Genomic DNA, 57,268 nt, shown 5'->3' on the forward strand with positions numbered 1-57,268 from the left:
TTCACCCGGAACCGAGTTGGGGCTGAGTCTGGTGAGAGCCGTCGCGGATTTGCACGGTGGTCAAATTTTTCTGTCCGACAACCGTACAGGCCTCGTATGCACCGTGAGCTTTCCGGTCGCAGTCGGATCGTCCGCTTTCGGCGCCTGACCCACTTCTTTCGTCACTGATAACCGTCCCGAATTTGATCCGTATACCGGTGGACCCGAGTCTTGGTCCGCTGGCGGTTTTCGAAAGAGCCGCGGAGTTTGAATATTTGTAAAGTTGCTGAGCAGTTGGCTCAAAGTGAGCTTGCTAAACCCATGATCAGGACACGGAGAAGGAACCCTGCCAGACCGTTTCCAAATGCCGTCCACCCAAGAGCTGACCTCCTTGGGTAGACGGTGACTGGACTCCACCCCCCTCACCTAATCTGACTTCATACCTAAGATGGCGCGAACAAGTGTCCGCATCTCGGGCAATCGCACCTCTGGAGCACGTGCAGGAAAGGGGTTGACGGTTTTCCGTGCGGAAGTGCGCAGCGTCAAAGCGTGAGAGCGTCCGGCCGACGTTTGGCGGCCAATGCTACCGCCAGGAAGGCCCCCATACCGACCGCGCCGAGGCAGGCATTGGCCAACAAGGCGACATCCGTGCCGAAGCGTTCCATCAGGACGGAGAAGACAAAGGGTGCCATCGCGCCTGCCGCCAGCCGTGCGGCGGCCATTCTTCCCGTAATCGCACCATAGCCGACCGATCCGAACAGCCAGAGCGGAAGCGATCCCTGCGCAATGCTGTTGACGCCGGAGCCGAGACCCAGACAGATCGCGAAGACCACGGCGCCTGGCAACCAGGTTCCGGAAAGACCGAGGACGACGACACTCGCCACGATGAGCGTGGCCGACAGGGTCGCGAGCATGGGGGGCAGCAAGTTTGCGCCGAATGTCATGTTGATGAGCCTGCTCAGAACCTGTGAAGGTCCGAAGAGCGAGCCGATCATCACGGCTGCCGCCCCGAAGCCGATCGCTCCCAGCATCGGAACCATATGCGTCAGTATCGCGGAAAGTGTGAACCCCTGTAAGGCAAAGGCCAACGAGACAAGAAGCATGCCGCGCCGCCTTGCCTGTACGGGAAGCGCGCCGGCAATCGCTTCCCGGTTCAGGCCGGAAGATTCGATCGCTGCAGGCGTCCGGCTTCGCATGATCCAGCGATGCAGCGGGAGACAGACAAGCAGGTTCAACAGCGCATAAGCGATGTAGATTTCGCGCCACGAGAGAAACTCTCCAAGGCTCGCGGCAATCGGCCAGAAGATCGTCGAAGCGAAGCCCCCGATCAACGTCAGATAGGTGATGCTGCGTGAAGCCGCCTTGGGACGGATTTCCACAAGTGCCGCAAAGGCAGCCTGATATTGCACCATGCTGGAGGCCACTTCCAGGAGGACTATGGCGATGGCGAACACAGCCGTCGAGGGAGACCAGGCGCATAGCAAAAGAGCCAGAGCGGAGACGGCCGAGCCGAAAGTCATGATCGTCGCCGCGCCGAACCGGTCCATCCATCCTCCAACGAGAGGAGCCGATAGGCCGCCCACCAGCAGCGAAGCGGAAAACACGCCGAACACTTGCTCGACGGTCAGGCCGAGGTCGCGTGCCATTGCGGGCGCAAGGATGCTGAAGCTGTAGTAGAGCGTGCCATAGCCGATGATCTGGGTGAGACCGAGTGCGGCGACGATGCCCGCGGGGACCCCGGACTTCATATCAGCCGTTCCCGCCTTCGGCCGGCGTGGAGGATGCCACGCGACACGGGTTTTGCTCGTTCAGTGATGCACGTACGCTGGCGTGTCCGACACAACAGTCCTCCATCAGGAACTTCACAAGATCGGCAAGGGCGTCGTAGCTGGCACTGTAGACGATCGAGCGCGATTCGCGCCTCTGCGTGATCAATCCGGCCCGCTCCAGCTCCTTCAGGTGGAAGGAGACGTTCGAGGGTGAGACGCCCATCTTTTCTGCTATCGCACCCGCAGCCATGCCGACCGGTCCCGCGACGACGAGTGTTCTCACAATTCCCAGGCGCGTCTCCTGCGACAGGGCGGCGAAGGACGATCGGGCTTGTCGCTCTTCCATATTTCAATCTTCCTACAATAATCAAATTAATGCGTAGCCGACCTGACGCAGATCGACAAGCCCGAAGTGAGATCACGCTTCCTGACCTTCAAATCCTTGATCCGCGCAAGCCATGGAACGATCGGCCTGCCGATTTGTTTTCACACATCTGGTTCGGAGATAAAGGAGATTACAATGAGGGTACTCGCCACGATCTTTACAGCAATTTCGATTGTGGGCCTCGCATCCGGTTCAGCCACGGGCGCCTGCAAAGATGGGACTTCGACGGACACCACCGCTTCCATCAATGCTGAAAAGCCGGGGATAGCCAAGGATGGAACCAAGGCCCCGCTGGAGACCGAGAACAATGCTGCCAGCAAGGACGGTCAGACGATGCCTCTGGCCAACCAACAAGGCGGAGGAGACAAGAACCTCGCTACGTCGCAGCAGGACGCCGAAGCTCAGCAGTCAGGCGAGCAGGCAGCCGCCGCGAAGTCTGACGATTGCGTTGTCGAATGAAGCAACGGCCATCCGAGCCGGGCTGGCTGACGGCGCCTAAGTCGAAGCCGTTTGCAGCACTCGGGTGGTCTCGCCACTGACGCGGTTGGATGAATGCCGGCCAGCTGGCTCTTGTATGGAGCGACGGCCGGCATTGGCGCTGACTTGCCGGCGAACGCGCCGCAGCGTCCGAAAATGAAATCCGGGCGCTCCCTTGACCCTGACATCGTTGGAAGATGCATGCTGTGGCGGTTTCGTGAAGCAAGGGTGTTTCCATGTACAGTCTCAGCATATCCGATATGACCTGCAGCCACTGCGCCGGTACCGTCGAGACGGCGGTGAAATCGGTCGATCCGAACGCCAGGGTCACCGTCGACCTCCTGGCGAAAACCGCATCGATCGAATCCGACATTGGTCTCGCTGCCTTTGTCGCCGCCATCGAGGATGCCGGCTACAAGGCGTCCGCCAGCAACGCTTGCTGCAGCCAAGGGGCCTGAATGCCGTGCACCGCTAGAGCAGTTCAGTGTTTCATTGAAGCACTGAACTGCTCTAATTTTTTAAGAGCGACGCGCTTCGGGCGGAAAACCGTCTGCACTTTCCTGGAACCGCTCTAAGCCTCCCGCTACGGTCTTGTGCGTGGCCGGAAGAAAACGCGCAAAGGCGCTTGACCTTCCCATTATTGGAAGGATTATGAAGGGTGCAGTTTGGGAAAGGACGTTCCGATGACTGCACTGAAAAAGATCGAAAAAGCCGCTCCGCTTCCGGTTTCCACCAACTTCGGAATCGAGGGCATGACCTGTGCCTCCTGCGTCCGGCGCGTCGAAAAGGCGATCACCGCGGTGCCGGGCGTCGCGTCCGCGAATGTCAATCTGGCGACGGAACGGGCAACGGTTCAATTCGATGGAGAACCGGACACGCTTGCGGTGCTCCACGCGATCGAGAAAGCCGGCTACGCGCCGAGGATCGCCACTGAGGAACTCCAGATCGAGGGCATGACCTGCGCCTCCTGTGTTTCTCGCGTAGAGAAGGCGCTGAAGGCCGTTCCCGGCGTTGCGGATGCAGCCGTTAATCTTGCGACCGAGAAGGCGACCGTGAGCCTGATTTCCGGAACCGCCGATCTGTCCGCCCTCGAAGCTGCGGTCCGGGGTGCCGGATACGAGCTTCGCAAGACCAAGCCTGCCGAGGCTTCGGCAGGAGACGAGGACCATCGCGCGGCCGAGCTTGGCTCTCTCAAATCCGCGGTGACGATCTCGGTGCTGATGACCCTTCCGCTCTTCCTGATGGAGATGGGGTCACACTTCATTTCAGGCGTCCATGAGCTGATCATGGGCACGATCGGCATGCGAAACAATCTGTACCTACAGTTTGCGCTCGCCACGCTCGTCCTCTTCGGACCGGGGCTGCGGTTCTTCCGGAAGGGCGTGCCGAATCTTCTGCGCTGGACGCCCGACATGAACTCGCTTGTCGTCCTCGGGACCACGGCCGCATGGGGCTATTCGGTCGTTGCGACCTTCGTTCCCCGAGTTCTGCCTTCGGGAACGGCGAATGTCTATTACGAGGCGGCCGCCGTCATCGTCACCCTGGTTCTCCTCGGCCGCTATCTGGAATCACGGGCGAAGGGTCGCACGAGCCAGGCGATCAAGCGGCTCGTCGGCCTGCAGCCGAAGACGGCTTTCGTCTTGCGCGGCGGCGAATTCGTCGAGGCGCAAATCAGCGAGGTCGTTGCCGGTGACGTCATCCGCATCCGGCCGGGTGAGAAGATCCCTGTGGACGGTACGGTCATCGACGGCAGCTCCTATGTCGACGAAGCGATGATCACCGGTGAACCCCTTCCCGTCCAGAAGACGGCCGACAGCGCGGTGGTCGGCGGCACGATCAACAAGACCGGGTCCATTACCTTCAAGGCCACCAAGGTCGGCAGCGACACGCTGCTTGCGCAGATCATCAAATTGGTCGAAACCGCCCAAGGCTCGAAGCTGCCGATCCAGGCCCTGGTCGACAGGGTTACCGGATGGTTCGTTCCGGCCGTGATTCTCGCAGCGGTGCTGACTTTTGCCGCCTGGTACACTTTCGGCCCCTCGCCTGCGCTCTCATTCGCCCTCGTGAATGCCGTCGCGGTGCTGATCATCGCCTGCCCCTGTGCGATGGGCCTGGCGACGCCGACCTCGATCATGGTCGGTACCGGCCGCGCCGCCGAACTCGGCATCCTGTTCCGCAAGGGAGAGGCTCTCCAGAGGCTGCGCGACGCCGATGTGGTCGCGCTCGACAAGACCGGGACTTTGACGAAGGGCCGCCCGGAACTGACCGACCTCGTCGCTGCAGAGGGCTTCGAGGCCGACGAAGTGCTTTTCCTCGTCGCGAGTCTCGAAACGCTTTCCGAGCACCCGATCGCGGAGGCCATCGTGTCGGCGGCAAAGTCCAAAGGGATCGCGACGGCCGCGGTCAACGGCTTCGAAGCGACGCCCGGCTTTGGCGTAAGCGGATCGGTGTCCGGGCGGCAGGTGCTGGTCGGTGCGGACCGCGCGCTCGCCACCAACGGGATCGACGTTTCCGGTTTCTCAACCGAGGCCGAGCTGCTCGGCGCCAGCGGCAAGTCGCCGCTCTATGCGGCCATCGACGGTCGGCTGGCGGCGATCGTCGCAGTGTCGGATCCGGTCAAGGAAACGACGCCTCAGGCGATCAGGTCCCTGCACGAGCTCGGCCTCAAGGTGGCGATGATCACCGGGGACAACCGCCGCACCGCCGAGGCGATCGCCAGAAAGCTCGGCATCGACGAGGTCGTCGCCGAGGTCTTGCCGGAAGGCAAGGTCGAGGCGATCAGAAAGCTTCGGCAGGGCGGCCGGTCGGTCGCGTTCATCGGCGACGGCATCAATGATGCGCCGGCTCTCGCCGAAGCGGATGTCGGCATCGCAGTCGGGACGGGAACCGACATCGCGATAGAAAGCGCCGACGTCGTGCTGATGTCCGGCGACTTGAACGGCGTTGCGAAGGCGATCGCGCTCAGCAAGGCGACGATCCTGAACATCAAGCAAAATCTGTTCTGGGCATTCGCCTATAACGTCAGTCTGATACCCGTCGCAGCCGGCGTCCTTTACCCGGTGACTGGCATTCTGCTTTCGCCGATTTTCGCGGCAGCGGCCATGGCGATGTCGAGCGTTTTCGTCCTCGGCAATGCGCTGCGGCTGAAATCGGTCAACCCGGCCTGAAGGCGTAGATGCGAGGGCGACCGGCTGCCGCAAGCCACGCTCGCAGAAAAGGAGAAACAGATGAATATCGGCGAAGCCTCCAAAGCCAGCGGCGTCTCCTCCAAAATGATCCGCTACTACGAACAGATCGGGCTTATCAGTCCCGCCCTTCGAACCGCGTCCAGCTATCGGACTTACGGCGACAACGACGTCCATACGCTTCGCTTCGTGCGCCGGGCACGCGATCTGGGATTCTCGGTGGAGCAGATCAAGGAACTCCTTGCTCTCTGGCGCGATCGGTCCAGGGCGAGTTCCGACGTCAAGGCGGTCGCCCTCGAACACATCGCGGAACTGGAACGCAAGATAGCCGCCATCCAGGAAATGACGCGGACGCTCAAGCATCTCGCGGGCCATTGCCACGGCGACGATCGGCCGGACTGCCCGATCATCGAGGAAATCGCGAACGGGTCCGCCCAAGTGAATATGGAGGTCAATCCCCGCTTCGGCGTTGCCGCGCTGAAATAGCATTCCTGAAACTGGGAGGCGTGCGGATATGGCTGACGTAAGCGCATCAGAAGCCTAGGACGGCTTTGGCGCCGAGAGTGGCCGCGGCAAGGAAGACGTATCGGCCTGTCTTGGCAATGGCGACGAGGATCAGGAAGGACCAGAGCGGCTCGCGCAACACGCCGGCGATCACGGTAAAGGCGTCCCCGAAAAGGGGCATCCAGGAGAAAAGGAGTGTCCAGCGGCCATAACGCCGGTACCATCCGCCTGCCCTCTCCAGCGACGCCTTCTTCACCGGGAACCACGGTCTGTCGTGAAAACGGTCGATGAACCTCCCGAGGAACCAGTTGCATAGGGCCCCGAGGATATTGCCGACGCTCGCCACGGCGACAAGTGCCACGAGCGAGAACTTGCCGGATGCGAGCAGCCCCACCAGCAACGGCTCGGACTGGAACGGCAGGACGGTGGCCGCCCCGAAGGCGACGACGAAGAGGCCTACATAAGCTGCGATCATCTGCGTTCAGGCCTCTTCGAAATCATCCTAAACTCTCGGTTCTTCTCGTCACACCATCACTACCGGCAGTAGCGCGCGCAGCTTCCCTGCGGCTGCATGGCGTCCGCACATGCAGCCGCGGGTGCATGCGCGCGGCCCAACTCTGCAAGCACAGCTGGCACTCCGGAACAAGAGTGGCTCCCCGACAATTGTGCAGGGGTGAGAACATCCTTCTTATCGCCGAGGGACGTCCTGCCGACGCCCCTCGATATCAGGAGTTGAGCGATGAAAATTGCGCAGATCGCACCCCTTGCAGAACGCGTCCCGCCGAAGCTTTACGGAGGCACGGAGCGAATCGTCCATTGCCTTACCGAAGAACTCGTAAGACTGGGCCATGACGTGACCCTTTTTGCCAGCGGCGATTCGCTTACAAGTGCCGAGCTGGTGCCCTGTTGCGACGTCGCGCTCAGGCTCAATCCGAGAGTGCAAGATTTCCTTCCCCATCACATCGCGATGCTGGAAGAGGTCCGCCGCCGCGCGCCTCAATTCGACGTTCTGCATTTCCATATCGAATTCCTGCATTTCCCCCTGATCAGAGATTTCGCCGACAGGACGGTGACGACACTTCATACACGCCTCGATCTGCCCGATCTGCAGCCTTTCTATCTGGCCTTCCCGGATATCCCCCTGGTTTCGATATCGCAGCATCAGCGAGTGCCGATGCCTCCGGTCAACTGGAGGGGCACTGTGCTGCATGGACTGGACCCGACGGTCTTGCCGCTGCGGGAAGGACGATCTGACGAGTATCTGGCATTCCTCGGGCGCATTGCACCGGAGAAGGGTCCCGACCGCGCGATCGAAATCGCCGCACGGTCCGGCATGCCTCTGAAGATCGCTGCGAAGATCGACGCCCAGGACCGCGCTTATTGGGAAGCAGTCGTCGAACCTCTCATCGCAAGCCATTCCAATGTCGAATACATCGGCGAGATAGACGAAGGCCAGAAGGCGGACTTCCTCGGCAATGCCGCAGCGCTCCTTTTTCCGATAAACTGGCCGGAACCTTTCGGCCTCGTGATGATCGAGGCGATGGCCTGCGGCACTCCGGTGCTTGCCTTCCGCTATGGCTCGGCGCCGGAGGTGATCGACGACGGCGTGTCGGGGATCTTGGTCGACACGGTCGAGCAAGCAGTCAAAAGCCTCGGACGCGTGCTGGAACTCGACAGGCGCAAGGTTCGCGAGAGCTTCGAGAGACGGTTCACTACCGAACGGATGACACGCGATTATCTCGACATTTACCAGAACCTTCCGGGTGTCCTGAGGCAGACCGCCTCCACGCCGCAAGGCGAGGCAAAGAAAGTCGGCCTCGAGGCGGCATGAGGAACGTATCGGAAGACGGATAAGATTGTTCTGCTGCGCCTTCGACGGACCACGCCTGACGCGAACAATCCGATCGCGTCAGGCGTTATCGATTCACGAAGGCTCGCCCCACCGATGTTGTTCGCTCAGGCGGCCGGCGCGACAGGAAGGACGCTCCATCGATCGGTACTCTCGCCGATGCGCTCGTCGCCGGGGCTGCCCGGCAGCCGTCTTTGTCGCTGGGCGAATTGCTGCTCCTGATTGGCGATCGAAGTTTCGGCGCCGTTCTGGTCCTGGCGGCGGGCGCGAACCTCTCACCGGCCGGGGTGATTCCGGCAGCGTCCACGCTGCTCGCAGCGGTCGTCGTTTTCGTTTCGCTGCAAATCGTCGCCGGCCAGCGGCATATCTGGATGCCGCGGTTTCTGCGCCGGAAGACCCTGTCTCGGCGGCTTGTCGAAGGGACGGGCAGGACGATGAAAAAGTGGTCTCGCTGGCTGGATCCATGGCTGACGCGCGGACTGCGCCCTTTGACTCAGCGGCCCTTCGACCGGCTCGCCGGCTTGATTTGCATCCTCCTGGCCGTACCCGTTCCCCTTCTCGAATTCGTCCCCTTTCTAACGAATGTTCCTATGACCATTGTTGCCATATTCGGGCTGGGACTGTTGGTCAGAAACGGGTTCCTCATGGCGCTCGGCTTTGCTGCAAGTCTCGCCGTCGCCTATTTGGCCTACCAGCTTCTGACGTCGTGAGACCGGTGGCTTAGTCATTGGTGTCAAACCGGATTTTTCTTCCGGGCCGGAAGAACCCGGAGCAAGATCAAAGTCGCAATCTACCGGGAACGTCCAAGAGCCCGGAGCGTTTTCGAATATGTGGCAGCCGGCTGGCGTCCCGAAATCTCAAGACCTGGAGTACAGCCATGGAACTGACGAACGCACGTAAACTTGCGACCGAGTACCTGCGCCTCGGCGGCCATCGCCGAGTGGTGATCGACGATAACCAGACCTCGATCAGGAATTGGGAGAACGAGCCCAAGGAGGCGGAGGACTTCTGGAAGAGCAACATCGAGACGCTGTCGCCGCAGATGCAGCGCGAAGTGGAACTCCTCCTTCCGACGATCAATCGTGCCTGAGGCGCTTGGAACCGAAATCGCGATCCGGAATTGTAATCCATGAACGCGTCTGCGGAAGCGATGGACATGAACCGTGTCTCAGAACTGTTGGCGGATCTGACGCCACCCGCCACATCCGCCTGGTGGACCCAGCACCGCGGCGATACACCCGTCGTCGCGACCGCCATTCACGACGGCCATGCCACTCGCGCCGCGGTGCGGCGCATGTTCGCGATTTCCGAAGAAGAACGCCTGCGGGAGGAGGACCCCTTCACCGAGTTCCTGATCCGCGACTTCGCCAACCGGATCATCGTCCATCGCTCGCGGTTCGAAGTCGACGTCAACCGTCCCCGCGGCGGCGCAGTCTACCTGCGGCCGGAACAGGCCTGGGGTCTCCAAGTATGGGCGGAAGAACCGCCGCAGGCCGTCGTCGATGCATCCCTTTCCGTGCACGACGAGTATTATGAGATGCTGGCATCGTTCCTTGCCGGTATCGAACGCTGCCACGGATGCTTCGTCGTCCTCGACGTTCACAGCTACAATCATCGCCGTGCCGGGCCTGAAGCGGAGCCGACGCTTTCGACCGACGCGCCGGACATCAACATCGGCACCATCTCGATGGAACGCAGAAAATGGGCGCATGTGGTCGACAGCTTCATGGCGGCGCTTCGCTCCTTCGATTTTCCAGGCGGACCACTGGACGTGCGCGAAAACATCGCCTTCCAGGGGCGGGGCGAGCAGACGCGCTTCATCCATGAGCATTTCCCCGACACGGGCTGCGCCATTGCCGTCGAATTCAAGAAAGTCTTCATGGAGGAATGGACGGGCGAGCCGCGCCCCGAGGTGCTCGTAGCGCTCAGAAGATTGCTCGCCTCGACCCTGCCGGCACTTATCGACGCTTTGGGGCGAGGTCGATGAAGCTTGCGCGCGCACCCATCCAACTCGAGGCCGATCCACCCGACTGGCTTGCGGATGCGTTGGCCGCAATCGAGGCAGGCAGAGCTGTCCGCAAGGAGTTCGAAGGCGGCGGACGCCTCCACATTGACCGGGCCCTGCCCTTTCTCTGCGTGCATTTTACCCGCAGCGACGAGGCACCTGTTGCGCGCGAAGTGGTCCGCGCGAACGCCTCTCACCTGCTCGCACCAGGCGCTGCCACGGCGAAACCTATCGTCGCCGCCGTCGGAAAACTGCTCGAGCGTCGATTCGGCGCCTTCATGGTGCTCGAAATGGACGAACTCGCCCAGGATGAGCTCCTGACCGACAATGCTCCTTTGCTGCCGCCCTTCAAGGTCGAAGTGATGGCCGGCGCCGAGGGAAATATCCGAGCCGCAGCAATGGCATTCGTCGACGCCGTCGAAGCGATCCCCGCGAAGTTCCGAACGCCGCGGGTCGAGCTCCATGAATGGCCGCAGGAATCCACACTAGAGGGAGAGACGCTCGATCTGCCATTCCCTTCAATGCGGGTTCGTTTCGCACCCGTCTACCGGCAGCACAATTCCGGCCGGATCTTCCCGGAAGTGCGCGAGCGGCTGATCGCGAGCATCTTCGATGCCACCCTGCACGCCTTCGCTGCCTTCGCGCGATCGACGCGCAGCCTCGAATTCCCGACCCATCGCGCGCTCGGCAGAAAGGCATTCATCGATGCCGTGGAGCGCACCGACCGCAGCATCGACGACGTCGCCTCCAGCTTCGATTTTCTTCTCGCCGTTACGCCGATAAATGCGGAAGCCGCCTGGAGCGAATTCGCGGCAAGCGATTTCGCGCGCGCGCCGCGTTTCCTCTATCGGCCTTTGATCATCGAGATCGAAGCCGCAAAGAAGACGCTGTTCTCGATCCCCTTCGATCACCTCGAAGACCCGGTGCTCTACCAACTCTACCGTGAAAAGCAGCAGGAAGTCGATCTGCAGCTGACGATGCTCTCCGCCCGTGAAACGAGGAAGTTCATCGAGTTCGGCCGTGCACTGTACGGTCCCGTCGAGCCGAACCTCCTCAGCGCAGCCGAAGAGATCCTCGCCCGCAGCCAGAAGGTCGCCGCGGACCCGCAAGCACCCGCCGAACGCCGTGCCGACAGCCATTTCGTCGAAATGCGGGCGGGCGAGATGATCGCCGCATATGCCCAGCGCTACGAGGGCTTCGAAGCGCTCGTGGAGGTGCGGGACGATCTTCCCGCCGGGTTGCTGGTTTCGGGAAGGCGGCTCCTGATCGCGCGCAGCACGATCATGGAGTCCGATCGCGTCGGTCCGATCCTCAGCCACGAAATCGGCGTTCACCTTCTGACCTACTTCAATGGATCGGCGCAGGGGCTTCGCCTGTTTCGCTCCGGTCTTGCCGGGTATGAAGGAATGCAGGAGGGCCTTGCGGTATTCGCGGAATATCTTTCGGGGGGAATGACGAGCGAGCGGCTGCGTCTCCTCGCCGCCCGCGTGCTCGCCTGCGCCGCGATGATCGATGGCGCGTCCTTGCCGGAGGTCTACCACCTGCTCGTCCACGAACACGGATTCCAGAGGGCGGACGCCTTCAATGTTGTTCTGCGCGTTTATCGCGGCGGCGGTCTCGTCAAGGACGCGATCTACCTGCGGGGACTTCTGCAGCTGCTCGATCATCTCGCAGCAGGGGGCGCGCTCGAGCCCTTCTGGATGGGCAAGATAGCCGCCTCCCATTTTGCCGTCATGCAGGAACTGCATGCCCGCGGCCTGCTCGGCGGCCCTTCGGTTCGACCCATGTTTCTGGATGGTCCGGAAGCGCCGTCGCGGCTTGCCAGGGCGCGCGAGCGGATGGCTCCACTCGATATGCTGCGGTAATAGGAGCGGCCCACATGCGCATCGCTTTTTTCGTCAACTCCGTCGAAGGCGAAGCCCCCTATTATACGACGACATGGCTGGCGCTCGCGGCGCTCGCACGCGGTCACGAGGTCTGCTACGTCACGCCGGGGGATTTCGTGCTGCGCCCTGACGACAGTCTGCTGATCCGCGCAACGACCCTGAAAGGTACGAAGCCGAAGAAGCCGGAGACGCTGCTCACAGCGCTCAAGGGCGAGCAGGCAAAGATCAGCACGCTCGACCTGCATGAGGTACAGGTGCTCTTTCTGCGGAACGACCCTTCCGAAGACGCGGACACGCGGCCATGGGCAGTCTATGTCGGCACGAATTTCGGGCGACTCGCCGCCGCACGCGGCGTTCTGGTGGTAAACGACCCGGACGGTTTGTCGCTCGCGCAGAACAAGCTCTATTTTCAGGAATTTCCCGAGATCATCCGGCCAACCAGCCTGATCTCGAGAAGCATCGAGGAAATCCGCAGCTTCATCGAGGATCATCCGGGCGGGGCTATCCTGAAGCCCTTGCAAGGCTCCGGCGGCAAGAACGTCTTCAAGATCAACTCCAAGGACGAGGCCAATCTCAACCAGATCTTCGAGGTCGCCAGCGGCGGCGGCTACCTGATCGCGCAGAACTACATTCCCGACGCGGTCGCCGGCGATATTCGTCTGTTCCTGTTGAACGGCAGACCGCTCGAGCGCGACGGCGTCTACGCCGCCTTCCGGCGCGTTCCTGCCGAGGGCGACGTACGCTCGAACATGCATGTGAGCGGCACGCCCGAAGCCGCGACCGTTACGCCTGAGATCCTAGAGATCGCGGAACGGCTCCGTCCCAAGCTCATCGAAGACGGCATGTTCCTGGTCGGGCTCGATATAGTCGGTGACAAGGTGCTGGAAGCCAACGTCTTCACGCCGGGCGGTCTTCCAGAGATTGCAGCGCTCCACGGTGTGGACTTCAGCGAAGACATCATGATCGCGCTGGAAAACAAAGTGCGAATCCAGGAGCTCTACCGCGGGGCCATTCCGAACCGCACATTGGCGGTCCTTTGAGGAGGTGCCTTCGGGATCTCGCGCACCGCACGATCTGTGGGCTAGTCTAATCCACCGGCCCGTCACGCCGTCAACAAAAGTGAGTTTACAAAAGTAATATAGTATGATTTTTTCTCGTCAGCTGCATGGAAGAGCAGCTTTCTTTGGGAGGAAATCATGAAAATCGTGAAGGCACTTGCGAGTGCAACGATCCTTGCTGCCTGCACTTTCGGCAGCGCTTCGGCCGCCGAACTCGTCGTCGGCTTTTCTCAGATCGGATCGGAGTCCGGCTGGCGTGCAGCTGAAACGACGCTGACGAAGCAGCAGGCGGAAGAGCGCGGCATCGACCTAAAATTCGCCGACGCGCAGCAGAAGCAGGAAAACCAGATCAAGGCGATCCGCTCTTTCATCGCGCAGGGGGTGAATGCCATCCTTCTCGCTCCGGTCGTCGCGACCGGCTGGGATGAAGTTCTCGAGGAGGCCAAGGACGCGGAGATCCCGGTCATCCTGCTCGATCGCACCGTCGACGCCTCCGACGATCTCTATCTGACGGCGGTCACCTCCGATCTCGTCCACGAAGGCAGCGTGGCCGGCAAATGGCTTGTCGATACCGTTGCGGGCAAGCCGTGCAACGTCGTCGAACTTCAGGGCACCACCGGCTCCTCGCCGGCGATCGACCGCAAGAAGGGATTCGAGCAGGCGCTCTCCGGCAACGACAATCTGAAGATCGTCCGCAGCCAGACCGGCGACTTCACCCGGACGAAGGGCAAGGAAGTGATGGAAAGCTTCCTGAAAGCCGAGGACGGCGGCAAGAACATCTGTGCGCTCTACGCTCATAACGACGACATGGCGGTGGGCGCGATTCAGGCGATCAAGGAAGCCGGTCTGAAGCCGGGCAAGGACATCCTCGTCGTCTCGATCGACGCTGTTCCGGATATCTTCCAGGCGATGGCTGCCGGCGAAGCCAATGCGACGGTCGAGCTCACGCCGAACATGGCGGGCCCCGCCTTCGATGCGCTTGCTGCCTTCCTGAAGGACGGCAAAGAGCCGCCGAAATGGATCCAGACGGAATCGAAGCTCTACACGCAGGCCGACGACCCGATGAAGGTCTACGAAGAAAAGAAGGGCCTTGGCTACTGATCCCGCTCAGCGCTCGGCCCGAAGATCGGCACCGATTTTCGGGCCGATGCGCAGTGCGCCAGAACCCGCGGCAGCCGCCGCGGGCCATTCCATCGAACGGACGCCCGCTCGTTCGTCGGGCGGCAATCCAGAGACGGCAGCCATGCAGACCAGCAGTGACAATATCCTTTCGGCCACAAGGATCGAAAAGGGCTTTCCCGGCACGAAGGCGCTAGACAGGGTAGATTTTCACCTGCGGCGCGGCGAGGTTCACGCGCTCCTCGGGGAGAATGGCGCCGGCAAATCGACGCTTATCAAATGCCTGACGGGCGCCTATCGCCGGGATGGCGGCAGCATGCTGCTCGACGGAGCCGAGGCCGACCCGCGCGACACGTTCGATGCCCAGAGGCTGGGCATCGGGACCGTTTACCAGGAGGTCAACCTGCTGCCGAACCTCACCGTTGCCGAGAACCTCTTTCTCGGACGGCAGCCCCGCCGCTTCGGCATGGTGGACACGCGCACCATGAATCGCAAGGCGCGGGAATTGCTCGCGGAATACGAACTCGATATCGACGTCACCCGTGATCTCGCGAGCTACTCCGTGGCGATTCAGCAGGTCGTGGCCATCGCCCGGGCCGTGGATCTTTCCGGCAAGGTCCTGATTCTGGACGAGCCGACCGCAAGCCTCGACGCGCACGAGGTGGAGATGCTCTTCCGCATCGTACGCCGCCTCAAGGAACGCGGGCTCGGCATCATCTTCATCACCCACTTCCTGGAACAGGTCTACGCCATCTCCGATCGCATCACCGTTCTGCGGAACGGGCAGTTGGTCGGCACGCGCAACGCGGCCGATCTCGACCGGCGCGAGCTGATCGCAATGATGATCGGTCGGGAACTGGCGACAGAGATCCATTCCGCCCATTCCGACGCGGTCGCGGGTGAGCCACGCTACAGTTTCCGAAACTTTGGCCGCCGCGGAAAGATCGACCCCTTCGATCTCGATGTCCGCGCCGGCGAGGTCGTCGGCATGGCAGGCCTGCTCGGCTCAGGGCGGACGGAAACCGCCGAAATCCTCTTCGGCGCCCATCGCGCCGATAGCGGTACGGCCGAGATCGATGGCCGGACCGTCGATCTTTCCTCGCCGCGTGCCGCAATCCGGCAGAAGTTCGGCTTCTGCCCCGAGGACCGCAAGACCGCCGGCATCGTCGGCGACCTGTCCGTGCGCGAGAATATCGTGCTCGCCCTTCAGGCAAGGCGCGGCTGGACCCGCCCGATTCCGCGCGCGGAGCAGAACCGGCTCGCGGACCACTACATCCGGGCACTCGATATCCGCACGGCGGATCGCGAGAAACCGATCAGGCTGCTTTCCGGCGGCAATCAGCAAAAGGCCATCCTGGCGCGCTGGCTCGCGACCGAACCGGAACTGCTCATCCTCGACGAGCCGACGCGCGGCATCGACGTCGGGGCGCATGCGGAAATCATCAGGCTCATCGAGAGCCTGCGCGAGAAGGGCATGTCGCTCATCGTCATCTCCTCGGAAATAGAAGAACTCGCCGCCTACAGCACGCGGGTCGTCGTCCTTCGCGACCACGCCCACGTTGCCGAACTCGATGGCGCTCAATTGACTGCCCATCGGATCGTCGAAGCGATCGCTGCGACCAACGGGAGGGAAGCGTCTTGATTCCGATCATGCGGACCTATGCCGGCCGCCTGCTGCCGCAGCTCATCGCATTAGCGGCAATTGTCATAGCGATTTCAATCGTCTTTCCCGGTTTTCTAAACCTGCAGATCCAGAATGGTCGTCTGTATGGAAGTATGATCGACATCCTCAACCGCGGCGCGCCCGTCGTTCTTCTGGCGATCGGAATGACCGTCGTCATCGCTACCAAGGGGATCGATCTTTCGGTCGGCGCGGTTATGGCGATCTGCGGCGCAGTTGCCGCCTCGCTGATCACGTCGGGGCATTCGCTTGCCGAGACCCTCCTCGCCACGCTCGCGGTCGGCATTATCTGCGGCATCTGGAACGGGGTTCTGGTCGCCGTCCTCGACATCCAACCGATCATCGCGACTCTCGTGCTGATGGTGGCGGGGCGCGGCATAGCCCAGCTCATCACCGAGGGAACCATTCTAACTTTCAATGATCCCGGCCTGATCTTCATCGGCAGCGGTTCCTTTGCCGGCCTGCCCATGCCGATCGTGATCTGGCTGGTTTTCGGCCTGCTCGTCGCCCTTCTCGTTCGGCGGACGGCGCTCGGCATGCTGATCGAGGCGATCGGCATCAACCGGCAGGCAAGCACGCTCTCGGGCGTGCTCACCCCCGTCCTGCTCGTGGCCGCTTACGTGCTCTCGGGTCTCTGCGCCGCGATTGCCGGCATCATCGCCGCCGCCGACATCCGGGGCGCCGATGCCAACAATGCTGGTCTCTGGCTGGAACTCGACGCCATTCTGGCGGTGGTCGTCGGCGGCACATCCCTGCTCGGCGGCCGCTTCAGCATTGCGGCGTCGGTGCTGGGCGCCGTCATCATCCAGGCGATCAATACCGGCATTCTCCTGTCCGGCTTCCCGCCCGAGTTCAACCTCATCATCAAAGCGGCGATCATCATCTTCATCCTGGTGCTCCAGTCACCGCGCTTCCGCACGGGGGTCTCGTTTCTGAGTATCCCGAAGGCAGCCGGCAAGCCGACCGAGCGAGAAGCGAAATGAAGCAGAAATATCTTCCACTTACGGCGACGATCTTGATCTTTGTCTTAAGTTCCGCGCTCTGCGTCGCGCAGTATCCGAACATGCTCTCGACCCGCGTGATCGGAAACCTTCTGACCGACAATGCCTTCCTCGGCATCGCCGCCGTCGGCATGACCTTCGTCATCCTCTCGGGCGGCATCGATCTGTCGATCGGCGCTGTGATCGCATTTGCCGGTGTGTTTCTGGCCGTCGTACTCGAGCATGGCGGCATGCATCCGCTCGTCGCCTTCGCGTTGCTGCTGGCCATCACGACGCTGTTCGGAGCGCTGATGGGGGCGATCATCCACTATCTCGAAATGCCGGCTTTCATCGTTACGCTCGCCGGCATGTTCCTCGCCCGCGGCATGGCCTTCGTACTGTCGATCGACTCCATTCCGATCAAGCACCCCTTCTACGCGACCTTGAAGAGCCTCTATTTCAAGTTGCCCGGCGGCGGCCGCATCACCCTCATAGGCGGCCTGATGCTGTTCGTCTTCGCGGTCGGCATTCTCATCGCCCACCGGACCCGCTTCGGCACGAATATCTATGCGCTCGGCGGCGGCACGGCGACGGCAAAGCTCATGGGCGTTCCGGTTGCCGCCACCACGATCCGGATCTACGCGCTGTCCGGGCTGCTCGCCGGCCTGTCGGGCATCGTCTTCTCGCTCTATACCTCCGCCGGATACTCGCTGGCCGCCGTCGGCGTCGAGCTGGACGCCATCACCGCCGTCGTCATCGGCGGGACACTGCTTACCGGCGGATCCGGCTTCGTTGCCGGAACGTTGGTCGGCATCCTCATCCAGGGTCTCATCCAGACATACATCACGTTCGACGGCACACTTTCGAGCTGGTGGACGAAGATCCTGATCGGTCTCCTGCTCTTTGCCTTCATCCTGTTGCAGAAGGGGATCATCCACCTGTCGCGCCCCGAACGGCAGCGGGCGTAGCCGCGGGACCGGGTGCCATGCCGGGGACCTTCGGAAATCAACGCGGCAAACGCACGAGCCACAGGCTCGTCGTCGAGGAGCTTGGCCAGGCGGTGGTCGGCGGCGAGTTTGCGATCGGCGAGACGCTGCCGGGCGACACGGATCTCGCCGCGCGCTTCAGCGTATCGCGCACCGTACTGCGCGAAGCGATGAAGACACTTGCCGCCAAAGGCCTCGTCGTCGCCCGCGCCCGCATCGGCACGCGCGTGCTGCCCCGGGCGCACTGGAACCTCTTCGACAGCGACGTGCTCACCTGGCATTTCGGCGCCGGTGTCGACGAGGATTTCCTGCGTCATGTGAGCGAGGTGCGGTTGGCCCTCGAACCCTATGCGGCGGCACTGGCGGCGCGCCGCGCCAGCGATGCGGACATCGCCCGGATGATGCGGCTTGCCGTCGCGATGGGCGATGCCAGCCACAGCCCCCACACGCTGGCGCTCGCAGATCTCGAATTCCACCTCCGCCTCCTGGAAGCCTCGCTCAATCCGTTCATGCGGACGGTCGGCAGCCTGATCGAGGCGGCGCTGATGGGCGTTTTTCAGCTTACCAGCCCGACAGCCGATGAAACGGAGATCGACCGCGTCGCGATCGCGCATATCCGCATCGTCGAGGAAATCCGCCGCCGCGACGAGGAAGGCGCGCGCAACGCGATGGAACACGTGATCCGCGTCGGTCAGGAGCGGTTGATCATGGATCTGAGGGGCCGGGAGAGTTAGCGAGGCGATGGCCCTTAATCCGGCCTGCCGGGCACCTTCTCCCCGCAGGCGGGGCGAAGAGGACTCGCGGGACCCTCCGCCTCACTTACGAGCCGCTGAGAGGCCTGTGACGCAGCCGCTTGCCCCTTCCCCCGTCAAGACGCGTCAAGACGGGGAGAAGGTGGCGGCAGCGGGATGAGGGGCGGCGCGAGACGTGATTTGGGCGTCCAATGGCGCTTTTTGCGGTTCGAGGCGCTTCCCCGTTTCCGCATCGAAGAGATGCAATTGCTTCGGGTCAATCGCCAGACCGATAAGCTCCCCGCCCGATGCAGCGGAGCGTCCGGTCTCCACGACCATGAGTTCCGGCTGGGTCGCGGAGGTTATGTAGGTGGCCGAGCCGGTCGACTCCACGACGCCGACGGGAATATCGAATGCACCCTGCCCGGCGCCGACGATGCGGATGTGTTCCGGCCGAATGCCCACCGTGACCGATGCCCCCGGCCGAACCGGGTCGATGAGCGAGAAGCTCGCCCTTGTGGCGCCGAGGTCGAGAGCCAAATGGCTGCCGTCCGCCTCCACGACCGCCGGAATGAAGTTCATCGCCGGCGAGCCGATGAAACCTGCAACGAAGCGGTTGGCCGGTCTGTCGTAGAGATCGAGCGGGCGGCCCTGCTGCTCGATGACCCCGTCGCGCATGACGACGACATGGTCCGCCATGGTCATTGCCTCGATTTGATCGTGGGTCACATAGACGGAGGTCGCCCCCAGCCGGTCATGCAGCGCCCGGATCTCCTTGCGCATATGCACGCGCAGCGCCGCATCGAGATTGGACAAGGGCTCGTCGAAGAGGAATGCCTTGGGATGACGAATGATGGCGCGGCTCATCGCAACCCGCTGGCGTTGCCCGCCGGAGAGTTCGCGAGGATAGCGCTTCATGAGGTGGGAAAGACCGGTGGTCGTCGCCACTTCGGCCGCCGCCTTCAGCGCCTCCGCTTTTTTAACGCCGCGTATGCGCAGGCTGTAGGTCAGATTCTCCTCCACCGTCATATGGGGGTAGAGCGCATAGGACTGGAAGACCATTGCGACGTCGCGCTTGCGCGGCGGAACGTCGTTCATCCGCGCCCCGGCGATCTTCATCTCACCGGCCGAAATCTTCTCGAGCCCGGCCAGAGACCGCAGGAGCGTGGACTTGCCGCAGCCGGAAGGCCCGACAAGGGCAACGAAGGTCCCCTCCTCTATCGCGAGATCGATGTCCTTGAGTGCGTGGTAGGAACCGTAGAATTTGTTGACGCCGTTGAGCTCGATCTGAAGGGTCATTTGAGGGCTCCTGAAGTGAGGCCGGAAACGATGCGGCGCTGCAAGAGGATGAAAGCGGCAAGGATGGGCGTCACATAGATCGTGGCATAGGCCATGATATTGTTCCATTCATTGGTATTCGGCCCCATGAAGGTGTTGAGGCCGACACTTGCGGGCTGCAGTTCGACGGCCTGGATCATCGATTTCGAATAGACGAATTCGCCGAAGGCCTGCATGAAGATCAGGATCGCGCTCACGAGAATGCCGTTCCGGGCGAGCGGCAGCACGATGTTGAAGAAGGCGCCGATCCGCGAATTGCCGTCGACGAGCGCTGCCTCTTCGAGCTCCATCGGCACGCTCATGAAGGTCGCGCGGACGAGGACCACGAAGAAGGGCATGCTTTTGGCAGCGATCGCCAGGATCACGGCAAGACGCGGCGTATCGAGGAGGCCCACTTGCGAGAAGCCGACGAAAATCGGCGTCACCATCAGCGAAGCGGGCAACACCTGAAGCATCAGGATGAGAAACAGGCCGATGTCCACCCAGACGTTGCGATAGCGCGCGAGCACATAGGCGCAACCGACGCCGAGCACGGCGATCAGCGCCACCGAGCCGAAAGCGATGACGAGCGAATTCCAGAGATACCGCGCCATGTTGCGGCTCTCCCAGACGAAGGCGTAGATGCTCCATTGTGGCTCGCTCGGCCAGAATTTCGGCGGGGTCGCAAACATCGCCGACCCGGTCTTCAGGGCGGTGATGTACATCCAGTAGAGCGGGAAGAGATAGATGGCCGCGAGCACGAGCGCGACAGCCAGCATCAACCGGTTGCGGAAAGTGTCGCTCATCCTCTGACCTCATGGCGCGTTGAGCGGACATAGACGACGGAGGCGAACATCACGAAGACGATCATGATCACCGAGATCGTCGCGCCCTTGGCGAAATCATACTGGCGGAAGGAAAGGTCCCAGGCCCAGTATTGCGTGACATTGGAGGTATTGTTCGGCCCTCCGGACGTGATGGCGGCGAAGAGATCGAATTGCTGCAAAGTGAAGATGAGCCCGAGCGCGACAATGGCACCGATCGTCGAGCGCATCATCGGCAGAGTGATCGTCCAGAAGCGCTGGAACGCATTGGCACCGTCGAGCTCGGCCGCCTCGTAGAGGTCCTTCGGAATACCTGACAGGCCGACCGAAAGCAGGATCATGTTGAATGACGTGCCGAGCCAGATATTGGCGATGATCACGGCCCAGAGCGAATAGTTCGGGTCCGAACGCCAGAAGATGTTGTCGGAAATCACGCCTGTTTCCCGCAGCAGAAAATTGAGGACGCCGAAATCACCCGAGAGAATCCAGTTCCAGATGGCGCCGACCACGAGGCCCGGCATGACCCAGGAGACGAGAAAGAGGCCGCGCAGCCACGACGCACCGGGGAAATTGACCCAGAAGAACAGCGCGAGACCGAAGCCTATGAGGAACTGCCCGGCGATCGAGGCGGTCACGAAGATGGCCGTGTTGAGGAGAATGGGCCAGGTTTCGGGTTGAGCGAAAAGGTCGATATAATTCTTGAAGCCCACGAACGGCCGCGAAAAGCTGCCGAGGCTGAACATGTCGACTTCCTGGAAGCTCATCACGACATTGTAGACAAGCGGCAGTCCGGAGAGGACGAACAGGAATGCGAGCGGCAAGCTCACAAGGCCGATATCGAAGCCCCTGCCATCCGTAATGCTCGATAGAATTCTTTTCATTGGCGATCACCTGTCCCTTGGCCGAGTCTTGCGCGGCCTATGCAGCGGCGACCCCGGCCGAAGCCGGGGATCGCCTCTCTCGGGAGAAAATCCTGGGCGGATCGTCGCTACAATCCACCAGTGAACTCCATTTGCCGTTTAGATCATTCCAGGAAAAGCACTTGCGGGCTCAGCCGAGAACCGCCTTTATCTTCTCGGCCGCCTGGTCGAGCGCTTCCTTGGAACTCATCTGCCCGGTAAGCGCCGCCTGGATGGCGTCCTGAATAGCTTTGGAGATCTTCGGCCATGCGGGATGGGGGCCGCGGGGCTTCGCATATTTCAGCTGTTCCACGAAGACCTGGAGAGCCGCGTCCTTTTTCGGCTCGCCGGTCGCCGGGATGGCGATGTCGGAGCGCGGCGGCAGTTGCCCGAAGTCCTTGAACATCCGGTCGTCCTGCGAAACGAAATATTCGAGGACCTTGAAGGCTTCTTCCGGATGCTCGGTATTCGCGAAGACCGCCCAGTTGAAATCGCCCATGGCCGAAGAGCGTTCAGCGCCGACTTCCGGTACGGGCAGCAGCGCTACGCCCCAATCGAACTTCGCTTCCTCGAGCATACGATCGATTTCCCAGGGACCGGAGATCGCCATGGCCGCGTTGCCGGAATTGAAGGTACCGGTGGCGTCCCATTGGCTGCGTGTCAGCGTGTCGGGCGAGGCGAGCTTCTGGTCGATGATCGTTTTCCAGACGTCCAGCGCCTTGACCGCGCCCTCGGCGTTGATGTTGTCGTAACCGCCGCCGGCCATCTGCGCCCAGGGGAGGAACTGGAATGTCCCCTCCTCGTTGGCTTTGGCCGAGAAGGTGATGCCGTAGACGTTCTGAGCCGGGTCGGTCAGCTTGCGCGCCGCCTCGACGAGTTCGTCCCAGGTTTGCGGAGGCTTGTTCGGGTCCAGGCCCTTGGCCTTGAACATGTCCTTGTTGTAGTAAAGGGCGATCGTGTTGGTTGCCTTGGGGACGCCGTAATATTTCCCGTCCCAGGTCACGGAGGCGAGTGGCCCCTTGAAGTAGTTCTCCGGCTTGACGACCGAGGACTTCGCGATCATCTGGCTCAGATCGAGAAATGCACCGCGGGACGCAAAGAGCGCGTGTTCGGGATTGTCGACAGCGATGATGTCCGGCGCCTGCCCCGTCGAATAGGCTCGCATCGCTTCGCTGACCACGTCGTCGAACTGGATCTGCCGATATTCCACTTTAATACCGGTGTTCAGCTTGTTGAAATCTTTTATCAAGTTCGGTGCCGGCTGGATGTCCCGGTCCAGCGACCAGACACTGATCGTTACATCCTCAGCGCTTGCCGAAAAGGCCGGCAAGGAAACACTGGCAAGGGCGAATGCACCCAGCATTGCATATTTACGGATACCCATGGACTCCTCCTCTTTCGGGTTTTTCCGAGGGCCGGCGCCCCCCGTGCCGGCCGTCGTTCATGTCTCAGGCCGGATCGGCGACGAAGTCGCCGCCACGGCAGCCTTTCAGGTAATTCAGAGCGTGCACCTGGCCCGTCATTTCCAGCGCATCGCGGTATACCGGGTCATGCCAGCCTTCGATGTCGATCGAACCGGACCAGCCGGCGAGCCGGAGTTCCGAGATGATGTCGGTCCAATTGCTGTCGCCGAACCCGGGCGTGCGCATGAAGACGAACTTCTCCTTGCCGAAGATGCCGTGCTCGCGGATGACGTCCCAGCGGATCGTCGCGTCCTTACCGTGCACGTGGAATATCTTGGGCGCCCATTTGCGGATCTGCGGCAGCGGGTCGATCAGATAGACCATCTGGTGGCAAGGCTCCCACTCCAGACCGATGTTGTCGTCCGGCGTCTCGTTGAAGATGAGTTCCCAGGCGTCCGGATTGTGAGCGATGTTCCAGTCGCCGGTCGCCCAGTTGCCGTCCATGGCGCAGTTCTCGAAGGCGATCTTTACGCCCTTATCGGCGGCGCGCTGGGCGAGCTCGCGCCAGATCTTGCGGTAGCGCGGCAGACTGTCAGTCAGCGGCCGGTTGCGGATGCGTCCCGTAAAGCCGGCGACGCATGTCGCGCCGAAATGATGGGCGTTGTCGATGCAGTCCTTCCAGCCCTGCAGGCTCTGGAGGTCGATGTCGGTCTCCTCCAGCGGATTGCCGAACATGCCGAGCGTCGAGATCGTGATGTCGCGGTCGCCGATTGCCTCACGGCAGCGCTTGCCGAGCTCGGCAAGATCCTGCCCGTTGGTGGTCTGCCAGAAGAAGGGTTCGAAGCTTTCGAACCCCAGATCGGCGATCTCGCCTATGCGCTTCGCGGCTTCGCCCTTTGTGGCGCTGACCATGGTGCCGACGCGGATGGATTTGGCTGGATTGCTCATCAGATGCCTCACTTCAGATTGTCACGCGTTGCCGGGTGCGGGCGCTTTCGATCGCCGCAAAGACCATGGCAAGGCTGTTGAAATTGTCGTCGCCCGCCGTTTCCGGCTTGGTGCCGGAGCGGACCGCAGCGACGAAATCGGCGATGACGCTGGCATGCCCGTGCGTCTCAAGCGGATCGGCTGCTTCGGGAACTTCGACCGGTACGAGCGGACGGAAGAAGCCCTCGCTGCCGGCGACACGGTTCGCGCTCAGCGCCTCGGCGCCGTCCCAGAGCAGCGTGCCCTTGGTGCCTATAATCCGCCACTCGCTCTCCCAGCTCGTATTGGCGCCTTCGGCACACCAGGAACCGCGATAGGTGAAGGTCACATCGTCGGAAAGCTCGAATATCGCGGTGGCGGCCGCGCCGTGCGCGTACCAGGAGCCCTGCGGGTTTTCTTCGTGGCAATACACGGCGAGCGGTGTCTTATCGGCGATGAACCGGGCGGCATCGAAGGTGTGGATCGCCATGTCGAGAAGCAGCACATGTTCCATCTCCTCGCGAAAGCCGCCAAAATGCGCGCCGATGAAGAAGTCGCAGTGGATGCCCGTCAGATCTCCTATCGCGCCGCTTTCGATGAAGCGACGTATGCGGCGTATGCCGGAGATGAAGCGGCGGTTCTGCACGATTGCATGGATCCTGTCCGCATTCCTGGCGAGTTCGATCAGCTCGCGGGCGGCCTCGAGCGAGGCGGCCATCGGCTTCTCGCTCAGCACGTGACAGCCGTGCCTGAGCGCGGTGGCGACCACGTCGCGGCGCGCAGCAGGTACGACGATGTCGAAAAGGATGTCGGGTGCCGTCTCCGTCAACACCGCATCGAGGTCTGAACCGACAACGGCGCCTTCGATCTCGAACTCCGCCGCGAGCGCACGAGCCGCTTCGGGATTGACGTCGATGAGCCCGACGATCCGGATTGCCGACTGGAGTTCGCGGTCCGCGGCGATCGCCTTGAGCCAACCTTTGGCCATAGCTCCGCACCCGCACAGAACTGCGCGCAAAATCACCATTCTCCTCCCACAAACCTTGGTTTCCGGCTTGTTTCGGCCACCGTAAACGTTTACGGAACTATGCGGACTTTCCGAAACATGTCAATAGGGATTCGGAAAGCTCGGTCGATGAGAGGGAAATCGCGGGCTGCTTATGGCCGCCTGCCCGGTTCAACTTCAAAGTATATCGGTCGCGTTGATTGCGGGTCGGTATGACCGGGTTGACCGGTGATTAGAGAGGAAAAGCGCTTCGCATGAAGGGAATTCGGCGCCTGGCGCAGCATCTCGATATTTCGATCGGAACCGTTTCGCGTGCACTGAACGGCCGCCCCGACGTCAATGAGGAGACTCGCAGGCGTGTCCTGGAGGCGGCTGAAAGGCTCGGTTATGTGGCGAACCAGTCCGGCCGCAGCCTGAGGCAGGGCACCACCAACATCATCGGCTTCATGATGCAGACCGGAACGGAGATCACCGGTCAGGGCGACACGTTCTTCATGAGCGTCTTCGACGGCGTGCAGGCAGTTTTCGCCAGGCACAAGCTCGACCTTGTCGCCCTGCTCTGCTCGTCCGAGGAAGATCCGACCGATTACCTGCGCCGCGTCGTCGCGCGCGGTTTTGCCGACGGGTTGATCCTTTCGGCAACCCGGCGTCACGATCCGCGCATAGAGTTTCTGGCCGAACGCAATATCCCCTTCGTAACGCTCGGCCGAAGCCTGACGGATGCCGGCCGCCCCTGGCTCGACCTCGACTTCGAGGGGATGGCGCAGATCGCCATCGACCGTCTGGTTGCGCGCGGACATCGCCGCATCGCGGTCACCCGTCCGCACGACGATGCCAACCTCGGTTATGTCTTCGTCGACCGCTGCCGCGAAGCGCTTGCCGCGCATGGCCTTCCCCTGGAGGAAGAATTGATCTTCCGATCGACGCCGAACGAGACCGGCGGCTATCAGATCGCGCGCGAACTCCTGGCCATCAAGGACCGGCCGACGGCTGCCCTGCTCGTCAATGAGACGATCGCCATCGGCTTCTACCAGGGCCTCTCCGAAGCGGGCGTCAGGCCGGGCCGCGACATTGCAGTGATCGGGCGCTACAGCCCGCATGCACACTTTCTCTCGCCGCCGCTCACCTGCTTCCGCCTGTCGCTGCGCGACCTCGGCATAGCGCTTGCGGAAACGCTGCTGTCGACGATGCCTGCTTTCAAGGACCATTATCCGCAAGCGCTGGTAAACGCAGTCTGGCCGATGGAGCTGGTCGAGGGCGAAAGCGACGGCTTTCTCGTCAATGGGGACGAAAGTCGCGGCTGACATAAGCCCGGCCGGGGTGGATCATTTTACCGATCCGCAGGTTTGAAGCTTGCTGCATGATTCCTTAAATCGGAGCCGATTGCGGGCCAATGTCATGGAGCACGCAAAGTGCTAGGCGGGTTCTGCGCTTGGACGCACCGCCGCCGTAGCGAACCTGCCGGCTGCAGTCCGGATTGGTGACTGCTCCTGAAAGGAGACCCCATGCGCGGATTTCTCTTCCTACTCGCCGGGCTGTCCGCAACGACGGCCTTTGCCCACGATGCTCCAAGCGGTTGGCAGTATCCGAGCGCCTGCTGTTCAACAATGGATTGCCGCAAGGTCGCGCAGACCGCGATCAGCGAGCGACCGCAAGGCTATATCGTCAGAGCTACTGGCGAAGTCCTCCCCTATGCCGACAGCAGGGTTCGAATGTCGCCGGACGGCGAGTACCACTGGTGCTCTGCGGCGGGCAAAGCCTATGGGAAGACGATCTGCCTGTTTGTACCCCCAAGAGCTTATTGAATACCGACGCGTTGAGGACCGCACTTCTCGTCATGCGGTTCTAGCACCGCGCCCCCGATCGGAGCGCGGTACGATCGCGGCCGGCTTCAGCGGGCGTCCGCCGATCCGGGGCCGCTCTCGAGCGTCGACAGTATCTGGTATGCGGCTTTCACGCGGGCAGGAATCGGGTAATTCCTGTTCGCCAGCATCACGATGCCGATGCGCTCGGCCGGGACGAAGGCTGCATAGGCGCCGAAACCGTTGGTCGAGCCGGTCTTGTTGATCCACAGGTTTTCCTGGGGCGCCGCGGGCGGAACGAGCTTGCTGACCTTGTGCGGCTCGAGCGCCATCCGGCTGGAATTGCCGGCAAGCAGATCGTCGAGCTTCGTCGGATAGGGATACATCTCCCAGCCGAGCCCCTGCGTCATGGCCCCGACCTTGAAGTATCCGGTGTGCGTTGCGGCGATCGCGCGCCGGATCGGCTCGTCCAGGCCCGTTCCATCGATGTTTGCCTCAACGAAGCGGATCAGATCGGCAGCGGTCGTCTTTACGCCGTAGGCTTCCGAGTCGAGAACGCCGCGCGTGACGCGGATCGGCTTGCCGGCTTTCGAATAACCATAGGCATAGTCGTCCGCCCGATCCTGCGGAACGGCTATGAAGGTGCTCGTCAGGCCGAATGCCGGGAATATGCTCTTCTCCATCAGATCGGCGAAAGGCTCGCCCATGCTCTTTGCGGCTAGATAGCCGAAGAGGCCGATGCTCGGGTTCGAGTAAAGCCTGTGCGTCCCGGCGGCATAGGTCGGGCGCCAATCTCTGTAGTAGTCGATCATGCTCTCCTGATCGGTAACGGAATCGGGAAACTGCAATGGCAGTCCGCCGGCGGTATAGGTCCCGAGATTGAGAAGGCTGATGTCGTCAAAACGGGTCCCGGCGAGCGCGGGCAGATATTTGCCGGCAGGATCGGATAGGGCCAGATCCCCACGCGCTTCGGCATAGGATGCGAGCATCGCCGTGAAGGTCTTGCTGACCGAGCCGATCTCGAACATCGTTTCGTCGGTGACCTTCTGCCCGCTCTCTCTCGACGCCAGGCCATAGTTGAAGATGTACTTCTTTCCGCGGACGGTGACCGCGATCGCCATTCCCGGAACGCCATGCTCCCTCATCAGCGGCCGGATCGTCTCGTCCACTAAGCGTGCAAGCTCTCCTTCCTCGCCTCGGTCGGCGGCGTGCGCGCCGGCTCCGCAGCAGAGCAAAGCAGCCGCAGCCATTACGAATTTCGTCGCGGAAAAATGTGTCATGACAGGTGTCCAGACCTCGTGTTCGTGTGGATCTCTGCCGCACGGCGGAATGCGGCCGTCCGTCAGCCCGGATGCGCCTGAGCTACGGCGCGTGCCCGGCGCACAACAACCGGAAGAGGCAAACGGACGAGACATGCATATGAGCCCTGTGCGCATTTCACAAACGACAAGATCTTGCGCGAGCCATTAGAAGAACTTGGGCACTGCACTGCATCCGTCGCCTCCGGACCTGGCTTGTAGAGGCCACGAACACGGCGCTACCTGAGCCCGACACCGGAAACCTAGAAATAGATCGTCATGACGATGTCCTGGTCGAAATCGCCGAAACCCTTGCCGAAGATGTTGAGCCCTCCGGGGTTCTCCGCCTTCTCGTCGATGCCTATCCGGAACCGTATCGAATGATGATCCGGTATGCCGAGGGAATTTATCGTCTGAGTCGACACCATCGCGCCGTCGATCCATGTACCGCGGTCGTCGATGGTCCAGGTCTTGAGCTTGCCGTATTGCGAGCCGCTGAGCTTCCACCAAGCCGGCGAATACATGCCCCGTCGGTCGCCGTAGTCGCCGGGCGACGTCCAGTAGCCGGCCTTGATGCCGTTGATCCAGATGGAGATGTCGGAGGGCCAGTTGGCGTTCGTGGCCGGCGTCTCGGAGCTCAGTTCGGCGGAGAACTCGATCTTGCGGACCGTCCGTCCCGTGACCTTAGCATTGTTCGGAAACTTGTATTCGACATAGCCGCGCGTGAACCAGAGCAGTGCGGCCTGCATGCGCTGCGGATCGAGAAAGACTTCCTGGACGTCGAGCATGCCGATGACGTTGTTGACCGAACAGAGTCCGCAGGGCGCTTCCACCTCGAATTCGGTGAAAAGGCCGATCGGCATGCTGACGGTCACGACGTCGTCTGAAAGATTGGTGCGGTCGTCGAAGCGGATGAGGATCTCGCCGTAGATGCTGGAACAGATCTTCTGATTACCCTTGGTCGCCTTCATCGTATGGGTCTGGATGAGGCCGGCCCTCTCCAGCGACTTGAGGTTGGTTGCCGTCGTCGATTGCGGCAGGCCCATATGGGTCGCGATCTCGTTGACGTTCAGAGGGCCCTTCAGGCGCAGAAGGTTGAGGATCTCGATGCGCGTTGCTGAGCCCAAGGCCTGGACGACATCCGCATCCTTGATCGGGTCCACTGTAAGAAGCTTCGTCTCCATACTCTGCTACTGCCGCTCCGGCTCAGGCGTGATCTGCGCTGATAACACGCCGCTGCGCCAATTGTCGCATTGTTTCGTTTTACGAATTCCGATCCGAGGCGGCCGAAACCGCCGCGGATCGTCGGCTCAGCCCTTGATGCCGGACGACAGCATGAGCGCCTGCGTCACCCTCTTCTGGAAGAGCAGATAGGCGAGCGCGACCGGCATGGCCGCGAGAATGGCGACGGCCATGTCGCGTGCATATTTCACACCGAAGGCGTCGTCGACCTGTGTGATGCCGACGGTCACCGTCATCATCTCCTCCGAATTCGTGACGAGGAACGGCCAGAGGAAGGCGTTCCAGGCCATGATGTAGGTGATGATCGCCAGCGCCGTCGTGATCCCCCAGTTGAGCGGAAGATAAAGCCGGAACAGGATCTGGAAATCGCCGCAGCCGTCGAGCTTTGCCGCCTCGCGCAGTTCCTTCGGCACGGAATCGAAGAACTGCTTGTAGACGATCACGACCACCGGGACGATGAGCTGAGGCAAGATGATGCCGCCCCAGCTGTTGATCAGGCCGAAGCGGTACATCAGCACGAATTGCGAAACGACGAGCGCCTGGGATGGAACCATGAAGCTCGCGAGAATGATCCCGTAAAGGAGCCGCCTTCCCGGAAAGACGATCTGCGACAGCGCATAGGCGCACATGACGCTGATCAGGATCACGACCACGGTGACCGTGATCGAGGTGACGAGCGAGTTCACGTACCAGGTTGCGAGATTGGTCTCGAACAGGGCGAAATAATAGGCCGAGAAGTTGAAGACGTCGGGGATGAAGGTCGTCTTGCTGATAACCTCCTGTTCCGGCTTCATCGACGTCACCGCCGCCCAATAGAGGGGAAAGGCCCACATGCAGGCGACGCACAGGGTAAGAAGCAGAAGAAGGATATTGCCGATGGATTTCCGTTGCATCGCTCAGCGCCCCCTCACGCGCAGAAGCTGGTACTGAAGCACCGATACGGTCACGATGATCAGGAACAGGAAGACCGCCACAGCCGAGCCGAGCCCGCCGTGGTTGAGGCGGAACGCCTCGCGATAGACGAGCTGAAGCAGGACGTAGGTCGAGTTGAAGGGACCGCCTTCCGTCATCAGATAGACCTGATCGAAAATCTTGAGCTGCAGGATGAGTTGCAGTGTCAGGACGAGCGCGGTGACCGGCCAGATCAGCGGCCATGTGATGCGTTTGAAGCATTGCCAGCGCGTCGCGCCGTCGAGCATTGCCGCCTCGTAATAGTCGGTCGGAATATTGCGCAGGCCCGCTATGAAAAGCAGAAGATTGAACCCGTTGGTCCACCAGATGGTGACGAGGGCCACCATGGGCATTGCCCATAAGGGGTCGCGAAAGACACTGATGCGCCTGCCGGTGACGAATTCGATGACATGTTGCGCAATCCCGAACTGCTGGTCGAGTACCCACTCCCAGATCTGCGTGACGACCGAGACCGGCAGGATATAGGGCAGGAAGAACAGCACCAGGATGAGGCTCTGCAGCCAGCCTTTGAGGCGTACGACCATCAGCGCCAGACCGAGACCGATCAGCGTGTTGGGTATGACGGTGAGCACGACGAAATAGCCGGTGTTCCACACCGATGTGAAGAACAGTTTCTGGTTGAGCAGCTTCAGATAATTGTCGAAGCCGACCCACTCGCCTTCGCCGACCAGCGGTGCGTTGGTAAAGCTCAAGGCGAACATCTTATAGACGGGATAGGCGAAGACCGTCAGATAGGTGATCACGAACGGTGTGATCATCAGAACCGCGGTCAGCGTCTTGCTCCGTCTCTCGCTCGTCATCACCGAAATAGTCCTCCCGTGCCGAATTTACGAACCACCGGCCGGCAACGGTGGCCGGCCGGTTCATTGATCTACGCGTTACATCTGGCTCTTCAGTTCTTCACGCATCTGCTCGATGGCATCCGCCGGATCGAGCTGGCCATTCAAGGCAGGCACGATGAAATTCTGCGTCGCCTCGTAGATCGGTCCGCCAACGCCTGCCAGCGGCGAGACAGGATCGAAAACCGCGGTGTCGGCGAGCTTGACGTAGGTCGAATTCGGCTGCATGGCCTTGAATTCGGCGCTTTCGGTTACTGGTTTGTAGGCCGGAATGTGGCCAGCGCCGGCCCAGGAGATGCTGTGTTCGTTCATCCAGGCAATGATCTGGAGAACGGCTTTCAGCTTCTCCGGCGAGATCGGTTTTTCTTCGCTGTTCGGAACGGCAAAGGCATGGGAGTCCGCCCAGGTCGCAGGCTGTCCCATCAGAACCGGGATTTGGATAGCGCCCCATTCGAAGCCGAGATTGTTGTTCTTCTCGAGATCGACCATCGTCGGCACTTCCCAAACGCCGTTGATGTGCATGGCCGCCTTGCCGGAGGTGAAGAGAGCGATCGAAGCCTCATAGGATATGAGCTGCGGCGAATAGCCGGACGAAACCCAGTTGGCCATCGATGTCAGCGCCTTGACGCCGGCCCCCCCCGGCAGGATCTCCTCGCCTTCGATGAATTTGGCGCCCTGCTGAGAAAGGAGCGTGTAGAATACCCGCCACATCGAGCCGCCTTCGTCGGTGTGGAGCGAAAGCGGATATTGGACCTTGCCGGTCGTCTTGATCTTTTCGAGGGCGGCGTTGAAGTTGTCGAGACCGTCCAGGCCCTTCGGCAGGCCGTCGTCCCCGAGCAGGCCCGCCTCCTTCAGGATGTTCTTGTTATAGTAGAGGACAACCGAATGGACATCGAAGGGAACGCCATACGTCTTGCCGTCGCCAGAAGCCGAGTTCCAGCTCGCTTCGACATAGTTTTCCTTCTTGATGCCTGCTGCCTCGAGTTCCTCAGGTGCCAGCGGCCGCAGAACGCCCGAGGGAATGGCAAGCGGGAAGCGCGACAGATGATAGGTCATGATGTCGGGCTGCTGGCCGACGGCGGCCGCCGTCTGAACCTTGCTGTAGAAGGGCACGCCCCATTCAAGCGTAGTCGCGTTGATGCGGATGTCGGGGTGCGTGTCGTTGAACTCCTTGATGAGCGCCTTCATGCGGACGCCGTCGCCGCCGCTGAGGAAGTCCCACCAGGTAATGTCCGTCTGTGCATGGGCAACTGCCGAAGGCAGGATCGCCAGCGCACCCGCAAGGGCAAGTTTCAGTAGCTTCTTCACGTCTCTCTCCTCCTGTTTTGAAGTTCAATCCATCGCCTTTTGCCGCATTGCTCCTCGCCCGGATGTCCTCCCATCCGAAACCGCTTTCAACGGAGCCGCTCGCCGCTTCCCTCGAAGGCGAACATCTCCTCGGGTGCCAAGGTCAGGCGGACCGCCTGCTTGGGTTGCGGCCGCTCCTCACCCCGGCACTCGATAGTCATTTCCTCGCCCGTCACCGTGAGGGCATGCAGGTAGCCGGTCCCGCCGAGTTCCTCGATGAACTCGGCCGTCACGTCCAGGCCAACGCCGCCTTCCCGTTCGCCGAGCGTGATGTGCTCCGGCCTCACCCCGACGAAAATCTCTTCGCCCACGGCGGGACCCGTCCGTGCCGGAATTTCGAACGGAACCCCGGTGGCGTCGTGGAGCTCGATCGTGAGCCTGTCGCCGCTGCCGGGAACGACCCGGGCCTTCAGGAAATTCATCCCCGGCGATCCGATGAAGCCCGCAACGAACATGTTGTCCGGATTTCGATAAAGCTCGAGGGGCGCGCCCGTTTGTTGAACCACGCCTGCCTTCAGCACGACGATCCTGTCCGCCAGCGTCATCGCCTCGACCTGATCGTGGGTGACATAGACCATCGTCGCCCCGATCTGGCGGTGCAGCCGGGCGATCTCCATGCGCATCTTGACCCTGAGCTCGGCATCGAGATTCGAAAGCGGCTCGTCGAAAAGGAAGACCCGCGGCTCGCGCACGATTGCGCGCCCGATTGCGACCCTCTGGCGCTGGCCGCCCGAAAGCTGGCTCGGCTTGCTGTCCAGATAGTCCGAGAGCCGAAGGATTTCCGCGGCTGCCTTGACCTTCTGCTCGATCTCCGCCTTCGGCCGGCGGGCGATGGAAAGGCTGAACGCCATGTTGTCGAATACGGAGAGGTGCGGATAGAGCGCATAGGACTGGAAGACCATGGCGACGCCGCGCTTCGATGGCTCCTTGTGGGTGACGTCCTCGGCATCGATCCTGATTTCGCCGCCGGTCGTCTCCTCCAGCCCCGCGATCATGCGCAACAGTGTCGACTTCCCGCAGCCCGAGGGCCCGACGAAGACAGCGAATTCGCCCTGCCCTATTTCTATATCGACACCATGGATCACCTTCACGGCGCCGAACGACTTGCTGACGCCGGTCAATTTGATTCCGGACATTGAACCTCCCCGATAGTGAATTCTGGCCCGGGCGTCACCCGGCCGCCCGGGCCTGAAAGGCTTATGCAGAAGCGACGGACAAGAGGACGAAGTGGTAGGAGCGCGGCGGCAGCGAGCCGACCAGCGTCCCCGTATCGTCTATCGTGAGTTCCTTGCCGGACTTGGGAACGATGCGGTTCTGATCCTCGACCGAGTTACGCGCCTTCAGGTCGTCGCCCGCGAGCATCTGGTGCTCGACGATCTTCGCCCCCTTGAAGCCCTGAAGATCGACGGTGAGGCCGAGCGGCTCGTCGAGGCTGCGGTTGATCGCGAAGACGGCGATCGACTTGCCGTCCTCGTGCAGCACCGCCGACAGGTCGAGGTAGGGTACGTCCTGAGCCACCTCGCAATCGTAGGTGGGGCCGGACTGCGCGACGGTGAGCGCAGTGCCACGGCCGTATTTCGAGGCATATTGAAGCGGATAGTAGATCGACTGCCGCCAGGCGGGACCTCCGGCCTTGGTGAGGATCGGCGCGATGACATTGACGAGCTGTGCCATGCAGGCGATCTTGACGCGGTCCGATCTCCGGATGAAGACGTTCAGCAGAGAGCCGACGAAGATCGCATCCTCGAGATTGTAGAGCTCTTCCAGCAGCGGCGGCGCTTCCGGCCAGTCCCAGCTGGCAATCCGCTCGCCATCCTCCTTGCGGTCGTGATACCAGACGTTCCACTCGTCGAAGCAGATCTTGACGTCGCGCTTCGAACGCTTCTTCGCCTTGATGTAGTCGATCACGCCGCCGATCGTCACGATGTACCGGTCCAGTTCGATCGCCTTGGCATAGTAATTGAGGGTGTCCTGCTCCTCGTTGCCGAAATATTTGTGCAGCGAGATGTAGTCGACGCTGTCGTAGCTGGCCTCGAGAACCGTCGCCTCCCATTCCGGGTAGGTCTTCATCTTGTCGTTCGAGGAGCCGCAGACGACGGTCTCCAGCGTCTTGTCGAAATACTTGAAGGCCTTGCTTACCTCGTTGGCGAGATGGCCGTATTCGGCCGCACTCTTGTGACCGACCTGCCAAGGTCCATCCATCTCGTTACCCAGGCACCAGATGCGCACATTGTGCGGCTCCTTGTAGCCATGCTTTGAGCGCAGATCGCTCCAATAGGTGCCGCCGGGATGATTGCAGTATTCGAGGAAGTTGCGAGCGTCGTCGAGACCGCGCGAACCGAGATTCATCGCCAGCATCATCTCGGTACCCGCGAGCTTCGCCCAATCGGCGAACTCATTGACCCCAACCTGGTTGGTTTCGCGCGTGCGCCAGGCAAGATCGAGGCGCACCGGACGCTCCTCGCGCGGCCCGATCCCGTCCTCCCAGCGGTAAGCGGAAACGAAGTTGCCGCCGGGATAGCGGACGATCGGCATATCGAGATCCCGCACCATATCCAAAACATCGGTTCGAAAGCCGTCCTTATCCGCGTTTTCGTGGCCGGGCTCATAGATGCCCGTATAAACGGCACGGCCCATGTGCTCCAGGAACGAGCCGTATACCCGCTTGTCGACGGACGAGATTGTATATTCCCGATTAAGGGTAGCCTTCGCTCGCATGATGTTTCCTCATTTATTGAAGTCGATTTTGGATGAAGCTAAATTGTATGATTTTTTATTTCAAGAGTTTTGTTTTATATCAAAATTTCCGATACACATGGTGCAGCTTGCGCGTTTTTTTGGGTTTTATCCTGCCGGAATCCGGAAGTGCACGGCGTTTCGCTGAGGCCCGCGGAACGATCCCCCGGCCAACCGATTAGACGGCTAAGGGCCCCTGCGATTGTGTGGCGCTGCCGCAACTGTCATGATGGAACGGCGCATCCTCAGCGGGCCTGAGAACTGGACGGAGCATAACGCTCATGGCTTGGTCCTTCAGCATCGGAACGATTGCCGGCACGGCAATTCGCGTGCACGTGACCTTCGCGCTGCTTCTGATCTGGATATGGTTGATGCACTACCGGATCGGCGGGACACCGGCTGCGATGGAGGGGATTGCTTTTATCGTCGCCGTCTTCGTCTGCGTCGTGCTCCACGAGTTCGGCCACATCGCCGCGGCGCGGCGTTTCGGGATCAAGACGCCGGACATAACGCTGCTGCCGATCGGCGGCGTCGCCAGACTCGAGCGCATGCCGGAAGAGCCCGGCCAGGAATTCGTGATCGCCATCGCCGGCCCTCTGGTCAATGTGGCGATTGCCGCGGTGCTCATCGCCATCCTCGGCAGCTCGGGCATGGAGCAGATAGCGGGCGTCGAAGACCCCCAGAGCGGATTTCTGGCAAGGCTCGCCGGCGTCAATGTTTTCCTCGTGATCTTTAATATGATTCCCGCCTTCCCAATGGACGGCGGCCGCGTGTTGCGGGCCGCACTCGCCTCGCGGCTCACCTGGTCGCGTGCGACCCAGATCGCCGCAACGATCGGCCAGGGCCTTGCCTTCGTCTTCGGCTTCGTCGGCCTGTTCTACAATCCTCTGCTTATCTTCATCGCCATCTTCGTCTATCTGGCCGCAACGGCGGAAGCCCAGAACGCTCAGATCCGCGAGATCTCCGGCAGCGTGATGATCTCAGATGTGATGATCACCGAATTCGCGACCCTCGACCGCTCGGCGACCATCGACGACGCCATCGACACGCTGCTTGCCACCACGCAGCGCGAATTTCCGGTGGTCGATGCCGCGGGCCACTTCGAGGGACTGCTGACGCGCGACGACATGATCCGCGCTCTGAAGGAGAAAGGCCCGTCGACACCGGTGGTCGCCGCGATGCGCCGCGGCCTCCCGACGATCCATCATCGCAAACGCCTCGAGGAAAGCCTGCGGCTCATGCAGGAATCCCATTCGCCGGCCATCGCCGTCCTGGACGGCTCCAACCACCTCGTCGGGCTGATGACGCACGAAACGATCGGCGAGATGATGATGGTGCGTGCGGCCGCCCCGGGCCGCGTCCGGTTCGGCCACCTGCGGCAGACCGGAAGCCGAAGCTGAGCCCGAACGTGGATGGAACCGAATCGGCGTTCCGGAGTTCGGGCACAACCCTACGGCGCCGCGGGCCTTCGCAAGACACGCAAAATCGAGGAACCTGCAGCAGACAAATCGGATCAACTCAATGCTCGTGACGGTAGAAGTTCTCACGATCGTCCTGGTCGCGATAGCAACGGCATTGGCCCTTGCCCATGCGCTCGAATTGCCGGGCAAATTGCGATTGCCTAGGGACGTGTATCAGGCGATCCAGGCAATCTACTATCCGGGATTCACCATCGGGGGCGCGGCAGAGCCGGCGGCGCTGCTTCTGACTGCCGCTCTCCTCTTTCTCATGCCGAGCGGGACGGCGGCCTTCTGGCTGACAGTCGGCGCATTCGCCGGATTGCTGGCGATGCATGCCGCGTACTGGATCCTGACGCACCCGGTGAACAACTTCTGGCTCAAGGATACGCAACTGGGAGGAACGGGCGCCCGCTTTTTCGCTTTCGGCGCCCCTCGCGCTTCTGCTGCCGCGGACAAGGAGGACTGGACCGCCCTGCGGGACCGCTGGGAGCGGTCCCACGTTGTGCGGGCCGTTCTCGGCCTCGTAAGCCTCGTATTGCTCGCAACGGCGATAGCTCTCTGAGCACTGCGCTATGTGCCACCACCAAGGCGCGGTGCCAGCAGGGCGATCGAAATCGACCCGAAGCCGAGGACCTTCAACGCGGCAACGACCATGTGGCCCGTCTCCCATCTAAGGCGTACCGCTTCGAAGTCCGGCGGTATCGGGCCCGGTTTCCAGGTGGCCAGGATCGCGTTTGCCGGAGCGACGAGCGTGAACCACGCCGCCAGCCCTCCAGCGAAAAAAGCAGCGCCGGCGAGGGCGAACCAGAAAGCCGGCCGCTCATTGGCGAGCAGGTAGGAAAGAAAGCACGCCGCAAGTATCGTCGTCACGTCGAGCGGCCCGCCGACCTTTGCAAAAAGCACGAATTGGCCGTTGAAGACGGTTGCCTCGCGCCAGAGTTCCGGCGCCCAGACGAACAGCCGGGGCGGCGCCTCCAATACATGGGCAAAGGAGGGGCCGAGGCTGAGAGCGGCGAGCAGCAGCGATACCAAGCCTGTAAGATAAACGACCATTTCCCGCCTGTACCCATGTCATCGGCAGCCTGACCTACAACTTTGGCGATGGGCAAGTGTTCCAGAAAAAGAGAGACTATGCCGCTCTCGCCAATCTCACGGAATGTTGTTGAGAGAGGCCTCACTGCAGCCGCCTATGTGCCGGTATGATCCCCGGAGAACGGAGATCGATCCATGCACGCGAAGATGCCCGGGGGCCTGTTGGCCGGGTTCCTGCTTCTCCTCGTTCCCACCCAAGGCTTCGGCCTCGACCTGCCGCGTTCGGGTCATCCGATATTCGACCGCGTCGTCACGCTCGTCGCCGACAACTTTCACGATCCCTCAGCGCTCGACGGCTTTGGCGCAGCGGTACGGCAGGAACTCGATGGCGGCGACCCGCTGAACGCGAAGAGCACGGAGCCCCGTGTCGATGCTGCGATCGAGAGAATCCTCGCGAGCCTCGACGCGTCGCACACGGCCCGCTTCACGCAGGATTCGATTGCCTATTACGAACTCGCCGACATATTCCGTTACGCTATCCGCCACGACATGAAGCGGCTGTTCCCGCCGGATGGCCGGGCCAGCTATGCCGGGGTCGGCATGGTTACCCGGATGGAAAACGGCCTGCCGTTCGTCAGCGACGTCTATGACGGCTCGCCTGCGGACAAGGCGGGTATCCGGGTGGGCGACGAGGTTCTGTCCGTGGATGGCGCGCCGTATCGCGAAATCGAATCCTTCCGCGGCAGGACCGGGCAAAAGGTGGAGATCCGCCTGAGCCGCAATGCCGGCGCACAACCCTTTACGACCAGTGTCGCGGTCGAGCGGCTACGGCCTTTGCCCACATTCGAAAAGGCGATCGAGAACAGCGTGTCCGTCAATGTGAGCGATGGGCGGCGCATCGGTTATCTGCGTCTTTGGACGCTCTCCAGTCCCGACGGACTCGATATCGCAGCACGGGAACTGGCGACCGGCCGTCTCAAGGACGCCGATGGCGTCGTCGTCGATCTGCGCGGACGCTGGGGCGGCGGCCCGCCCGACGCGGCGGAGCTCTTCGTCGGCGATACGCCGAACTTCAGGCTGATCTCGCGCAGTGGCAAGGATATGCTCGCCAATGTCCGCTGGCGCCGCCCGGTCGTCGCCATCATAGACGAGGGGTCGAGAAGCGGCCTCGAACTCTTCGCCTATGCGCTGAAGGCCAATGGAATCCCGCTCGTCGGGACGCGCACGGCGGGCGCGCTTCTTGCCGGTCGCGCCTATCTCCTGCCGGACGACAGCATGCTGGAGCTTGCGGTTTCCGATGCGGTAATCGACGACGGCGTGCGGCTGGAGGGGCGCGGCGTCGAACCGGACGTACCCGTTCCGTTCGCCCTGCCCTACGCCGGCGGACGCGACCCGCAGCGCGAAGCCGCCATGGAAGAGATGCGGCGCATCCTCGCCAAAGGCTGAGCCGGCGATCCGTTTCTTGAACGCGAGGCCGCGCCGAGCCCGCCCTTCCCTCGTCTATTCGCTTTGCCGGAAGTTTCGGATCCGGTCAAAAAGCACCGCGAGCACGATGGCGCCGCCGATGAAGGCGCCCTGCCAGAATGCGTTGATCCCGAGCAGGCCGAGGCTGTTGCGGATCACCTCGATCAGCGCAGCTCCGATCAGAGCGCCGGAGGCCGTGCCGGCGCCGCCGGCAAGATTGGCGCCGCCGATGACGGCAGCGGCGATGACCTGAAGCTCCATTCCTGCGCCGATATTGGTCGTCACGGCCCCGAGCCAGCCGGTCTGGATGATGCCTGCGATGCCGGCTGCGAGCGCGGAGATCATGTATACGGCAACCTTGATCCTTCTCACCGGAACGCCGGTGAGCGTCGCGGCATGCTCGTTGCCGCCGATGGCGAAGACGTAGCGGCCGAACTTCGTCCAGCGCAGAACGAAGCCGGTGAGGAGTGCCAGGACGATCATGTAGAGCACCGGATTGGCGATGCCGAGGAACCAGGCGCCGCCGCCAAGAGCCAGGAGCGTGTCGTGGTCCGGGCCGAACTCGAATACGACCGTATTGTTGGAAGCGACCATCGCCAGGCTTCGCGCGATCGAGAGCATTCCGAGGGTGATCACGAAAGGCGGAAAGCCTAGATAGGCGATCATGACGCCGTTGAATGCGCCGGCGACCAGCGCCGTGCCGATCGAGGCGGCAATACCCACCTCGATGCCGTAACCGGCATGCATGACCACTGCCAGCACCATGCTGCACAGGCAGAGGACCGAACCCACCGACAGATCGATGCCGCCGGTAATGATGACCAGCGTCATTCCGAGAGCGATGATCGCGACGAAGGTGAAATTGCGCGTGATGTTGTAGAGGTTTTTCGCCGTTGCGAAGGAGTCGGTGGCAACCGACAGGAAGAGGCAGGCGAGGATGACCGCCACCAGGACCCAGAATGCCTGGCTGGCCAACAGGAACGAGAGCCATCCCCGGTCTCTCTGTCCGACTGCCCGATCGAGCGTAATTGCCATTGTCGACCCTCGCTTTCTCTCCGATTGTTCACACCTGTTCGATGGCGCCGGTGATCAGGCCCGTCACCTCCTCCGGCGAACTCGCGGCAATCGGCTTGTCGGCGACCTTCCTGCCCCGCCGCATGACGATGACCCGGTCGGCGACTGTAAAGACGTCCGGCATACGGTGGCTGATCAGCACGACGGCGATGCCCCGGTCGCGCAACTCGCGGATCAGGTTCAGCACCTCGGCCACCTGCCGCACCGAAATCGCCGCCGTCGGTTCGTCCATGAGCACGATCTTGGCCTCTGAAAGCATCGTCCGCGCGATTGCGACCGCCTGCCGCTGACCGCCTGACATTTGCCTGACCAGGTTGCGCGGCGGCGTCTCCGACTTCAGCTCCCTGAAAATCTCGCCGGCGCGGCGGTACATCGCCTTGTAGTCGAGTATGCGCAGCGGCCCGATGCCACGCCTGATCTCCCGCCCGAGAAAGACATTCGCAGCGGCCGTGAGGTTGTCGCAGAGCGCCAGATCCTGATAGACGATCTCGATGCCGTGCTGCCGCGCCTCCACCGGACGATGCATCACGAGTTCCGCACCGTCGAGCCGGATCGTTCCATGGCTCGGCCGGAAATTGCCGGCCATCATCTTGACCAGCGTCGACTTGCCGGCGCCGTTGTCGCCCATGAGGCCGACCACCTCGCCGCGCTCGAGCGAGAGCGACACGTCGCTCACCGCCTGAATGGCGCCGAAATGCTTGGAAATGTTGACGAGTTCGAGAACTGCCACAGCCGTCTAGCCTCCCGAAGCAGCGGGCCGCCTCCCCCGCTTTCGCGCTCTCCCGGCAAGGCGACCGGTCCCATTTACGCAAATGCGCGGGAAAGCGTCAATCAATAGTCCTACAAATCGCTCCGCACATACGCTGAAACTCATATTGTCATACAAATAGTCGTTGACGTGCCGTTCGCGCGGATATTAGCTAGTGCTGGGAGGAGAGCATGCTGATCCTTGTCCCCGGGGCACGGGCAGGGTCAGGCGGCACTTCATCGCGGCGCTGCTTGACAATCCGCGCGCGACCGGCCGCTCTTCAACGCCTCGATGGATCGACGGCTGCGCGACGCCGCCGCCTACCGAAATTCTCATATTTCAAGGCGCGGGCACGCGCGTGTCCGCTTGTTTCAAGGGAGGATGGAATGAGGAAGGCACTATTGCTTGCCGTTGCCGCTCTGGCACTCAGCGCCGGAACGGCCATGGCCCAGAAGAAACAGCTCGTCATCGTGGTGAAGGGGCTGGACAATCCCTTCTTCGAAGCGATCAACCAGGGTTGCCAGAAGTGGAACAAGGAAAATCCGGACTCGGAATACGAGTGCTTCTACACGGGTCCGGCCTCGACCTCGGATGAGGCCGGCGAGGCGCAGATCGTCCAGGACATGCTTGGCAAGGCGGAAACCGCAGCCATCGCCATCTCGCCATCCAATGCGAAGCTCATCGCGCAGACGTTGAAGACCGCCAATCCATCGGTCCCGGTCATGACCGTGGATGCGGATCTCGCCGCCGAAGACTCTGCCCTGCGCAAGACCTATCTCGGAACGGACAACTATCTGATGGGCTACCGCATCGGCGAATACATCAAGAAGGCCAAGCCCAATGGGGGCAAGATCTGCACCATCGAGGGCAATCCCGGCGCCGACAACATTCTGCGCCGCGCCCAGGGTATGCGGGACGCCCTGACCGGCCAGAAGGGCCTGGCGGAACTCAAGGGCGAAGGCAACTGGACGGAAGTGGCAGGCTGCCCGGTCTTCACCAATGACGACGGCGCCAAGGGCGTGCAGGCGATGACCGACATCCTTGCCGCCAATCCCGACCTCGATGCTTTCGGGATCATGGGCGGATGGCCGCTGTTCGGCGCGCCACAGCCCTATCGCGATCTGTTCAAGCCGATGGCCGACAAGATCGCCAAGAACGAATTCGTCATCGGCGCCGCCGATACGATCGGCGAGGAAGTCGCGATCGCCAGGGAAGGATTGGTCACCGCTCTCGTCGGGCAGCGGCCGTTCGAAATGGGCTATAAGGCCCCGCAGGTCATGCTGGACCTGATCGCCGGCAAACCGGTCGAAGATCCGGTCTTTACCGGCCTCGACGAGTGCACCAAGGAGACCGCGGATACCTGCATCCAGAAATAACCGGTCGAAGGCCGGCATCCTGCCGCGCACGGCGCCGCAGGCTGCCGGCCTTCGAACTCCTTGGTTCAGATCTGCCAGTCCGCGTCGAGCGAATAGGCCTTGATGTAGTCGATCTTCATTTCGGACCCGTCGGCGAGACCGTCGCGCGGCGTGCCGGCGATGCCGCCCACCGCCAGGTTGACGAGCATGTACATTGGGTCGTGCATGTCGGAAGGCGTGTCGGCGCGCGCGATCGCCGCATCGTCGAAATACCAGACGATCTCCTCTTCCGTCCAAAGCACTCCGTATGTGTGAAAGCCGCTCGCATCGGCGACCTTCACCGCATTTTCAATGCTCGTTCTCGAGCCCGTTTCATTGGAATGCACCGTCGCTATGACCGTATTCGAGTCCTGTCCGCGCATTTCCACGACGTCGAGTTCCGGCGGCCAGGAACCATCCGCGGGCAGCAGCCAGAAGGCCGGCCAGACGCCCTGGTCGTCCGGCATGTCCGCGCGCATTTCGAAATAGCCGTAGGTCTGGGCAAAGGACGAGTAGGTCGTCAGCATTCCGGACGTGTAATCATAGCCGTTGATCTCGGCCTGGATCGCCTCCGACGCCGGCGCGGCCGTGATCGTCAGCACGCCGTTGTTGACGGAGAAGGGGTTGACGGAAGCGGTCGGCTCGTAGCTCGGATTGATATACCATTGCTGCTCGCCGTTACTCGAAAGCGTCGCTCCCTTTTCCGGCGCCCACCAGAATTTGGCATCCCAGACCCCGCTTGTACCGTTTCGGAGCTGAAGCGTATTGAACTCGTCCGAGAAAGTCTGAGACAGGACGGAACGGTCGAGGCTTAGCCTGAACTGGTGCGCCTGCAATTCGTCGGCGGTGGTGTTCGCGAATACCAGACTCTCGCCATCGGCGAGATGGAGCCGGAGATCGGCGCCTTCCTGAGCCACATTGGACAGAATCTGCTCGAACGACGTGAAGCCGTAGCCGTCGAGGCGTACGATGTCGTCATAGTTGAAATCGGTGATCAGGTCGCTTCCATTGCCTCGCGCAAATACGAAGGTGTCGGCACCGCCCGCGCCGATCAGGACATCGTTGCCGCCGCGGCCGTCGATCGTCTGCGTTCCCGACCCACCCTTTATGATGTTGTCCGTCTCGTTGCCGAATGCGAACCGGCCGCTTCCGGTAACCGTGAGGTTCTCGAAGTTCGCCGGCAGTGTGTAGCTCATCCACGTGCTTATCGTGTCCACTCCCTCGCCGGCCGCCTCGTACGCCCGGTTGATCGACGAATAGAGGTAATAGATGTCGTCGCCCCTACCGCCGATCATGGTGACGTTCACGGAGCTGTCGCCCCACATGGAATCGTTGCCGGCAGTGCCATGGAGTGTGGGGCCTGAGCCGGTGGCGGAGAACCACGCAGTTGAACTGCCGCTGTAGTAAAGCGGCGTTCCCACGGCGTTCAATACGGTTTTGCTCATCGAAATGTCTCCAGTTTGATGGTCGGTTTCCTCCGCTCACCCCGGCCGCTGATCGCGGTCCTCAGGCCTAATCTAGACGGGGCTCAAGTTTTAATAACCCCCAAGAGTTTGGGGGACGGACGGGGAACAAAGCAGCGGTCACCGCGTTTTTTGAAGTTGGCGGCGGCTGCGGAGGGAACATGCACGGCGCAGAAATTCTACCCAAAACAACGATTGACGATGTCACGACTTCAGACACGCCCGATTACCGCGCCGTGCTCGACGCCCTTGCGGTGCCCGTTTATGCGACCGACGCCGAGGGCATCGTCACCTACTGCAACGCCGCGGCTGCGGCCGTTGCTGGGCGTGAGCCGGAGCTCGGCAAGGATCGCTGGTGCGTCAGTTGGCAACTGAGGCGGCCGGATGGCTCACCCCTCCCGCACGACGAGTCCCCAATGGCGCGCACATTGAAAGAAGGACAGCCGGTCAGGGGCGAAGAAGTGGTGGCGGTCCGGCCGGACGGCGCCTCGGTCCCGCTTCTGCCGCATCCGACGCCGATCTTCGACGACACGGGCGCATTGACCGGAGCCGTCAATGTCCTCATGGACCTCAGTGGCGCGAAGGATATGGAGCGCAGTTCCCGCTATCTCGCCGCGATCGTCGAATCTTCCGACGATGCCATCGTCGCGAAGAACCTGGACGGGATCATCACCAGCTGGAACCGCGGCGCGCAGCGGCTTTTTGGCTATGCGGCCGAAGAAGTTATCGGCGAGTCGATCACCATTCTCATACCGCCAGAACGCCTGAGCGAGGAGCCCGGCATCCTCGAACGCATTCGCAGAGGCGAACTGGTCGACCACTTCGAGACCAAGCGCCGGCGCAAGGACGGGACTCTGGTGGACATTTCGCTTACCGTTTCCCCCGTCAGGGATGCCACCGGCCGCATCATCGGCGCTTCCAAGATCGCCCGCGACATCACCGAGACGAAAAGCGCAGCAGAGGCACTGGCTGCCCGCTTTCGTGAGCAGGCCGCGTTGTATCGTCTGACCGAAAGGGTGCAGCGTACCAAACGGATAGAAGAGGTCTACGAGGCGACACTGGATGCCATTCAGGGCGCGTTGAATTGCGACCGCGCCTCAATTTTGCTCTTCGATGAGGCAGGGACCATGCGGTTCGTCGCCGCGCGCGGCCTTTCGGAGCATTATCAGCGCGCTGTCGACGGACACTCCCCTTGGATTACGGGAGCGAACGAACCCGAGCCGATCTTCGTCGAGAATGTCGACGACGCGGAATTCTCGCGAGAGCTGAAAGAGAGCATAGTCGGCGAAGGCATCGCCGCGCTCGGCTTCTTCCCGCTCGTCACGGAGGGCAGGCTGATCGGGAAATTCATGACCTACTACGACCGGCCACACCGGTTTGCGGATTCCGAGATCGGCATGGCGCTCACCATCGCGCGACAACTCGGATTCAGCATCCAGCGCATGAGAGCCGAATATGCACGGCGCCAGGCCGAGGAGCAGCTGCGCCGCAACGAGGCGAACGAAAGGGCGCGCGCGGCCGAGTTGGCGGCGATCATGGAGGCCGTGCCGGCGTTGATCTGGATTGCACGCACGCCCGATTGCCGCGTCATCAGCGGCAATAACAGCTCCTACGAGATTCTGCGGCTGCCGCACGACAGCAATCTGTCGATGTCGGCGCCTCCCGGCGAGCACCCCACCAACTTCCGCGTTTTCTCTGAAGGGCGCGCATTGTCGCCGGAGGAGCTGCCCGTACAAAGGGCGGCTCGCGGCGAAGAGGTTCAGAATTTCGAGGAGGAGGTGCGCTTCGACGACGGAAGCTCCCGTCATATCTTCGGCAATGCGACTCCGCTGCGCGACGTCACAGGCGAAGTGGTCGGAGCTGTCGCTGCCGCTGTCGACATCACCGGGCGAAAGCAGGCGGAGGAGGCGCTCCAGGAAAGCGAACGGCGCCTGCAGCTCGCACTGGATGCCGGGCATATGGGCGCCTGGGAGTGGAACCTCGAAACGGGTGAGGTGATCTGGTCGCCGGGGTTGGAGGCGCTTCACCGTATTGAGCCCGGATCGTTCGGAGGAACGCTGGCCGACTTCAAGCGCGACATACACCCGGACGATCTTCCCTTGATCGAGCGCGAGATGGCCAGGGCGATCGAGACAGACGGAGACTACCACGTCGTCTACCGTGCTCAGCTTCCCGACGGGACAATCCGGTGGATGGAGGCTTTCGGACAGCTTTCGCCGCGCAACGGCCCCAAAAGGCGTTTGACCGGCGTCTGCATGGACATCACGGAGCGCAGGGAGGCCGAAGCGCAGCGCAATCTCCTCGTCGCCGAGCTCAGCCACCGCGTGAAGAACACGCTGGCGATCGTCGGGTCGATCGCACGGCAAACATTCTCGACCAATCCGGACGCCAAAGCGGCACACCGTTCCTTCGATGCACGCATAAGGGCCCTCGCGCAAACCCATACGCGCCTGGCGGAGGCGAGCTGGTCGGGCGTCTCCCTGAAAACCGTGCTGGTCGACGAATTGTCGCCGTATCACGACGACAGCAGGACGAATGTGACCCTTGCGGGCCCGCCGGCGATGCTGCCGCCCAAGCATGCGCTGACACTCGGCATGGCGGCGCACGAGCTTGCAACCAATGCCGCGAAACATGGGGCACTCTCCGTCAGGAGCGGAAGAGTCGATATCGAGTGGATGATCGACGTGGCAAGTGAGCGGCTGCGGATCTGCTGGAGCGAGACGGGCGGACCGGCCGTTGTTGCGCCGAAGCATAATGGCTTCGGCCGTCTGTTGCTCGAGCGGGTTCTCGCCTCGGATCTTGGCGGTGAAGTGCATCTCGAGTTCGCGCCGCAAGGGCTGGTATGCACGATCGATGTTCCCTATCCTCGCGGAGCCCCCGGATGAACCACGGAGACCAATGTCGGGTGCTCGTCGTGGAGGACGAGTTTCTTGTCGCACTGCAGATTGAAGCTGATCTCGTCGCTGCCGGCTACTCGGTGATCGGCCCATTCACGAGCCTCGCTCAGTCGATCTCCGCCGCCCGCGCGCATCCGTTCGATATCGCTACTCTCGATCTCAATCTGCGCGGCGAGTTCGCCTATCCGCTCGTCGACGAACTCATGGAGCGCGAGGTGCCGGTGCTTCTGTTGACCGGTTATACGGCGCTTGACTTGCCTGAACGATTTCGTGCCCTGCCCCGCCTGGCAAAACCCTTCGACGGCACGCAACTCATCCAGAAGATCGAAGGCCTCCACCCGTTTAATGGCAGCCCGGCCGGCGTGTGAGCCGGCCGGTGCTAGATTACAAATGGGTCGCGGTGCTGAGCGGTTGCGGCAGAAGGTGGCGGAACGGCGCACCCTTTTTTCTACTGCCGCCGATCTCACATTTCTGTGGGCAGGAAATGGGAAAGCGGCACCTGTAGTGCGCCGGCGACGCGCTTGAGCTTCGCTGGACTGAAGTCCGTGCCATTCTCGATATCGTTGATTTCGACGACGGCGAGGCCGCAGGTGACCGCGAGATCCTCGATGCTGTAGCCGACCGCTTCACGCGCGGCCTTGACGCGAGCGGCGATGTCGCCGTTGGGCATCGGAGCGGCTTCCTTGTCGCCAATGTTGGAGGGTGAAATAGACATAAATGTCTCCTTCTCTTGGCATGAAAATTCTTACGAATTTTGCTGTTGAGTACGGGTCGACACGCGTCACTGCATGCCCCCTGAACCGCGATTCAAGGGAAAAAACATGCAGCAGATGAAAGTGCTGCAGCGACCTTTGTGCGCGTGAGACGCGCGGTGCTGCAGGACGGCGGTAACGTTTTATGTCATCGTTGTAACATGGACAAGCCGAAATCGCTCTTGTGCACCGGAAGCGGCAGTCGGCTACTGGAATGTCGGTTTCGGCACCGTGGGGTTGCGATGTCTCGATTCGGCGATCAGGCCGAGAATCGTGCCCGGCAACTGCGAGCGAGGCGCGGATGAGGGCGGCGATAACGGTTGGGGCCGGCAGATCACAAAAGTTTACTGGAAAGCCCGCCGGGCCGGTCAGGCGCTTCCCACGCGACATATGGAAAAGAAATCTCGAATACATTCAAAGGGTCGCAGGTCGCTGCTGCATACTCGCCGATGCCGTTCCGCAAGGCCGGTGGGGTCTGACTTCCTCGGAACGAACCAAAATCCGGTTTTCAGGCGGCGCCGTTATCCATACATTGAACGGTATGGGGATTTCTAATTTAGCTGCATCACAGTTTTTTAACGGCATATTTGCTTCGTACCGACTGCTGCTCGGCACTGAATCTCCACTTGGCGGATCGCCGCCGCCGAGCATGAAACCGGGCGCTGCCATACGGCACTCGCCCCGGCCGGCAGATTGTTCAAGCCACAGAGGCGACCGCAAACACAACGTCCCGGATCTTTCCAATGGCCGCGCGTACCGACCGTCGGATTAGATTGGGATGCCGTGTGCGCCGAGGGGAAGGAATTGGAGATGAAGAACCAAACCGGCAATGAGACTCAGGCCCGAACGCCCGCCGCCCCATCGGAAGGCAGCAGTATCTGGCAGCAGTTCGAGATGATGCGGCACGCTTTCGTCGCCTCGCCGGTTTTGAAGCCTACCCTATGGCTGGCGGCCGGCAGCTTCACCATAATCATCGTCACCGCCATCGGGCAGATCGTTCTCAACCGCTGGTACCGGCCCTTCTTCGACGCGATCGAACGGCGCGATCTCAACAGTTTCTTCTATCAGCTCATGCTGTTCGTCCTCCTCGCCGGCGTCCTGCTGGTGTTCAACGTCGCTCAGCAGTGGCTCAATCAGATGGTGCGCCTGAAGCTGCGCGAAGGGTTGACATTGGACTTGATCGGCGAATGGATGCGGCCGCGGCGTGCCTTCCGGCTGGCCAATGCCGGCACGATAGGCGTGAACCCGGATCAGCGCATGCAGGAGGATGCCGGCCACCTTGCCGATCTCACGACCAGCCTCGGATTCGGGCTTTTGCAATCGTCGATCCTGCTCATTTCGTTCGTTGGCGTCCTCTGGTCCCTTTCAGCGGGCTTTGCCTTCCAGATCGGCGAACGGTCGCTGGAAATTCCCGGCTACATGGTGTGGGCTGCAATCCTCTACGCCGGCTCCGCGTCGTGGCTGAGTTGGCTCGTCGGCCGCCGGCTGATCGTTCTGAACGGCGAGCGCTACGCCCGCGAAGCCGATCTTCGCTTCTCGATGATGCACGCCAACGAGCATATCGACGGCATCTCGCTTGCGGGCGGCGAGGCTGGGGAGCGACGGCGCCTGCAACTCGACCTCTCCTCCGTGCTCGACGCCACGCGCAAGATATTCCGAGCCGAGATCAATCTTGCCTGGGTTCAGGACGGCTACGGCTGGGTCACGGTCGTGGCACCGATTCTCGTTGCAGCGCCAGTTTATTTCGCGGGAAACATTAGCTTCGGCGGCCTTATGATGGCGGTGGGGGCGTTCAACCAGGTGCACTCGTCGTTGAAATGGTTCGTCGCCAATGTCAGCGCCATCACGGATTGGCGCGCAACGCTGCTGCGCGTTGCCGCCTTTCGCCGGGCGCTGATCACGGCAGACACGCTGCACGGCGATGAAAAGCGTATCGAATTCGTCGAGAACGAGAGTGCCACCATGACGTTCGAGAACCTTGAGGTGGTCTCCCGCTCGGGTCGAACCAGGCTGGCGGAGTCTCGTATCGAGATCTCCCCCGGCCAGCGGGTCAACATCATCGGCGATCCGCGTGCCGGGAAGACGCTGGTCTTCCGGGCGCTCGCCGGGCTCTGGCCCTGGGGAAACGGCCGCGTGGGAATGCCGGCCGGCGAAGCCGTGGCCTTCATTCCTCGCGCGCCTTATTTCCCCCGCGGCCGCCTGCGCGACGCCCTTGCCTATCCGCACGCCGACAGTTTCCCCGACAAGGTGCTCGTGACTGCGCTTTCGAAGGTCGGGCTCGACCATCTCGCGACGTCGCTCGATCGCGAGGCCCGTTGGGAACGCGAACTCGGTGACGACGAGCAGCGCCTCCTGGCCTTTGCCCGGCTCCTCGTGCAGAAACCCCGTTGGGTGGTCATCGACGAAGCGCTGGAGACCATGGACGCCGATGCCCTGAAACGGGCCCTTTCGATCTTCGAGGCCGACCTGCGGGAGACCGCGGTGATCAAGATCGGCCGAACGCCGCGAAACGGAGTGCAGTTCTCCCGCGTGATCCATCTCGTCAAGGACGCCGAAGCTCCGGCCCTGAAGCCGGTTCGCCTCGGCGGAGGTGTTTCGGGCCTGGAGGTGGCCGCACGCGGTGCGCCTTGAGTTCGGATCGAAGTGCTGCGGCCTGATAAGACGCGCGACTGCTGCTTCAAACGCCGCGCCTGTTGCCCCAGATGAGGACATGCAGTTGCGGCAGGACCCGCGCCTCGAACCACCTGTCGGCAACAACCCTATCGACCAACCAGCGCATCCGCTCCATCACGCCGTCGATATCGATCGGCGCGTCCGCCTCCTCCGCGGGCGGCGGAGTATGGTTGCCGGGCTGCAGATAGACGGGAAGATGCGGATGGCGCGCGGCAGCTGTCATTGCATAGGCATAGTCCGCTTCATCGAAGACCACGAATTTCAATACCGTCTGCGGCTTGTTTCCAGCACTGCGGAGACAGTCGTCCAAGGCTTCCCAGTCGGTCTCCATCCCGCTCGAGGGCGGCTTAGGACTGAGCACCAGCACGTCGAGAGCGGCGAACCAGTCGCGAGCGACCGAACCTTGCGTTTCCAGGGCGAATCGATAGCCTTTTTCGTGCCCGCGGCCGATCAGATCGCCGAGCGGCTGTATTGCCGGGTTGCCGCCCGATAGCGAAACCATCACAGCTTCACCGCCCGAAAGCCGAACGATTTCCTGCCAAACCTCCTCGGTCGACATCGTTTGCCATTCATGCCGGTAGTTGCTGTCGACGGCATGGAGGCTGTCGCACCAGGAACAGCGGTAATCGCAGCCGCCGCTCCTGACGAATACCGTCGGTAGGCCGATCAGCACCCCCTCCCCCTGGATCGTCGGTCCGAATATCTCGCTGACGCGGATTTCGTTCGATCGGGTGTGGATCATGGCCGATATTCCGCCCAGGTCTTCGCTGTCTCGCTGACGCGAACGGCTGTCGTCTCGGGCAGCCGAGCCTGGCACCATTCATAGAAATGCTGCGCCAGGCATTCCGCCGTCACCCGATCGTGCCCGAGCACGTCGTTCAGATGGCGGTGGTCGAAGCACTCGTCGATATATTGCTTCAGTGGCGCGAGTTCGTGGTAGTCGCGCACGAATCCATGCTCGTTCAGCGTTTCGCCGGAAAGCTCGACCTCGACGATGTAATTGTGCCCATGCAGCCGCGCGCATTGATGCTCGGCCGGCAGGCTCTTCAGCTGGTGCGAGGCGGAGAAATGGAATTCCTTGGTGATGCGGAACATCATTTCACCTCTTCGGCAACGAAGGAGCCGGTCGCCGCGACCCAGAAGTCCGGATCGTCATACTCCGTCGGATCAGGAACGCCCGCGAGGTGAAAGGCTTCACGCCGTTCGACGCAGGTGCCGCAGCGCCCGCAATGGCGGGCACCGCCCTTATAGCAGGACCAGGTCTCGGCAAAGGGCGTATCGTGCCTTGCTCCGTCCGCGACGATGTCCGCCTTCGAGACGTTCACAAAAGGCGCATAGAGCGCGACATCCGCATAGCCATCGAGCGCGTGGTCCTGCATTGCCTGGAAAGCATCGATGAAGCCCGGCCGGCAATCGGGATAGATGAAGTGGTCGCCCCCGTGCACGGCGGTCGCGACGGCATCCGCCTTGCGGGCTGCAGCGACCCCGAAGGCGATGGCAAGCATGATGGCGTTGCGGTTCGGCACCACCGTCGCCTTCATCGTCTCTTCGGCATAGTGTCCGTCCGGGACGTCCACCTCGTCGGTGAGCGCCGATCCGATGAGGTGGCGGCCGATCTCGCGGATGTCGATGATCTGGTGCGGGACGCCCAGGCGCCTGGCGCAGGCGGCGGCGAAATCCAGTTCCTTACGGTGCCGTTGGCCGTAATCGAACGACAGGAGGCCGGAAAGCTCCTGTTCAGCCGCGACCTTGTGCGCAAGCGAAACGGAATCCAATCCGCCGGAGCAGATTACAATTGTCTTCATGACAGGTGTCCTTGTTTTGACCGGGTAGGCTGCGACCGGAGTTCTACTGCGCGCCTTTTAGGCCAAAGAGGACGGCTTGTGAATGGCCGACCGGTCGATCGCTGCATCTTAGCGGTCGACCGGCCCTCGGCCGGGCTCGCGACCTCATCCCTCGCTGAGGATGAGACCCTTCGTCAGTTCCAGCGCCTGTCTTTCGAAGAGACTGCGATAGATGCCGCCCTTGACGCGGATGAGCGCGCCGTGGTCGCCTTCTTCCGCAATGCGGCCGCGATCGAAGACCAGAAGGCGGTCCAGCGCACGTACGGTGGAAAGCCGGTGTGCGACCACGAGCGTGGTGCGCCCCGTCATCAGCCGCTCCATCGCCTGCTGGATCAGCACCTCGGACTCCGAATCGAGGCTCGACGTCGCCTCGTCCAGGATGAGGATGGGTGCATCCGCCAGAAAGGCGCGGGCAATCGCCACCCGCTGGCGCTCGCCGCCCGAGAGCTTCACGCCACGTTCGCCGACCAGCGTCCCATAGCCCTTCGGCAATGCGGCGATGAAGTCATGCGCGCTCGCAAGCCTTGCCGCCTCCTCGATGTCGCGTTGCGTCGCCCCCGGCCGTGCATAGGCGATATTCTCGGCAAGCGAGCGGTGAAACAGTATCGGCTCCTGCTGCACGATGGCGATCTGCTGGCGCAGCGACGCCTGGGTGAAGTCGGCGATATTCTGCCCGTCAATGCGGATCTCACCGGCATTCAAATCATGGAGACGCTGTATCAGCTTGATGAACGTCGTCTTGCCCGAACCGGAGTGCCCGACGAGACCGACACGCTCGCCGGCCGCGATTTTGACCGAGAAGCCCTCGTAGAGAGGCGCGCGATGGGCTCCATAGTGGAAAGTCACATCGCGGAACTCGATCTCGCCCTCGGTGATGCGGATGGGCTTTGCGCCTGGCCGGTCCTCAACGCCGAGCGGCTGGGCGTGAATGGCGACGAGCTCCTCCATGTCGTTGATCGACCGCTGCAGGTTGCGGATATGCATCCCCACCTCCCGCAGATAGCCCTGCAGGATGAAGAACGAGGTGAGCACGAAGGTTATGTCGCCTGCGGTCGCCTGCCCTCTCGCCCACAGCAGGAGGGCAAAGCCGATCACGGCCGCGCGCAGGACGAGCAGCATTGCGCCCTGCGCGGTACCGTTGAGCGTGCCGCGCGACCAGGTGCGCCGCGTCCGGTTCTCCCATTTGCGGAGAACCTTGGCGAGACGCGCGTCCTCGCGCCCTTCCGCACCGAAGGCCTTGACGACGGTATTGCAGCTGACCGCATCGGCGAGCGCCCCGCCAAGCCTCGTGTCCCAGCTGTTGGCAAGGCTCGCCATCGGCGCCACATAGCCGAGCGACAGGGAAACGGTGACGGCGATGAAGGCGATCGAGCCGAGCCCGATGATCACCCCCATCATCGGCCAGTACCAGGCCATCAGCGCCGTGGAGCCGACCAGCATGACGATAGAAGGGAAAAGCGCGACGAGGAGCGTATCGTTCAAGAGATCGAGTGCCCACATGCCGCGCGTCACCTTGCGGACCGTCGAACCGGCGAAGCTGTTGGCGTGCCAGTCACTGGAGAACCGCTGGATGTGATGAAAGGCGGCCGCGGCGATATCCGACATCATCTTCAGCGTGAGGCTGACGATACCCATGAAGGTCACATGCCTGAGGATGATGGCACCGAACGACAGGGCCATCAGCATCATGAAGGCCGCCATCGCCGCATTCCAGGCGACGTCGTCGCTCGCCGCACCTGAAATCACCGCGTCGACCAGCCGGCCGGAGTAGAGCGGCGTAAGCACATCGGCGAGCGTCGAAAGCAGCACAGTTAGAAGAAGAGCCGCGAGCCGCACCGGCTGCTTCTTCCAATGGTCCCAGGAGAATCGAAAAACGCTACGGAAGGCGCGGTTGCGCGCCGTGAAACGAGTAAATGCCATAGGTGTTGCCCGGTGACGAGCGCACCGGCCTCAATATTGCGAAAGCATGAAAATGCCGTTGGGGAAAGGGTCAGAACGGCATCAGCGGATCGCCGGCTTCTAAGAAGAAGCGGTGGGGCGATGACAATTCCTGCCTGCTGCGAAGAAGCGCGAACGCTTGCGTCACAGGGTCAGGATCGTGGATCCGCCCCGTAGGGAGAAGAAAATGCCTGCATCGTAACCTCCCTGATCTGATTGCCGAAGGACCGCTTATAGTTGAGGTCCTCGCGGACGCCAAGCGGCAATATTGTATTTTCCCGCAAGCAGAGCCGGCGTGCTGCAAGTTTGCAACAGTTTCCCGATCACGCCGCTTAATGCGCAGATGGCATGCAACATCCGGGATTGAACGTCGGTGCAGTCCGCGCTTCCGCGCCGCGAAGCTGTTGAAAATGCCGCGATTTTGCAGAACTTTCATATTCTGTTGGAAATTTCGCCGTTATTCATTGCCAAGCCTGCCCGTCGAATTTCAGAAATCATCCCCAGAGGTTGCCCGTGCAGAACAACAACATTCTCGTGGTCGGCGGCGCCGGCTATATCGGCTCGCATACCTGCCTTCAGCTTGCGGCAAAGGGTTACCAACCCATCGTTTACGACAACCTCTCCAACGGCCACGAGGAATTCGTCAAGTGGGGCGTTCTCGAAAAGGGCGATATCCGTGACAGGCAGCGTCTTGACGAGGTTCTTGCGCGGCACAAGCCGCGGGCGATCCTGCACTTCGCGGCGATGATCGAGGTGGGCGAGTCGGTCAAGGACCCGGCCGCCTTCTATGACAACAACGTCATCGGCACGCTGACCCTCTTGTCTGCGGCGCTTGCCGCGGGCATCGACGCCTTCGTCTTCTCATCGACGTGCGCGACCTACGGACTGCCCGACAGCGTACCGATGGATGAGAGCCATAAGCAGGCCCCGATCAATCCCTATGGCCGCACCAAGTGGATCTGCGAGCAGGCGCTGAAGGACTACGGTCTCTACAAGGGCCTGCGCTCGGTAATCCTGCGCTACTTCAATGCCGCGGGTGCCGACTTCGAGGGCCGCATCGGCGAATGGCATGAGCCGGAAACCCATGCGATCCCGCTCGCGATCGATGCGGCACTTGGGCGGCGCGAGGGCTTCAAGGTCTTCGGGACCGACTACGACACGCGCGACGGAACATGCGTGCGGGACTATATCCACGTCCTCGATCTGGCGGATGCCCATGTGCGCGCGGTCGACTATCTTCTGGAGGGCGGCGAGAGCGTCGCGCTCAATCTCGGGACCGGCACCGGTACCACGGTGAAGGAGTTGCTGGACGCGATCGAGAAAGTGGCCAAGCGACCGTTCAACATCGGCTACGCCGAGCGGCGCGAAGGCGACTCGTCCACGCTTGTCGCCAACAATGACAAGGCGCGTCAGGTTCTAGGATGGGAGCCGCAATACGATCTCGCAGCGATTACCGAATCGGCATGGAACTGGCACTCGCGCAGAAATCAGGGCGGCTGACTTTCGCGACCAGCGACAGTGGCTGCCGGAACGATGGGTTGCCCGGTCTTCTGTCCAAACCGTTCAGCCTTTTCCTCAAGGCGCTCTATTCGGCCGCTCGGCCTGCCAGGCCTGCCGTGACTCGCCGGGCGCGGCCGCGCCGCAGCAGCGGGCGCTCGAGCATCATGTAAGCGGCGATGCCTATGAGCGTTCCCGAAAGAACCGCTGCGAACATCGTTGCGGGCGCGCCGAGACCGATCGCAAGTCCTGCCTTCGCCACGACCGAAATCGCAAAAGTGTGCCAGAGATAAATCGAATAGGAGGCGTCGCCGAGTAGCCCCGGCAGCGACAGCGCCCGCACGCAGCCGTTCGCCTCCAGAGAGAGCACGCCGATGACAAGCAGCACCGCCAGCGGCCCGGTCGTCAGTTCGTCGAATGGGAGACCGAGCACACCGATGAGAGCGAAGCCGCCGAGCGAGCAGGCGAACAGCGCGGAACCGACAGCGAGTGGCGGTACCCTGCCCTTCAACCAGAACTCGCCGATGATCATGCCGGCGACGAATTCCAGAATGACCGGCCGCGTATAGGTCAGCATCACCGCATCGTCGAAGGCGACCACGCGGCCGGCGATCACCAACGCTAGGAACAGCCCCGAGACGACGGGGAGCCGCCAGTTGCGCGGCATGAACAGCGAGCCGGCGAAGACCGCGTAGAAGAGCATCTCGAAATTGAGCGTCCAGCCCTGCACGAGCACAGGCCAAATCTCTCCACTGCTCGGCGAGCGCGCGGGCACGAAGAACAGCGACGCCAGAACATGTTCCAGTGTCAGCACCAGATTGGGGAACAGACCCGCCAGTGCCCCCGCGACCATCACGCCGGTCGCGAGCCAATAGACCGGCACGATGCGGCGGGCACGATCGGCGATGAATTCGACGGGTGTCACGGACCTGCGATCGCTGATGACCCACATGATGAAGCCGCTGATGACGAAGAAGACATCGACGCCGGCGGCTCCGATCGTGAAATGATGGCCGGTCTTTTCCGCCGCGTGGAAGAGCACGACGGCGATTGCCGCCGCCGCGCGAAGATATTGAATGCCGTGAATCGTCTTCAACGGCTGTCTCCCGACCGCGGTATCATCGGGCCGAAAGTTCGCCCGTAGTGCGCCGGATCGAGTCCTGCCGGCCAGAGCAGCGTCGCTGCCCGCCGGCGGCGCGGGATCGTCAGTTTGCCTGCCGTGAAGTACAAGAGGAAGGACCCGACGTGGTAGGGGGTGAGAATATCGATTTCGACGAAGGCACGCACGAAGAGCAGCGCGCCGACACCGAAGAGTACCATCGACTCCGGATCGCGATCCTCCGAAAGCAAGCGCTTCAACTGTCCGAAGAACGCTGTGACCAGCACCATGGTAAGCAGGATCAGGCCGATCAAGCCCGTCTCGACGACCGCTTCGATGAAGGTGTTGTGGAAATGGAAGCCGGCGCGCGAACCGATATAGAACTCCTCCCATAGCCGCTCGGCCTCGGAGAAACCCTGCACCCAATAGGCCTGATAGCCGACGCCGACGAGTGGCGACACCTTCGCCGCCTCGATGCCCTGCTGCCAGAGATAGGTGCGCCCGGTGAGCGTCGAATCCTTGCCGAAGGCGCCGAGGATCAGATCGACGCCACCGGCATAGATCATCGCGACGGCGGCAACGCCGCCGAACACCGATGCGGCAATGAAGAGGAGCTTCCTGCTCGCGGGACGCAAGGCCGTGATCGCCCGCATCCCGAGGCAAAGACCGATGACGGCCGCAGTCGTCA

The 57,268-nt window shown here is 61.9% G+C and carries 53 protein-coding genes (2 of these 53 cut by a window edge); 26 read left to right on the forward strand and 27 right to left on the reverse strand.

The window, feature by feature from the left end:
* Window positions 1-148, forward strand: partial view of a sensor histidine kinase gene (locus JOH52_RS19965; RefSeq protein ID WP_014527126.1) — the 3' portion only. Its footprint begins 236 nt before the window's first position; the window shows 148 of its 384 coding nt (coding positions 237-384); the start codon falls outside the window, past its left edge; it ends in the stop codon at window positions 146-148.
* A gap of 373 nt (window positions 149-521) precedes the next feature.
* Here JOH52_RS19965 and arsK read toward each other — a convergent pair whose 3' ends face one another.
* Window positions 522-1,727, reverse strand: coding sequence for an arsenite efflux MFS transporter ArsK (gene arsK, locus JOH52_RS19970; RefSeq protein ID WP_014527125.1), 1,206 nt, complete (start codon window positions 1,725-1,727; stop codon window positions 522-524).
* Window position 1,728: 1 nt separating this feature from the next.
* Window positions 1,729-2,094, reverse strand: coding sequence for an ArsR/SmtB family transcription factor (locus tag JOH52_RS19975; protein WP_014527124.1), 366 nt, complete (start codon window positions 2,092-2,094; stop codon window positions 1,729-1,731).
* Window positions 2,095-2,268: 174 nt separating this feature from the next.
* Between JOH52_RS19975 and JOH52_RS19980 the strand changes: the two genes are divergently transcribed.
* From JOH52_RS19980 to cueR, 4 genes are all read left to right on the forward strand, one after another.
* Window positions 2,269-2,592: a hypothetical protein gene (locus JOH52_RS19980; RefSeq protein WP_014527123.1), complete on the forward strand. Its 324-nt coding sequence runs from the start codon at window positions 2,269-2,271 to the stop codon at window positions 2,590-2,592.
* 254 nt (window positions 2,593-2,846) lie between these two features.
* Window positions 2,847-3,068, forward strand: a complete 222-nt coding sequence (locus tag JOH52_RS19985; protein ID WP_014527122.1) for a heavy-metal-associated domain-containing protein — start codon at window positions 2,847-2,849, stop codon at window positions 3,066-3,068.
* 225 nt (window positions 3,069-3,293) lie between these two features.
* The gene (locus tag JOH52_RS19990) at window positions 3,294-5,777 is read left to right on the forward strand and encodes a heavy metal translocating P-type ATPase (protein ID WP_014530357.1); all 2,484 of its coding nucleotides are present in this window, start codon (window positions 3,294-3,296) and stop codon (window positions 5,775-5,777) included.
* A 60-nt stretch (window positions 5,778-5,837) separates the two neighbouring features.
* Entirely contained in the window at window positions 5,838-6,281 is a 444-nt protein-coding gene (gene cueR / locus JOH52_RS19995; RefSeq protein ID WP_013850600.1) for a Cu(I)-responsive transcriptional regulator, read from the forward strand.
* Between the two features lie 46 nt (window positions 6,282-6,327).
* Here cueR and JOH52_RS20000 read toward each other — a convergent pair whose 3' ends face one another.
* Window positions 6,328-6,774, reverse strand: a complete 447-nt coding sequence (locus tag JOH52_RS20000) for a YqaA family protein (RefSeq protein WP_013850599.1) — start codon at window positions 6,772-6,774, stop codon at window positions 6,328-6,330.
* Between the two features lie 264 nt (window positions 6,775-7,038).
* On the opposite strand from JOH52_RS20000, the gene JOH52_RS20005 reads away from it, so the two are divergent.
* From JOH52_RS20005 to JOH52_RS20055, 11 genes are all read left to right on the forward strand, one after another.
* Window positions 7,039-8,130 (forward strand): glycosyltransferase family 4 protein, encoded by a 1,092-nt coding sequence (locus JOH52_RS20005; protein ID WP_014530356.1) that lies wholly within the window; start codon window positions 7,039-7,041, stop codon window positions 8,128-8,130.
* A 212-nt stretch (window positions 8,131-8,342) separates the two neighbouring features.
* Entirely contained in the window at window positions 8,343-8,858 is a 516-nt protein-coding gene (locus JOH52_RS20010; protein WP_014530355.1) for an exopolysaccharide biosynthesis protein, read from the forward strand.
* Window positions 8,859-9,025: 167 nt separating this feature from the next.
* Window positions 9,026-9,238 (forward strand): hypothetical protein, encoded by a 213-nt coding sequence (locus JOH52_RS20015; RefSeq protein WP_004434611.1) that lies wholly within the window; start codon window positions 9,026-9,028, stop codon window positions 9,236-9,238.
* A 39-nt stretch (window positions 9,239-9,277) separates the two neighbouring features.
* On the forward strand, window positions 9,278-10,135 hold the full coding sequence (locus tag JOH52_RS20020) for an N-formylglutamate amidohydrolase (RefSeq protein WP_014530354.1): 858 nt from the start codon (window positions 9,278-9,280) through the stop codon (window positions 10,133-10,135).
* Window positions 10,132-12,018, forward strand: a complete 1,887-nt coding sequence (locus JOH52_RS20025) for a flavohemoglobin expression-modulating QEGLA motif protein (RefSeq protein ID WP_014527117.1) — start codon at window positions 10,132-10,134, stop codon at window positions 12,016-12,018. The genes JOH52_RS20020 and JOH52_RS20025 overlap by 4 nt, the downstream gene beginning before the upstream one ends.
* Window positions 12,019-12,032: 14 nt before the next feature.
* Window positions 12,033-13,079 (forward strand): glutathione synthase, encoded by a 1,047-nt coding sequence (locus JOH52_RS20030; RefSeq protein WP_010975869.1) that lies wholly within the window; start codon window positions 12,033-12,035, stop codon window positions 13,077-13,079.
* Window positions 13,080-13,235: 156 nt separating this feature from the next.
* Window positions 13,236-14,198, forward strand: coding sequence for a galactofuranose ABC transporter, galactofuranose-binding protein YtfQ (ytfQ, locus tag JOH52_RS20035; protein ID WP_010975870.1), 963 nt, complete (start codon window positions 13,236-13,238; stop codon window positions 14,196-14,198).
* 142 nt (window positions 14,199-14,340) lie between these two features.
* The gene (gene ytfR, locus JOH52_RS20040) at window positions 14,341-15,858 is read left to right on the forward strand and encodes a galactofuranose ABC transporter, ATP-binding protein YtfR (RefSeq protein ID WP_013850593.1); all 1,518 of its coding nucleotides are present in this window, start codon (window positions 14,341-14,343) and stop codon (window positions 15,856-15,858) included.
* 8 nt (window positions 15,859-15,866) lie between these two features.
* Entirely contained in the window at window positions 15,867-16,880 is a 1,014-nt protein-coding gene (locus tag JOH52_RS20045; protein ID WP_033045625.1) for an ABC transporter permease, read from the forward strand.
* Window positions 16,877-17,845 carry a galactofuranose ABC transporter, permease protein YjfF gene (gene yjfF / locus JOH52_RS20050; RefSeq protein WP_127657750.1) on the forward strand — a complete coding sequence of 323 codons (969 nt, stop codon included), beginning with the start codon at window positions 16,877-16,879 and terminating at the stop codon, window positions 17,843-17,845. The genes JOH52_RS20045 and yjfF overlap by 4 nt, the downstream gene beginning before the upstream one ends.
* Before the next feature lie 17 nt (window positions 17,846-17,862).
* The gene (locus tag JOH52_RS20055) at window positions 17,863-18,597 is read left to right on the forward strand and encodes a FadR/GntR family transcriptional regulator (RefSeq protein ID WP_014527115.1); all 735 of its coding nucleotides are present in this window, start codon (window positions 17,863-17,865) and stop codon (window positions 18,595-18,597) included.
* 144 nt (window positions 18,598-18,741) lie between these two features.
* On the opposite strand, the gene JOH52_RS20060 is transcribed toward JOH52_RS20055, so the two are convergent.
* From JOH52_RS20060 to JOH52_RS20085, 6 genes are all read right to left on the reverse strand, one after another.
* Complete coding sequence (locus JOH52_RS20060) at window positions 18,742-19,893, reverse strand: ABC transporter ATP-binding protein (protein ID WP_013850589.1); 1,152 nt, start codon at window positions 19,891-19,893, stop codon at window positions 18,742-18,744.
* Window positions 19,890-20,717, reverse strand: a complete 828-nt coding sequence (locus JOH52_RS20065; RefSeq protein ID WP_004434577.1) for a carbohydrate ABC transporter permease — start codon at window positions 20,715-20,717, stop codon at window positions 19,890-19,892. Before JOH52_RS20065 ends, JOH52_RS20060 begins: the two co-directional genes overlap by 4 nt.
* The gene (locus JOH52_RS20070; RefSeq protein WP_010975876.1) at window positions 20,714-21,616 is read right to left on the reverse strand and encodes a carbohydrate ABC transporter permease; all 903 of its coding nucleotides are present in this window, start codon (window positions 21,614-21,616) and stop codon (window positions 20,714-20,716) included. The genes JOH52_RS20065 and JOH52_RS20070 overlap by 4 nt, the downstream gene beginning before the upstream one ends.
* Before the next feature lie 169 nt (window positions 21,617-21,785).
* Window positions 21,786-23,018, reverse strand: a complete 1,233-nt coding sequence (locus tag JOH52_RS20075; protein ID WP_013850587.1) for an ABC transporter substrate-binding protein — start codon at window positions 23,016-23,018, stop codon at window positions 21,786-21,788.
* A gap of 64 nt (window positions 23,019-23,082) precedes the next feature.
* Window positions 23,083-23,985, reverse strand: coding sequence for a sugar phosphate isomerase/epimerase family protein (locus JOH52_RS20080; RefSeq protein ID WP_010975878.1), 903 nt, complete (start codon window positions 23,983-23,985; stop codon window positions 23,083-23,085).
* A gap of 13 nt (window positions 23,986-23,998) precedes the next feature.
* The gene (locus tag JOH52_RS20085; RefSeq protein ID WP_017263558.1) at window positions 23,999-25,030 is read right to left on the reverse strand and encodes a Gfo/Idh/MocA family protein; all 1,032 of its coding nucleotides are present in this window, start codon (window positions 25,028-25,030) and stop codon (window positions 23,999-24,001) included.
* Between the two features lie 233 nt (window positions 25,031-25,263).
* Between JOH52_RS20085 and JOH52_RS20090 the strand changes: the two genes are divergently transcribed.
* Window positions 25,264-26,313 carry a LacI family DNA-binding transcriptional regulator gene (locus tag JOH52_RS20090; RefSeq protein ID WP_010975880.1) on the forward strand — a complete coding sequence of 350 codons (1,050 nt, stop codon included), beginning with the start codon at window positions 25,264-25,266 and terminating at the stop codon, window positions 26,311-26,313.
* Window positions 26,314-26,514: 201 nt separating this feature from the next.
* Window positions 26,515-26,814 (forward strand): hypothetical protein, encoded by a 300-nt coding sequence (locus JOH52_RS20095; protein ID WP_004434550.1) that lies wholly within the window; start codon window positions 26,515-26,517, stop codon window positions 26,812-26,814.
* An 86-nt stretch (window positions 26,815-26,900) separates the two neighbouring features.
* Here JOH52_RS20095 and ampC read toward each other — a convergent pair whose 3' ends face one another.
* The 7 genes from ampC to arfA all read right to left on the reverse strand — a co-directional run bounded on the left by ampC (window position 26,901) and on the right by arfA (window position 35,227).
* Entirely contained in the window at window positions 26,901-28,091 is a 1,191-nt protein-coding gene (gene ampC, locus JOH52_RS20100; protein WP_014527113.1) for a class C beta-lactamase, read from the reverse strand.
* A 281-nt stretch (window positions 28,092-28,372) separates the two neighbouring features.
* Window positions 28,373-29,293, reverse strand: a complete 921-nt coding sequence (locus JOH52_RS20105; RefSeq protein WP_010975882.1) for an ArsR/SmtB family transcription factor — start codon at window positions 29,291-29,293, stop codon at window positions 28,373-28,375.
* A 126-nt stretch (window positions 29,294-29,419) separates the two neighbouring features.
* Window positions 29,420-30,244 (reverse strand): carbohydrate ABC transporter permease, encoded by an 825-nt coding sequence (locus tag JOH52_RS20110; RefSeq protein WP_004434537.1) that lies wholly within the window; start codon window positions 30,242-30,244, stop codon window positions 29,420-29,422.
* Between the two features lie 3 nt (window positions 30,245-30,247).
* Window positions 30,248-31,123, reverse strand: coding sequence for a carbohydrate ABC transporter permease (locus JOH52_RS20115; RefSeq protein WP_010975883.1), 876 nt, complete (start codon window positions 31,121-31,123; stop codon window positions 30,248-30,250).
* Between the two features lie 78 nt (window positions 31,124-31,201).
* Window positions 31,202-32,470 (reverse strand): ABC transporter substrate-binding protein, encoded by a 1,269-nt coding sequence (locus tag JOH52_RS20120; RefSeq protein ID WP_014530350.1) that lies wholly within the window; start codon window positions 32,468-32,470, stop codon window positions 31,202-31,204.
* An 86-nt stretch (window positions 32,471-32,556) separates the two neighbouring features.
* A complete protein-coding gene (locus tag JOH52_RS20125; protein WP_141333318.1) occupies window positions 32,557-33,645 on the reverse strand; it encodes an ABC transporter ATP-binding protein in 1,089 nt (362 codons plus the stop codon).
* 61 nt (window positions 33,646-33,706) lie between these two features.
* Window positions 33,707-35,227, reverse strand: a complete 1,521-nt coding sequence (gene arfA / locus JOH52_RS20130; protein WP_014530349.1) for an arabinosylfuranosidase ArfA — start codon at window positions 35,225-35,227, stop codon at window positions 33,707-33,709.
* A 299-nt stretch (window positions 35,228-35,526) separates the two neighbouring features.
* Here arfA and JOH52_RS20135 point away from each other — a divergent pair, with 299 nt between their 5' ends.
* Together JOH52_RS20135 and JOH52_RS20140 are read left to right on the forward strand one after the other, a co-directional pair.
* A complete protein-coding gene (locus JOH52_RS20135) occupies window positions 35,527-36,645 on the forward strand; it encodes a site-2 protease family protein (protein WP_014530348.1) in 1,119 nt (372 codons plus the stop codon).
* 121 nt (window positions 36,646-36,766) lie between these two features.
* Window positions 36,767-37,267, forward strand: a complete 501-nt coding sequence (locus JOH52_RS20140) for an anthrone oxygenase family protein (RefSeq protein WP_014530347.1) — start codon at window positions 36,767-36,769, stop codon at window positions 37,265-37,267.
* Window positions 37,268-37,275: 8 nt separating this feature from the next.
* Here the strand turns inward: JOH52_RS20140 and JOH52_RS20145 are convergent, their stop codons facing one another.
* Complete coding sequence (locus JOH52_RS20145) at window positions 37,276-37,758, reverse strand: hypothetical protein (RefSeq protein WP_010975890.1); 483 nt, start codon at window positions 37,756-37,758, stop codon at window positions 37,276-37,278.
* Between the two features lie 174 nt (window positions 37,759-37,932).
* Here JOH52_RS20145 and JOH52_RS20150 point away from each other — a divergent pair, with 174 nt between their 5' ends.
* Window positions 37,933-39,183 carry a S41 family peptidase gene (locus JOH52_RS20150; protein ID WP_014530346.1) on the forward strand — a complete coding sequence of 417 codons (1,251 nt, stop codon included), beginning with the start codon at window positions 37,933-37,935 and terminating at the stop codon, window positions 39,181-39,183.
* 54 nt (window positions 39,184-39,237) lie between these two features.
* On the opposite strand, the gene JOH52_RS20155 is transcribed toward JOH52_RS20150, so the two are convergent.
* Both JOH52_RS20155 and JOH52_RS20160 read right to left on the reverse strand, forming a co-directional pair.
* Window positions 39,238-40,236 carry an ABC transporter permease gene (locus tag JOH52_RS20155; protein ID WP_004434515.1) on the reverse strand — a complete coding sequence of 333 codons (999 nt, stop codon included), beginning with the start codon at window positions 40,234-40,236 and terminating at the stop codon, window positions 39,238-39,240.
* 28 nt (window positions 40,237-40,264) lie between these two features.
* Window positions 40,265-41,005, reverse strand: a complete 741-nt coding sequence (locus JOH52_RS20160; RefSeq protein WP_004434512.1) for an ATP-binding cassette domain-containing protein — start codon at window positions 41,003-41,005, stop codon at window positions 40,265-40,267.
* Between the two features lie 404 nt (window positions 41,006-41,409).
* On the opposite strand from JOH52_RS20160, the gene JOH52_RS20165 reads away from it, so the two are divergent.
* On the forward strand, window positions 41,410-42,399 hold the full coding sequence (locus JOH52_RS20165) for a sugar-binding protein (protein ID WP_013850579.1): 990 nt from the start codon (window positions 41,410-41,412) through the stop codon (window positions 42,397-42,399).
* 65 nt (window positions 42,400-42,464) lie between these two features.
* Here JOH52_RS20165 and exsH read toward each other — a convergent pair whose 3' ends face one another.
* Complete coding sequence (exsH, locus tag JOH52_RS20170) at window positions 42,465-43,862, reverse strand: endo-1,3-1,4-beta-glycanase ExsH (protein ID WP_013850578.1); 1,398 nt, start codon at window positions 43,860-43,862, stop codon at window positions 42,465-42,467.
* A gap of 179 nt (window positions 43,863-44,041) precedes the next feature.
* Between exsH and JOH52_RS20175 the strand changes: the two genes are divergently transcribed.
* Window positions 44,042-46,765: a PAS domain S-box protein gene (locus JOH52_RS20175; protein WP_088203842.1), complete on the forward strand. Its 2,724-nt coding sequence runs from the start codon at window positions 44,042-44,044 to the stop codon at window positions 46,763-46,765.
* Window positions 46,762-47,145, forward strand: coding sequence for a response regulator (locus JOH52_RS20180; RefSeq protein WP_013850576.1), 384 nt, complete (start codon window positions 46,762-46,764; stop codon window positions 47,143-47,145). The genes JOH52_RS20175 and JOH52_RS20180 overlap by 4 nt, the downstream gene beginning before the upstream one ends.
* A 95-nt stretch (window positions 47,146-47,240) precedes the next feature.
* Here JOH52_RS20180 and JOH52_RS20185 read toward each other — a convergent pair whose 3' ends face one another.
* The gene (locus JOH52_RS20185) at window positions 47,241-47,492 is read right to left on the reverse strand and encodes a helix-turn-helix domain-containing protein (protein WP_003528529.1); all 252 of its coding nucleotides are present in this window, start codon (window positions 47,490-47,492) and stop codon (window positions 47,241-47,243) included.
* Window positions 47,493-48,339: 847 nt separating this feature from the next.
* Here JOH52_RS20185 and JOH52_RS20190 point away from each other — a divergent pair.
* Window positions 48,340-50,160, forward strand: coding sequence for an ABC transporter ATP-binding protein/permease (locus JOH52_RS20190; RefSeq protein ID WP_013850575.1), 1,821 nt, complete (start codon window positions 48,340-48,342; stop codon window positions 50,158-50,160).
* Between the two features lie 46 nt (window positions 50,161-50,206).
* Here JOH52_RS20190 and queE read toward each other — a convergent pair whose 3' ends face one another.
* The 4 genes from queE to JOH52_RS20210 form a co-directional block, all read right to left on the reverse strand.
* Entirely contained in the window at window positions 50,207-50,944 is a 738-nt protein-coding gene (gene queE, locus JOH52_RS20195) for a 7-carboxy-7-deazaguanine synthase QueE (RefSeq protein WP_013850574.1), read from the reverse strand.
* Window positions 50,941-51,297, reverse strand: coding sequence for a 6-carboxytetrahydropterin synthase QueD (gene queD, locus JOH52_RS20200; RefSeq protein WP_003528526.1), 357 nt, complete (start codon window positions 51,295-51,297; stop codon window positions 50,941-50,943). Before queD ends, queE begins: the two co-directional genes overlap by 4 nt.
* Window positions 51,297-52,007, reverse strand: a complete 711-nt coding sequence (gene queC, locus JOH52_RS20205) for a 7-cyano-7-deazaguanine synthase QueC (RefSeq protein WP_014530343.1) — start codon at window positions 52,005-52,007, stop codon at window positions 51,297-51,299. Before queC ends, queD begins: the two co-directional genes overlap by 1 nt.
* Window positions 52,008-52,151: 144 nt before the next feature.
* On the reverse strand, window positions 52,152-53,966 hold the full coding sequence (locus JOH52_RS20210; protein WP_014530342.1) for an ABC transporter ATP-binding protein: 1,815 nt from the start codon (window positions 53,964-53,966) through the stop codon (window positions 52,152-52,154).
* 531 nt (window positions 53,967-54,497) lie between these two features.
* Here JOH52_RS20210 and galE point away from each other — a divergent pair.
* The gene (gene galE / locus JOH52_RS20215) at window positions 54,498-55,484 is read left to right on the forward strand and encodes a UDP-glucose 4-epimerase GalE (protein ID WP_014530340.1); all 987 of its coding nucleotides are present in this window, start codon (window positions 54,498-54,500) and stop codon (window positions 55,482-55,484) included.
* 85 nt (window positions 55,485-55,569) lie between these two features.
* Here the strand turns inward: galE and exoZ are convergent, their stop codons facing one another.
* Entirely contained in the window at window positions 55,570-56,577 is a 1,008-nt protein-coding gene (exoZ, locus tag JOH52_RS20220; protein ID WP_013850573.1) for an exopolysaccharide production protein ExoZ, read from the reverse strand.
* Window positions 56,574-57,268, reverse strand: partial view of an O-antigen ligase family protein gene (locus JOH52_RS20225; protein WP_014530338.1) — the 3' portion only. It continues 613 nt past the right edge of the window; 695 of the gene's 1,308 nt are visible here — the last part of the coding sequence; the start codon falls outside the window, past its right edge; it ends in the stop codon at window positions 56,574-56,576. The genes exoZ and JOH52_RS20225 overlap by 4 nt, the downstream gene beginning before the upstream one ends.

Source organism: Sinorhizobium meliloti (genome assembly GCF_017876815.1).
Classification (GTDB): domain Bacteria; phylum Pseudomonadota; class Alphaproteobacteria; order Rhizobiales; family Rhizobiaceae; genus Sinorhizobium; species Sinorhizobium meliloti.

Coding starts and splice junctions, on each gene's coding strand:
- arsK (WP_014527125.1), bottom strand. CDS start 1,727: ATGAAGTCCGGGGTCCCCGCGGGCATCGTCGCCGCACTCGGTCTCACC.
- JOH52_RS19975 (WP_014527124.1), bottom strand. CDS start 2,094: ATGGAAGAGCGACAAGCCCGATCGTCCTTCGCCGCCCTGTCGCAGGAG.
- JOH52_RS19980 (WP_014527123.1), top strand. CDS start 2,269: ATGAGGGTACTCGCCACGATCTTTACAGCAATTTCGATTGTGGGCCTC.
- JOH52_RS19985 (WP_014527122.1), top strand. CDS start 2,847: ATGTACAGTCTCAGCATATCCGATATGACCTGCAGCCACTGCGCCGGT.
- JOH52_RS19990 (WP_014530357.1), top strand. CDS start 3,294: ATGACTGCACTGAAAAAGATCGAAAAAGCCGCTCCGCTTCCGGTTTCC.
- cueR (WP_013850600.1), top strand. CDS start 5,838: ATGAATATCGGCGAAGCCTCCAAAGCCAGCGGCGTCTCCTCCAAAATG.
- JOH52_RS20000 (WP_013850599.1), bottom strand. CDS start 6,774: ATGATCGCAGCTTATGTAGGCCTCTTCGTCGTCGCCTTCGGGGCGGCC.
- JOH52_RS20005 (WP_014530356.1), top strand. CDS start 7,039: ATGAAAATTGCGCAGATCGCACCCCTTGCAGAACGCGTCCCGCCGAAG.
- JOH52_RS20015 (WP_004434611.1), top strand. CDS start 9,026: ATGGAACTGACGAACGCACGTAAACTTGCGACCGAGTACCTGCGCCTC.
- JOH52_RS20020 (WP_014530354.1), top strand. CDS start 9,278: ATGAACGCGTCTGCGGAAGCGATGGACATGAACCGTGTCTCAGAACTG.
- JOH52_RS20025 (WP_014527117.1), top strand. CDS start 10,132: ATGAAGCTTGCGCGCGCACCCATCCAACTCGAGGCCGATCCACCCGAC.
- JOH52_RS20030 (WP_010975869.1), top strand. CDS start 12,033: ATGCGCATCGCTTTTTTCGTCAACTCCGTCGAAGGCGAAGCCCCCTAT.
- ytfQ (WP_010975870.1), top strand. CDS start 13,236: ATGAAAATCGTGAAGGCACTTGCGAGTGCAACGATCCTTGCTGCCTGC.
- ytfR (WP_013850593.1), top strand. CDS start 14,341: ATGCAGACCAGCAGTGACAATATCCTTTCGGCCACAAGGATCGAAAAG.
- JOH52_RS20045 (WP_033045625.1), top strand. CDS start 15,867: ATGCGGACCTATGCCGGCCGCCTGCTGCCGCAGCTCATCGCATTAGCG.
- yjfF (WP_127657750.1), top strand. CDS start 16,877: ATGAAGCAGAAATATCTTCCACTTACGGCGACGATCTTGATCTTTGTC.
- JOH52_RS20055 (WP_014527115.1), top strand. CDS start 17,863: ATGCCGGGGACCTTCGGAAATCAACGCGGCAAACGCACGAGCCACAGG.
- JOH52_RS20060 (WP_013850589.1), bottom strand. CDS start 19,893: ATGACCCTTCAGATCGAGCTCAACGGCGTCAACAAATTCTACGGTTCC.
- JOH52_RS20065 (WP_004434577.1), bottom strand. CDS start 20,717: ATGAGCGACACTTTCCGCAACCGGTTGATGCTGGCTGTCGCGCTCGTG.
- JOH52_RS20070 (WP_010975876.1), bottom strand. CDS start 21,616: ATGAAAAGAATTCTATCGAGCATTACGGATGGCAGGGGCTTCGATATC.
- JOH52_RS20075 (WP_013850587.1), bottom strand. CDS start 23,018: ATGGGTATCCGTAAATATGCAATGCTGGGTGCATTCGCCCTTGCCAGT.
- JOH52_RS20080 (WP_010975878.1), bottom strand. CDS start 23,985: ATGAGCAATCCAGCCAAATCCATCCGCGTCGGCACCATGGTCAGCGCC.
- JOH52_RS20085 (WP_017263558.1), bottom strand. CDS start 25,030: ATGGTGATTTTGCGCGCAGTTCTGTGCGGGTGCGGAGCTATGGCCAAA.
- JOH52_RS20090 (WP_010975880.1), top strand. CDS start 25,264: ATGAAGGGAATTCGGCGCCTGGCGCAGCATCTCGATATTTCGATCGGA.
- JOH52_RS20095 (WP_004434550.1), top strand. CDS start 26,515: ATGCGCGGATTTCTCTTCCTACTCGCCGGGCTGTCCGCAACGACGGCC.
- ampC (WP_014527113.1), bottom strand. CDS start 28,091: ATGACACATTTTTCCGCGACGAAATTCGTAATGGCTGCGGCTGCTTTG.
- JOH52_RS20105 (WP_010975882.1), bottom strand. CDS start 29,293: ATGGAGACGAAGCTTCTTACAGTGGACCCGATCAAGGATGCGGATGTC.
- JOH52_RS20110 (WP_004434537.1), bottom strand. CDS start 30,244: ATGCAACGGAAATCCATCGGCAATATCCTTCTTCTGCTTCTTACCCTG.
- JOH52_RS20115 (WP_010975883.1), bottom strand. CDS start 31,123: ATGACGAGCGAGAGACGGAGCAAGACGCTGACCGCGGTTCTGATGATC.
- JOH52_RS20125 (WP_141333318.1), bottom strand. CDS start 33,645: ATGTCCGGAATCAAATTGACCGGCGTCAGCAAGTCGTTCGGCGCCGTG.
- arfA (WP_014530349.1), bottom strand. CDS start 35,227: ATGCGAGCGAAGGCTACCCTTAATCGGGAATATACAATCTCGTCCGTC.
- JOH52_RS20135 (WP_014530348.1), top strand. CDS start 35,527: ATGGCTTGGTCCTTCAGCATCGGAACGATTGCCGGCACGGCAATTCGC.
- JOH52_RS20140 (WP_014530347.1), top strand. CDS start 36,767: ATGCTCGTGACGGTAGAAGTTCTCACGATCGTCCTGGTCGCGATAGCA.
- JOH52_RS20145 (WP_010975890.1), bottom strand. CDS start 37,758: ATGGTCGTTTATCTTACAGGCTTGGTATCGCTGCTGCTCGCCGCTCTC.
- JOH52_RS20150 (WP_014530346.1), top strand. CDS start 37,933: ATGCACGCGAAGATGCCCGGGGGCCTGTTGGCCGGGTTCCTGCTTCTC.
- JOH52_RS20155 (WP_004434515.1), bottom strand. CDS start 40,236: ATGGCAATTACGCTCGATCGGGCAGTCGGACAGAGAGACCGGGGATGG.
- JOH52_RS20165 (WP_013850579.1), top strand. CDS start 41,410: ATGAGGAAGGCACTATTGCTTGCCGTTGCCGCTCTGGCACTCAGCGCC.
- exsH (WP_013850578.1), bottom strand. CDS start 43,862: ATGAGCAAAACCGTATTGAACGCCGTGGGAACGCCGCTTTACTACAGC.
- JOH52_RS20175 (WP_088203842.1), top strand. CDS start 44,042: ATGCACGGCGCAGAAATTCTACCCAAAACAACGATTGACGATGTCACG.
- JOH52_RS20180 (WP_013850576.1), top strand. CDS start 46,762: ATGAACCACGGAGACCAATGTCGGGTGCTCGTCGTGGAGGACGAGTTT.
- JOH52_RS20185 (WP_003528529.1), bottom strand. CDS start 47,492: ATGTCTATTTCACCCTCCAACATTGGCGACAAGGAAGCCGCTCCGATG.
- JOH52_RS20190 (WP_013850575.1), top strand. CDS start 48,340: ATGAAGAACCAAACCGGCAATGAGACTCAGGCCCGAACGCCCGCCGCC.
- queE (WP_013850574.1), bottom strand. CDS start 50,944: ATGATCCACACCCGATCGAACGAAATCCGCGTCAGCGAGATATTCGGA.
- queD (WP_003528526.1), bottom strand. CDS start 51,297: ATGTTCCGCATCACCAAGGAATTCCATTTCTCCGCCTCGCACCAGCTG.
- queC (WP_014530343.1), bottom strand. CDS start 52,007: ATGAAGACAATTGTAATCTGCTCCGGCGGATTGGATTCCGTTTCGCTT.
- JOH52_RS20210 (WP_014530342.1), bottom strand. CDS start 53,966: ATGGCATTTACTCGTTTCACGGCGCGCAACCGCGCCTTCCGTAGCGTT.